Raw genomic sequence first — 57,671 nt, 5'->3', positions numbered from 1 at the left:
ACCAAAGTCCTTTAGGGATATCCTTTTTTTCTTCGGTTGGGGTGCTGATACCTTTTTTTGTTCTTTTAAACCAAGCCATATCTTTTTCGGTTAGTGGAGTTTCGAGAAACCCCAATTATAATGTATTAACGTTATTCAAATCTTCAAAAGCTTTTTTCAATCTCGCCTTAAAAGTTAACTCGCCTTCACGAATCCATTTTCTTGGGTCGTAGTATTTTTTGTTGGGTAATTCGTCGCCCTCAGGATTGCCTATTTGGGTCATCAAATATTCTTTATTAGTTAGAATGTAATCACGAATTCCTTCGGTATAGGCAAATTGTAAATCCGTGTCAATATTCATTTTAACAACGCCATAACCAATTGCCTCTCTAATTTCTTCAACCGTTGAACCACTTCCACCGTGAAAAACAAAATCTACAGGGTTGTTGCCAGTTCCAAATTTTTTCTGAACATACTCTTGAGAATTCTTTAAAATCTTTGGAGTCAATTTAACATTGCCAGGCTTGTAAACGCCGTGCACATTTCCGAAGGCTGCCGCAATCGTAAATTGGTCACTTACTTTCATTAATTCTTCATAAGCATAAGCCACTTCCTCAGGCTGAGTGTATAATTTTGAAACATCCACATCACTATTGTCAACGCCGTCTTCTTCACCGCCTGTGATACCCAATTCAATTTCGAGTGTCATTCCTATTTTGCTCATACGAGCAAGATATTTTTTACAAATCTCTATATTTTCTTCAATAGGTTCTTCGCTCAAATCAATCATGTGAGAGCTGTATAATGGTTTACCTGTTTCTTTATAAAATTGCTCTCCCGCATCTAATAAACCGTCAATCCAAGGTAATAATTTTTTAGCACAATGGTCTGTGTGCAATATTACTGTTGCGCCATACACTTCGGCCATTTGGTGTACGTGTTTTGCTCCTGCAACACCCCCAGCAATCGCCGCGCGTTCTCCGTCATTATTTAATCCTTTTCCGGCATTAAACAAACAACCTCCGTTCGAAAATTGAATATTTACAGGCGCATTTAATTCGGCAGCTGTTTCCATTACTGCGTTAACAGTACTTGAGCTCACTACGTTTACTGCTGGCATTGCAAATCCTTTTTCTTTGGCGTATGTGTGGATTTCTTGGATTTCTTTTCCGGTCGCAACTCCGGGCTTAATATTATGACTCATAATGTTGTTTAGTTTTGACTGTAAAAATAATGATTTTAGAGCTACGATAGATGATATTGGATTGTAGATTTTGCAGACCTCGTTTTATCGCAGTGTTCGTGGCGATTTATAAAGAAGATGATAAAACCTTAGTATGATTTTCTATACTTCGGAAAAGTGACTTTTGTTGCTACGCTGAGCTTTTATTAAAAGATAATGCTTAAAATAAGTTGCGTTTCCGAAGAAAGTATTTGGAATTTATAATTTCTAAAAAGGATAATTGATACCGATATTATAAACAGCATTACTGAAATTGAACTCCTTAAACCATCGCTCACCCACAGGTAATGCTGGGTTGTGCGTTTTAAAACCAGTGTCCAATCTAAAAACAAAAAATCCAAAATCATAGCGTAATCCAAATCCACTTGCTACAGCGATTTCTTTTAAATCTGCAATACCGTTAAACTTTGATGCTTCATCTTCAATGTTATCGAGGGCGTTCCAGATATTCCCTGCATCTACAAAAAATGCACCTTTAAAGGCTCCTAAAATTGTAAAACGGTATTCGGCGTTAAAAGCAAGTTTAAAGTTGGCTTCGTTAAAATCAAAAATGCTACCACTACTTCCAGGTCCAAGGTCATAAGGTCGCCAGCCTCTGTTGTCATTGGCGCCACCTGCAAAATAACTTCGTGTAAATGGAATGCTGTTACTGTTTCCGTAGGGAACCGCAATCCCACCAAAAGCTCTCACAGCAACGACATTTTGACCCGCGAGTTCCCAGTGTTTTATATACTCGGTTTCGAGTTTTCCATATTGCGAAAATACAACGCCACTAGTTTCATAATTTCCATCTTCGTTTTTTTCTAGACCGGCAATATTTGAAATTCCAGACAGTAAATTACCAGCGCTTTCAATTTTCCAGCGAAATCTAGAAAAATTTTTATCAAAAATATTATCCCGAGTATCCCGAGTCCATACAAAATTTGAAGCGAAAATTAAGTTGTCCTCTGTCAACCTTGTGCCTCTTTCAATAACGCTGAGAAGTATATCGGCGTTATCTGAGTTTAACATGTATGGGCTATCAGGGTCAATTGTTGTTTGTAAAAAACTGTTTATTCCATTTGGAATGCCCAACACAATATCCCCATCTTCATCAAGTGTATAAAAGTCTGGATTGATAACACCAGGATTCGCATCTTCAACATCCTGTGCAATGCCGTTTACTTGATCAAACGAGTTTCGGTACACATTGAAAAAATTATCTGTGTTCAAATTTCGTACATATGAAATGTTGATGAGGTCAAGACTATTTTCTCTAATTTTTGAAGGTTTCCAGTTATAATTAAAGACAGCACTTAAGTTTTGGCGGTCGAGCCCAATATTGTTTTGCGCATTAAAACCAACACTTAAATTGGTTCTTGGGCCCATATATTTTGGTATTATTTTATTGGTATTAATCGGAAATAGAAAACGGGGAAAAGATAGCTTCGCATCCACACCAAATTCTGAAATATTAAAAAAACTTTCATCGTCGGCCGCGTCCTTTGAAGAACCCACCGAGCCACTCCCCGAAATTTGAAAAGTCTCTGCGCCTCTAAAAACATTTCGGAGCAATAGAGAACCAGAACCTCCAACTCCAATTTGCTGTATGGTAGAAGTATAGGTATCAAAACTAGCGTTCAGCGTTGCTTTTTTCCGTGGAGTTAAAAATATAGTACTTATTAAACCCGTACCAGTTGAATCTCGTGGGTCTTCTTGATAGGATAAATTGGGATATTTAAAAATACGCAAATCACTAATTTGATTGTATGTGAGCGTTCGGTCAATATCCTTAAATATTTTGTTGGGTGTAATCGAAACAGCATCGGTAATCGCTTTGGGGCGATATTTCATTTTATCATAACTGTAGAGCGTATAACCGTTAAATTGAAGAGAATCTGAAAATGCTTTGCCTTGGTTAGCAAACGTATAGTCTGTAATTATTTTAACCTCGTTTATTTTGTGGACTTTAAATGGCTCTGTATAACTGGAGTCGCCCACTTCAATTTTACGGTCGGGAATAATATACGTCATGTTTGCTTTGTGTCCCGTGTTTACAGTGTCGCCTTCAAAACTTATATATTCACGATCAAAATAATAAAGCCCAGAATTACGCATTTGTATGTTAATACGTTCGCGTTCGTTTTCAAAATCTGAAGCCTGATACTGTTTCCCTTTTTTAACAAAAGCGAGTGATTTTGTTTTTTGAAAAATAGAATCTACCACGGGAGAGCTAATCCTTTCTTGTAGACTGTCCACAACATAGGGTTTGTGTCGCGTTACGTTATATGTAATCGATGCACGTTTCGCTTTGCTGGAATCTGTATCAACTTTGTATTCGGCTTCGGTGTTGAACCACCCTCTTTTTGCATACCACAATCTTACACGTTGGAGTGATTTTTCGGTTTTTTGTTCCTCAATGATAACGGGTGCATCTCCAGATTTTTTTAACCACTCGTTAAAGCCTATGTACGAGTTGCCCAATTCATCCACTTGTTTTTGGGATAAAAACCGCACGAGCCGTTCTTCTCGTTTTGGTTTTCTGTGCAGCCAATTGTAATAGGTAGAATCTGCTTCTTGATCTGCCATGTTGTAAATGTGAAGTCCTACGGGGATTCCAATAAATGGAATGGTGGTATTTGGTTTTTGCACAAATTGACTTTCCACACCCAAATCTGTAATTTCTTCGCCATCGACAATAATGGAATTTTCGGTCAATAAAAACTCGCCGTCGGGAACATGTTTCACCGCATTACACGACAAAATCAACGCTACTAATACTAAAATTAGTGATATTTTTGTGAGGCTTGTTTTCAACAGGAAATTTTAATCAATGTCAAAAATAGATAAAATTGATAAGTAAAAGTCAAATTAAACTAATAACGAGTTTGAAGCAAAAAAAGTACCGAAATACGGAAGGACTTTTTGTTGCTGAAGGCCCAAAAGTAATTGCAGAACTTGTCGCTTCAAAGATACGATTGCACAGTCTTTTTACTTCGGAAATTTCAGCGGTGGAAGACAGTACCACCCATAAAATTTCAGAATTAGAACTCAAAAAAATAAGTTTTCTTACGACGGCAAATTCATCCTTGGCACTGTTTGAAATTCCACAAATTTCCGAAGTTAAAAAAACAGGATTGACCGTTGTATTGGATGCCATTAGGGACCCTGGAAATCTGGGGACGATTATTCGGCTCTGTGATTGGTTTGGCGTCGAGCAATTAGTGTGTTCAACCGATACGGTGGATTGTTATAATCCCAAGGTAATTCAAGCCACAATGGGCTCTATTGCGCGAGTTCAAGTTCATTATTTGGATGTACAAGAATATTTAAACAGCTCAAATCTGCCCGTTTATGGAGGAGTTATGAATGGAAATTCCATATATGCCGAAACACTTCCCGAAGATGCGATTGTGGTTTTAGGAAACGAGGCAAATGGGATTTCAAAAGAAATCATGGGACTTTTGACGCATAAAATTACCATTCCGCAATTTGGTCAACGTCACGATACCGAAAGCCTCAATGTGGCAACGGCAACTGCCGTTTTGTTGAGTGAATTCCGAAGAACTATTGGAACGTAAAATTGATAAAAACGCCTCTAGAATTTAAAGAACTTATGTTTGAAGTGTAGTTGCTCGTGGGGTCTGCGTCTGGCACTAGCTCGTCACTGATGGCAAAGACGCCACGAATGGATGGTGTAAATTTGAAATAAAATAAATAAAGGTCAATCCCAAATCCAAGCTCGTAATAATTAGTGTATGTTGTGGTTCTAAACTGTCCTTGTGAGTTATCCTCAGGGTTGTTTTCATTACTGGAAAGATTGAGTGATGTTGAAAAACCACCAATGATAAATGGCTTCCAGTTGTTCAATCTCTTTGTCGAAATTTTAAGGAGCAACGGCACGTGAATGTATGTAGATTTTACCTCTCTCAAAATATCAGCATTTTCAGTAAAACCGGGAAAAAGTAAATTTCGTTGCGTAAAATAAAGCCCCGGCTCTAAACGTAAGTTCATGTATTTGTTGATACGCATATCGCCAATCAATCCAACATTAAAACCTGTTTGGCCTTCTACAACAATATCAGTTTGTGTATTGCTAAACTCGTTGTTATATTCAATTTTAAAGTCATAACTATTGAAGCCTAAAAAGTAGCCCCAACTTAAGAACTGGTTGTCAAAAGTTTCTAGATTTGCTAAACGTTCTCTACTAAAAAGCTGTGCTTGTGCGGTTTGCGCAAGCATTGTGATAGCTAAGACAATCAAAAGTTTTTTCATAAATTATTTTGTAGCGCTGTAAATGGTGGCTACACCAAAAGTTTGGGGTTTGTTCTCCACTTCTATAAACCCAATTTTCCTCAAAATATTGTTGAGGACTTCGCCATGTGGAAAAACTGAGGCACTTTCAGATAAATATTTGTAGGCAACTTTATCTGTGCTAAAAAGCTTGCCCACCAATGGCAATACATTTTTACTGTAAATATTATAGCCTTGCTTAAAAGGAAATTTAGTGGGTACCGAAGTTTCTAGAATAATAAACAAACCACCTTTTTTTAGAACCCTTAAAATTTCAGAAAGCCCTTTTTCAAGATTTTCAAAATTCCGGACTCCAAACGAAACCGTAATCGCATCAAAACTATTATCCTCGAAAGGCAACGCCTCTGAGTCACCTTGAACAAATTCTATTTTATTTTGAAGCGCTGTGCCTTTAACTTTAATTCTAGCTTGTTCTAACATTCCGTTAGATAGATCAAGTCCCACAATTTTTGAGGCATTGGTGTTATTTGCAAATTGGATGGCAAGATCTCCAGTACCTGTAGCAATATCGAGAATGCTTTCTGGGTTTATCGCTGCGATGGATTTCACAACTTTTTTACGCCATTTGAGATCCATTCTCATAGAAATAACCCTGTTCAAGCCATCATAGTTTCCACTAATATTGTCAAACATTTGTTCCACTTGCTTCTTTTTGTTGAGCTCGGAATCTTTGTAAGGAGTAATTTTTTTGTCTTCTCTCATTGCGGGCGCAAAGGTAATCACTTTTTAGAAAATTATGGCTCATAATAGTTGTGATTGCTTGCATTTTAATATGTTAAAATAAGAATATGCTTTTAATATTAAATAGTCTAACGAGATACACGTTTTAAATTTTTGATACCTTTGCAAAACTATTCGTAAGAACTTTCTATGAAAATTATAATCGCCGGTGCCGGTGAAGTGGGATTTCATTTAGCCAAATTATTGTCTTTTGAATCTCAAGATATTACATTAATTGATACAGACCGAGAATCTTTAGCCTATGCAGACACGCATCTTGATATTCGTGTTGTGCGTGGTGATGCCACCTCAATTAGGGTTTTAGAGGAAAGTAATATAGGTGATATTGATTTGGTTATTGCGGTGACTTCTTCGGAAACGACTAACATTACAGTATGCGTTTTAGCAAAACAATTGGGTGCTAAAAAGACGATTGCAAGAATAAGCAATACCGAATTTATCGAACGGAAAGATGAGGTAGGTTTTACTAAATTTGGAATTGACGAACTCATTTCACCTGAATCTTTAGCAGCAAACGAAATCGAATTATTACTTAACCAAAGTGCATTTAACGATACGTATGAGTTTGAAGGTGGTGCCTTGACGATGATAGGTCTTAGTCTTTCAAGAACAAATGCTTTTGTAGATAGAACCATAAAAGAAGTTGGAGCAATGTTTCCCAAATTAGAATACGCACCCATTGCCATGCAGCGTTTTGGAACTCAATATACTTTGATACCCCGTGGCGACACTAAATTTAAAGAAGGAGATCAAGTGTATTTTATCACTACTAAAGAAGGATTAAACGAAATTTATACCATCCTTGGTAGAGAAAGAAAAGAAATAAAAAATGTAATGATTTTAGGTGGAGGGAATATTGGTTACAAAACAGCCAAAGATCTTTGTCAACATAAATTTAGAGTTAAACTTATAGAAAACACAAAGGAAAGAGCTCTAGAAATCGCTGATGACATTCCTAGTTGTTTGGTGATTAATGGAGATGGACGTAATGTAGATTTGCTCATTGAAGAAGATATACAAGAAATGGACGCTTTTATAAGTGTGACTGGAAATAGCGAAACAAACATTATGTCTTGCTTGGTTGCTAAAAGCAAGGGCGTAGGAAAAGCAATTGCACTTGTTGAAAACATGGATTACTTTCAGTTATCGCACAGTATTGGGATTGATACTTTGATCAACAAAAAGCTACTTGCTGCCAATAATATTTTTAGATACATCCGTAAAGGGGAGGTTGTGGCGATGACCAAACTCAACAACATGAATGCAGAATTGCTTGAGTTTATCGTGACATCTACTTCAAAAGTGAGCGGCAAAAAAGTGAAAGATATCGATGTGCCGCGCTCAGCAATAATTGGAGGAATCGTTCGTAATGGAGAAGGTTTGATTCCGCTGGGTGATTTTGTGATTGAAATTAACGACCGCGTAGTCGTGTGTTGTCTTCCGCAGTCCATAAATAAGGTAGAAAAACTCTTTATTTAATGCCTTTCTACAAAAAAGTAAATACTAAAATTATCATTCACTTGATGGGATTGCTTCTCACGGTTAATGGAGGTTTTATGTTGCTTTCTTCCTTGATAAGTTTTCTATGTAAGGATGGTGTTTTTAAGGAGATGGTTCTTTCGGGGATTGTGACAATGGCAATTGGAGGGATTATCATGCTTCTTACTCGCAATCACAAAAAAGAAATTGTCAAACGCGATGGATATATTATTGTTACGATGGGTTGGGTCATTATGTCACTTGCAGGAACAATACCGTATGTTTTCACAGGAGCAATTCCTAATTTCACAAATGCATTTTTTGAAACAATGAGTGGCTATTCCACTACGGGAGCATCCATTTTATCTGATATTGAGAGTATACCCAAAGGTGTTTTATTCTGGAGAAGCATCACGCATTGGATAGGTGGTATGGGAATTATCGTTCTTGCCATTGCTATTTTACCATTGTTGGGAATAGGAGGGATGCAACTTTTTGCAGCTGAAGCACCAGGCCCGGGCGGAGACAAATTACACCCAAGAATTACAGACACAGCAAAGCGTTTATGGTTAATCTATGTGGGCTACACTATTGCTGAAACCATTCTTTTGAAATTTGCCGGAATGAGCTTTTTTGATGCAATCAACCACTCATTAAGTACGTTGAGTACAGGCGGATTTTCTACAAAAAATGATAGTGTTGCCCACTGGAATGATAATCCCTTGATACAATATATTATTATTGTATTTATGTTTTTAGCAGGGACAAATTTTGTACTCAGTTATTATGCGTTTAAGGGTAGATTCAGTAAAATTCTTAAAGATGAAGAATTCAAGGTATACGGTTTAGTAATTATAAGTTTGACTGTAATCGCTGCCTGTTTAATCTATCTAGATGTAGACATGACGGCAAGTTCTATAGCGCACCCTATGTTGTTGGGACAGTTTGAAAGTGGCTTTCGTCATGCTTTATTTCAGGTATTAACTATTGTTACAACCACTGGCTTCATTTCCGCAGATTATACGGTCTGGACACCGCTACTAACCGTTTTCTTCTTTGGTCTTATGTTTTTGGGAGGTTCGTCAGGTTCAACATCAGGTGGAATTAAAATTGTGCGCCACTTGATTATGATTAAAAACGGACTTATGGAATTCAAGCGCACATTGCACCCCAATGCAATCATACCTGTTAGGTATAATAACAAATCAGTTCAGCAGCCTATTGTATTCAATATTCTAGGATTCTTTATTTTGTATATGTTATCGTTTATTGTGGGAGTTCTCGTTTTTTCTGCTTTGGGATTAGATTTTAAAACGGCACTTGGTGGCGCTGCATCAACGTTAGGAAATGTTGGGCCTGCTTTGGGAGATTTAGGTCCTGTGGATAATTATGGTGGTCTGCCATCTGCGGCAAAGTGGTGGGCATCTTTTTTAATGCTTATTGGTAGACTTGAACTATTTACCGTACTTATACTATTCACACCTTTCTTTTGGAGAAATAGGTAAAAATTAATAGTATACACTTTTTAAACAAGTACCTATTCCACATCTGTAATCATGATCTCAACACGTCTATCTTTTGTGTTGTTCACTCCGGTTGGCTGTCTAAAAGCCATTCCTTCATAGCGCATTCTATTTCTTGCAATGCCTTTTTTGCGAAGAAAATTGTAAAGCGCCTGTGCCCGTGCTTCGCTTAGATTGTTTTTGCCCGTACGTACATTTATAAAATCGTTGGAAGGGCGCAATGGGTCACCACAGCAAACATGACCAATCAACTTAAATTTAATCTTAGGATATTTCTTTAAAAATACAACTAGTTTATCGAGTGCATCCCTACTTTCATCCATGATCACATCCCGGTCTTGGTAAAACATAATACCTTCTAGTGTAATTTTATCGCCTTTTTTTAATGTATTGGAAAATGATGGTTTTTTTTCAGGAACAATAATAGGTTCAATAACGATATCGCCAGGCTCAGCAACGTGGTCTTTTTTGTAATGGACAAGAATATCAACACGCCTATTTTTTGCAGCTTCCGAATCAAGTTCACCGTAACCTTGTGAAGAAATAATAGTAAACTCGCGCAGCAATGCCGTGACATTTGCAGCACGTTTGTTGGACAGCTCAAAATTATATTCAGCGCTACCTACGCTATTGGTGTAGCCTTTAATGTGTACATCGAGTAGTTCTTTGTCTTCGGAAATTTTAATTTCTTCAATTATCTGCAAATGTTGCGTATTTAGAGTAGCCGAATCATTTTCAAAATACAACGAAAACTTTTGCTCCACATCTTGACCCATAACCAAAAGTGGCAGGATTAATAAGGGTAAAAATAATTTCAGCTGAAACATCTCTAATGAATTTACACACTAAAAGTACCAAAATAATTATAGATTATTTTACAACTCCTTATTTCCGAAGTATATATCATCCTGTAACCGTAATCCCTTTGGCTAGTTCTTTGGCTTTTTTGGTAACTTCTTTAATATTCCCGTCGAGTGAATCGTACGTAAGGACAACGCCCATTCTTCGGTTGGGGCGCGAAGTAGGTTTTCCGAAAATCCTAAAATCGGTTTTCGGTGCTTCGGCTAAAGTGTGCAATCCTTCAAATTTCGGATTGTCTGAATTTTTTGAAGCTAATAAAACTGCACTTGCGCCTATTCTTTCTTGGGTGATTTCAGCAATTGGCAGTCCCGTGATAGCGCGAAGGTGTAGTTCAAATTCGTTAAAATTTTGTGTGTTTGCTAAGGTTACCATCCCAGTGTCGTGGGGTCTTGGCGATAGTTCAGAAAAATAAACACCGTCTTTTCCCATAAAAAACTCGACGCCCCATATACCATTTCCGGTGAGTGCTGCGGTCACTTTTGCAGCCATGTCCTGAGCTGTTTTTAAGTGTCTATCTTGCATGGTAGCTGGTTGCCAACTTTCTTGATAATCGCCTCTTTCTTGGCGATGCCCAATAGGGGGGCAGAAGAGCGTCTTCCCGTTTTGTTGGGTGACGGTGAGCAGGGTTATTTCATAGTCAAAGTTGATAAATGCTTCAACGATAACTTCGGCAACATCACCGCGGGAGCCTTCTTGGGAGTAGTCCCATGCTTTTTGAAAGTCGCTTTCTGTTTTTATGGTGCTTTGGCCTTTTCCGCTGGAAGACATTAAGGGTTTTACAACGCACGGCATTCCTATGATTTCAACAGCATTTTTAAGTTCTTTCGCTGAAGTTGCGTACTGATACGGAGCAGTTTTAAGGCCTAACTCTTTTGCGGCCAAATCTCTAATCGCCTTACGGTTCATGGTAAAGTTTGCCGCCTTTGCTGATGGTACAACAGTATATCCTTGTTTTTCGTAGTCATATAATCGCTCTGTGCGGATGGCTTCAATTTCTGGGACGATGAAGTCTGGTTTATGCTTTTCAATAAGTGCATCAAGCGCTTTGCCGTCGAGCATATTGATAATTTCTTTTTCGTGGGCTACTTGCATTCCAGGTGCGTGGTCATAACTATCCACTGCAATGGTATAATGACCTAGTCGCTGCGCTGAGATTATAAATTCTTTTCCTAATTCACCAGATCCTAAGAGGAGTATTTTAGCCATGATTGTGATTCTAAATTATAATAAAACAAAACTAATGTTTTAAAATATTTTTAGGGGAAGGTTATAAACAAAAAAGCTCGTTGAGTGAATCAGCGAGCTTTTTGTTGTTGTTACGTTTCGGTATTAAGAAGTAAGTGCTTCTTTAATTTGAGCCATCGCGGTTTTTATGTCATTTTCGGAAGCTGCGTACGAAATGCGAATACAATTATCGTCTCCAAAGGCTTCACCAGTAACGGTAGCCACTTTTGCGTGTTCTAAAAGATAGAGTGAAAAATCGGTCGCGGTGTTGATTTTTGTACCACGAAGTGTTCTACCAAAATATGTAGAAATATCTGGAAATACATAAAAAGCTCCTTCCGGTTCATTTGTTTTAATGTCTGGAATTTCAGAAAGAAGTTCAAGGATGAGTGCTCTACGATTTTTAAAAGCATCCACCATATATTGAATCTTGCTCGGGGGATTTTCCAAAGCAATAACAGTCGCTTTTTGAGCGATACAGTTAGCGCCACTGGTAACCTGTCCTTGCATTTTGTTGCAGGCTCGCGCGATATATTCTGGACCGCCAATAAATCCTATTCTCCATCCGGTCATTGAAAATGCTTTGGAAACTCCATTTACGGTAACCGTTCGGTCGTACATATCTTCAAACTTCGCCATGGAAACATGGTCACCTGCGAAGTTGATATGTTCGTAAATTTCGTCACTTACCACGATGATGTTTGGATATTTTACAAGTACATCGGCAAGCGCTCGTAATTCTTTTTTGCTATAAACAGATCCACTTGGGTTACAAGGCGAACTGTAGATAATCATTTTGGTTTTAGGAGTGATTGCGGCCTCTAATTCTTGAGGAGTTACTTTGAAATCATTTTCAATTGAAGTTTTGATTTCAACAGGTACGCCTCCGGCAACCTTGCTAATATCTGCATAACTTACCCAATATGGAGCAGGTAATAAAACTTCATCACCAGGATTTAATAATACTTGTGCCAGATTATATAACGATTGTTTTGCTCCAGTTGAAACTACAATTTGAGATGGTTTATAATCCAGCCCATTGTCACGTTTAAACTTTGTGATGATGGCTTGCTTTAGATCGCCATAGCCGTCTACAGGAGTATAGGAATGAAAATCGTCATTTACGGCTTTTATAGCCGCATCTTTTACAAATTGTGGTATGGTAAAATCTGGTTCGCCTAAGCTCAGTCCTATAATATTTTCGCCAGCTTCTTTTAATTCTCTGGCTTTTGCTGCCATTGCGAGTGTGGCAGAAACAGCCATCTCGTTAATACGGTTAGAGAGTTTGTTGTCCATGTCTTTAAGCTGAAAGAGCGGGATTCATACCCATTTGCTTTAAGTGTTTAAAATGAGCGATAAGTGCTTTTCTTGTGGTTTTGTATTCGTTATACGGTAGATTGAATTCATTCGCAGTCTCACGAACTATTTTTGAAATCTTTGTGTAATGTACGTGGCTTATGTGTGGAAAAATATGGTGTTCCACTTGATGATTAAGACCACCTGTAAACCAGTTCATGATTTTATTTTTTGTTCCGAAATTAACTGTTGTGAACAATTGATGAATCGCCCATGTGTTTTTCATTGTCCCAGATGCGTCTGGCAATGGCATAGCAGCATCTTCAACTACGTGTGCCAATTGGAAGATTGTGCTCAAAATAACACCTGCCACATAATGCATGATAAAAAATCCGATTAAAATTTTCCACCAAGCAATGTCAAAAAATAGGATTGGTATAACAAGCCACATTCCAAAATAGATGATTTTCGTAATGATTAAAATACTCCATTGTTTTGATGGCTTCGGAAATTTACCAAATGATAATTTTCTTTTCAAATACCTGCTTGTCTGTTGGAAATCTGTTGTAAGTGCCCAATTAAATGTAAGAAGTCCGTAGAGTAAAAAACTATAATAATGCTGGAATTTGTGCATTTTGTTCCATTCAGCATGTTTTGAAAACCGAAGTACTCTTCCAGCTTCTAAATCTTCATCATGCCCATGAATATTGGTATATGTATGGTGCAATACGTTGTGCTGCACTTGCCAATTATACACATTTCCGGCTAAAATATATATGCTGCTCCCCAGCATTTTGTTAATCCATTTTTTTGAGGAGTATGATCCGTGATTAGCATCGTGCATCACATTCATTCCAATTCCAGCCATACCTATCCCCATTAAAATGGTAAATAACAGCTGTGCCCATGTTGGAAAATTAAGCGTTAATAATAAAAAGTAAGGAGTAAGATAAATTGCAAACATAATCACCGTTTTTAGGTGAAGTTTCCAATTACCTGTCCGTTGAATATTGTTCTCTTTAAAGTACGAGTTTACTCGCTTATTGAGCGTTCTAAAGAATTTTGCCGAATCTACTCTAGAAAATTTAAGTTGAGTCTCAGTCACGGTATTATTGTTTAAAAGGTTTGCACCTTTGTAGAAACATCAAAAATACATATCTATTGCGTAAAATAAGACTTCAGAATCATAAAATTATTATAGATGCATTACTTTTGTCTATCACATTCAATTATGGAAGAACTATTATATTATTTCCCTGGCTTAAGTGAATTGCAAAAAGAGCAATTTTCTCAGTTATCAACCTTATATAAAGATTGGAATTTAAAAATCAACGTAGTTTCAAGAAAAGATATTGATGAGTTGTATTTAAGACATGTCATTCACTCTCTTGGAATTGCCAAAGTGCAAGCATTTTTACCGGGTGCACAAATTTTAGATGTAGGAACTGGGGGAGGTTTTCCGGGGATTCCATTAGCGATACTTTTTCCTGAAACCCAGTTTCATTTAGTGGATAGTATTGGAAAGAAAATCAAAGTAGTGGAAGAGGTGCGAGACGGTTTAAAGCTAGAAAATGTAAGAGTGACAAACGCCCGAGTTGAAACTATTGATGAGAAATTTGATTTTATTGTAAGCAGGGCCGTAGCACAAATGGAAACATTTAACCATTGGGTGAAAAAGAAAATAGCTAAAAAGAGTAATCATGAGTTGGCTAACGGAATTCTGTATTTAAAGGGAGGGGATTTAACTGAAGAACTTGCCGATTTTCCTAAAGCAACTATTTATAAATTATCTGAAATCTACAAGGAAGATTTCTTTGAAACAAAAACGGTTGTTCATTTACCGTTGAAGTACAAAGTCTAATTAAAAAATCAATTAATTGTTTATTCACATTTCCGCGGAAATTTGAAGTATAAAAAAACCCTCGACTGTTATGTCGAGGGTTTTTAAGTATTTGAAAAAAATTAATTATCTCGCGATGATGAATTTCTTAGTTGTAATAGTTGTTCCGTTTGAAATTTTAACGAAATACGTTCCGGTAACCAATTGAGAAACATTCAATTCTTCGTTCAAAGATATGTTCGATTTCGTCATCATAACTTGACCGAGAATGTTGTAAACTTCAACGTTAGAATTATCAGCATTTGCAATATTCAATACTGTGCTAGCAGGGTTAGGGAAGATAGAAACGGCAACTGTGTTTATATCATTTGCTCCTAATATTCCGTCAGAGTCAAACTGTACAGAGAAACCTGATCCATAATTAGCATTAAAAGGATATACAACAACACCGTTAGCATCCTCTAATGAAATACCACCATTTCCTCCTGTTGCAAGGCCATCGCCATAAGAGTCAAATGCATTAAACGTCATGCACTCATCACCAAAGTTGAATATGTAGTTAAAAGTCATACGGTCATCTCCTGCTGTTCCGTTTCCTCCTGTATATGTAGCGCTTTCCAAGATAGTTCCAGAAGAGTCAGTAAAGTTCCAAGAACACTCTTCAGCCCAGTCGTCTAAAGTAACTGTTAATTTCATTGTTCCCGCTGTATCTATAGAATCTGAAAAAGATGTACTTACAGAATTGTTGGTATTGACATCGTCATTAGGAATGCTTACGTTAACAGTATAATCTGTGTCCACAGGGAAAGAAATTTCTGGTAAGGTAATATCTTCACTTTGTAATGAGCTTAAAGTACCAGTCCAAGTGAAAGTTTCAGCTGTTCCACCATTAACGTCATAAGTAATATCCAATGAGGTTATATCGTTAATCCCTAAGTTTTGAATATTGATAACTGGTGAAGCAACACCTGAACAAGTATCGTCAATATCAGCGATAGATCTAAGGTTAGCATCATTAGCATTTGTAAGTCCAGTATATGTAGGTATTGTTCCAATTCCTGTAATGATTTCTTGTGTAGTTTCGGCCATAAAAGCAGTAACTTCTAAATCTGCAATTTCAACTGGAATTCCATTGATGTCCGCTGGAATAGTGTATGAAATAGTTTCGTCTACAAGTGTTGTAGCTGTAGTGTTGTTAATAGTCATACCCCATTGTCCTAATGGCATGTCAATAAGTCTGTGGTTGTGAACGTAGTTGTTACCTTGGTTAGCGCCAGATTGCGGTCCTGTAGTGTTGTTTTGTTTAATGGCAATATTTAGCATATTTGTTGCAACAGGACTATTAGCAGTGTAATAACCTTCTACATGAATAGTCATAATGTTTGTTTGAACATCAATTTCTGCTTCAATACCCATATTTAAGTAAGAAGCCTCTCCCAAGGTAATGTTTCCAGTTGCCGCCCATGTTCCTCTACCTTGAGCAGTTGCTCCAGCAGGTGATCCATTTTGTTGTTGTCCTGGAAATGCGTGACGGTTTATTGTTCCAGCAGGATACCCTGCTAACTGAGATTGAGCATCAATGGCAGCTCCAAAAGGAGTTCTAAAGTCAGGTTGCCCTGCACCTGGGTTAGCGAAGCCTCCAGAGTGAATGTTGATTAAAAATATATCATTTGGCGCCGTTGCTTTAAATGCATTAGCAATAGCATGACCATCTGGACAAAATTGGCAATTGATTCCAGTAAATTCTTCTAGAATCACATTTTTGTTTTCAGGAGCTGTTCCCACTATCGTTTGTGCAAACATCCCAGCCGTCATAAATAACGCTGCTCCTAATAGGTGTAATTTCTTTGACATTTTTTTAGATTTAAGTTAATTATTTACGAATATAAAAAAATACTCTTTAAGTTAAGAATTTTTTAACACTAAAATAATGGGTTTTCTGTTGCGCTAAACCCTAGTTTTTTAGTGGGTTAATTGGTTATTAAAGAGAAAGATATCAAATTTTTTTGTAAATTTTATTTATCAAATTTAACATTGGTTTTTTTGTTGTATTTATCATATATTTACAATCAATTTATTTTAAAAAAAATTAAAGTTATGAAACTTAAACTACTATTATTCGGATTTTTGTTTAGTGCAATTGTTGTAAATGCTCAGTTTACCGTGTCAGATGAAAACGGTCAGCCCATTGTAGATGGTGATGTTATTGCCGTAAATTCAAACGACCCATCTATAGCTACTAAAGACTTTTTTGTTACTAATACAGGAACTGAAACAATTTTTTCTTCTATTAAATACGTTTCTACAGACACTCCTTCTCCGTTTCAAGTGTGTTACGGTGGTCAATGCTATGATAATATTGTAGTTGGAAATTCTTACCCACCAGTATCTGCACCGCAAGTGATAGAGCCAGGTGCCTCTACAGGTCAAGGAAATCATTTTCTTTACACCGGTCCAGAGGTAACCTCTCCTGTAAACCACGTTTTTAGATTTTATCAAGTAGATGCTAGTGGAAATGAAATAGGTGAAGATTTAACCATAACATATTTGTATGACCCCACACTTGGTCTCGGAGATAATGAAATTTCAATTTTCGACTTAACATCAACAGTTGTTAATGACGAATTACTTTTCAATTTAACAGATGATGTAGATATAACAATCTACGACATGAGAGGACGTGTAATAAAGTCTAAAAAGAAACTAACCAAAGGAACTAAACGAGAGCCAGTGGGAGATTTATTACCACAATTGTATATTGTTAAAGTAACTAATGATAGAGGGGTTTCTCAATCAGTGCGTTTTGTAAAGAGATAATCTTTTTCCGCCATTAAAGTAATTGAGTCCGTTACAGGGATGTAACGGACTTTTTTGTGCTGTATTATTAAATATATTTAGCTTATTTGCTATAATAACTTCAATATTATAAAGTAGCTATTTTCTTCTGAAATAGAATAGTCAATTAAAGCAAATACAATTTCATTGAATATTTGCTTAAATTTTTTATTCTGAAGTGTTTTAGATATTCATTTAAAAATTGCCATTTTCATAACACAAGGGAAGTCGTTGAACCAATTGATTGTAGATTATCTAATCTTTATATTTAAAGCTAAAATCTAAATAATAGAAACAAAAAAATGGCGCCATAAATTTGGCGCCATTTTCTATATTTTACTTGTGTAATATTTCCGCTTAGAAAGAAATGTTCAAGCTTGCACTTAGACCATTGCTCTCTGGTACTACTCTACAAACTCCACCTACGCAAATGAGTCCTCCACGTTGACGACCGTAGTTCATGGATAATCTCGTGCGGCCTTCAGTATAACTACCACCCACACTATAATAATGTATTTGTGATTCTTCCCCATCATAGCTCAGTTCACGGTAGTTCCAATTGTCATAAACGTACATGGCAAATCTAGAGCTGAAGTTATATTCAACCACTGCTGCCATCCAGTTCTGTCGATCTTGTTCAGACCATAGGTGTTGAGCCTCTGCGCGAATAGATTGAGTGTTTTTTAATTTATAAGTTCCTTCAAGAACTGCTATTTGAGCTTTTATTTCGCCTTGAGTTCCCACAAACCCTCCTTGAGAAATAGCTTTGTCAATATATACATTTTGATAAGTAGCAACGGAACTAAATGTAGGCGTCCACTTCTTTTTAATCTCAAAATTGAAATCACGGTAATAACGACTTCCTGAGCCAATAAATTTTGCTTCATAAAATCTATTATCTATATTATATTCTGCATCGAGCGCTCCAGCATATGAAAAATTGGCTGCGATTTTTGTCCCATATTTTCCACCTAAAGCACTTCCTTTGTTTATTGTGTAATACACATCAAACTGTGTAGCAACTTCACCAGCGCGTTGCTCTGCTTGTTCAATGACAAGGCCCGGTTGTGCATTATACACATATATGTTTGTCAATAAATAATCTTGGGTTTTTGATAAAGCAGGTAAAAAGTTCACAACTTGATCATTAAATTGATTTCCAGCCGCTTCTCTATCTGCATAAAAATTGAAATTTTCTAATCTTCTAAAAGTACCATTGATACCAAGTCCTTTTTGAGAATACCCTAAATTAACTTGCATAGCAGTACCGTCGTATAGTTTTTCTGAAACTAAGTTGCCTTCAAAAAACAAGGCGTCTTTCGATTTTGTATTTACTTCAACCCCCCCATAAACTGGACCAACAACAAAATCCAATCTTGCACCTGCAATACTTACATTGCTTGGTAAAAAAGTTTGTACACCTTGGTCTTGATACCTATTTACGTAGCTAGCGCCAAATCTTAAATCAACAGCTTCAATTCCCAGAGCTGTGCTCAAATCTATATTGGCATCTAATCCTTGGAGCGTCCCTTCTGAAACTTCAAATCCTATACGTTGTTGTCCATACAGTGCTGTAAAATCTGCATAATTCGTTATATTATATTTTACCCGTGCTCCTCTTATACTATTGTTTATACCCAATTGTCTGTCTTCCCATGAACGAAAAGCAAGACCACTACCAAACTGGTCATAAAAATATCCCCCCGTTACATCAAGTTTTTCAGCTTTATAATTTAAATAATAAGTTCCAACACCGTTTCCGTTTTCATACACCGGGGAATAACCCAATAGTGCATCTGGTAAATAGGCTTCGTACTGAATTCCGGCAGTGAATTTTCCGAGGGAATAATTAAGTTGGAAATAATTGTTTGACCTAAAGTTGTCTTCCGGAGCTACAAAGTTAATACCGTCGTCATCTAGAAGCCATTGCGAATTTGATTCAAAGCCTCCAAAAAAATACCCGCCTTCTTGGGCAAATGAAGATGAGATTGTACAAAGAAACGCGGCAGTTAGCAGTAATTTTTTCATCAATATAGTTGTTTGGTTGATTTAAGTTATCTATTAAATTCCTAGTGGTTATCTAGGAAAATAGTTGTCTTTAAAAGTTAAATGTTAGGTCTAAAAATAAACACTTATTTTCAAACCTAACATTTTAATTAGATATCTGTTTTGCCTTGTGGGCTATTTTTTATTTTTTCGAATATTTTTTCACATATTCATAAAGTTCGTCTTCAGCACCTGGACTATAACCAGAATGTCTATAAACAATCTTATTGTCCTTAATTAAAACCGTAAGTGGCACGGTTGCAGCACCTAGTGCTCTTTTTAAATCATTGTTGGTGTCAAGTAAAATTTCATAATCCCAACCTTTTCCATTAATTAAAGGCTTCACTCTTCTTACAGTACGACTGTCATCAACAGATACGGCAATTAACGAAACACCTGTTTCATCCTGCCAATCTGAGTAAACATCATTTATTGCATCAAGCTCTTTAATACATGGTACACACCACGTTGCCCAAAGTGAAACAATTGTAATATCGCTTTTCTCTGCGGCATTTTGAATAGTTGTTGTATCTCCATTTATGGTTTCAAGAGAAACTGATGGTAATTTTTCCTGAGAAAATCCGACCAACGAAAAAGTGAGTGCTAAAGTGAATACTATTTTTTTCATAATTAACGTTTTGATTTTTTAATGTTAGCAATAATAGTTAAATTTATTGTAAATTTTACCATCGACGTTATAGAATTAAATCACTCGTTAACCTACTAAAACACTATGGTAGTTGAGAATACAATATTTATTTATTATCATTGTAAATACAATTAAAATGCCAAAAATGAAAAAGTTCAAAAATATCTTATGGGTTGCTATCGCAACACTAACAATCACATCTTGTAGCAAAACAGAGGAAAATGTTCCTTTAACTCAAGAAACAGTTGAAATTACTGTTGAAAATTTTGTGAGAAAGGCATCATTGCGTAATCAAGAAATCCCTTTCAACCTTACTAACGAGTCTGGTGAAAATATTAACGATATCGCTACGTTCTATGTAAATGGGAGTGCAATTGAAGGCTCGGTTTTTTCTTCTGCTGAAATTGGAGAATTTGAAGTATACGCCGAGTATGAAGAAAATGGAGTGCCTGTTACTACAACTTCTGAAACTTTTGAAGTCATTATTCCAAAAAGAAAAGTGGTACTTGAAGACTACACCGGCACATGGTGCGGATTTTGTCCAAGAGTAGCTGAAGCTATTGAAAAAGCCCTAGATGCTACAGAACATCTTGCGGTTGTGGCAATACACGAAGGAGTAAACAGTGACCCAGATCCAATGGATTTTGATGGGATGCCAATATTGAGAGATGCATTTTTTGAACCAGGAGCGGGACTTCCTCAAGCACGTATTGATAGAACAACGGTTTGGCTGAATCCACAGCCTATTGATGATATTGTTGCCGTTGCAGGTGAGCCAACAAACGTTGCTTTGTCTATAAACTCAACGTTAAATGGTAACCAATTAATTACAGAAATCAATGTAGTATCAGAAGATGGTATTACTGCTGGGGATAAAATTGTAGTATATCTTTTAGAAAGCGGAATAGTACACAAGCAAACTAACTATTATGACCAAGATCCAACGAGTATCTACTTCGGGAGAGGTAACCCTATCCTAGATTTTGTACATAACGATGCTTTGAGAATTTCAATGTCAGCTGTTTTGGGTGACGAAGTTACTGCAACAGGAGCTTTGGAGGAATTTACAAAAACATACAACACTACAATTCCTTCCGATTTTGTAACAGATAATCTTTCAATAGTAGCAATGTTGGTGAAAGCAGATAATACTGCTAGAAACGCTCAGCACGCACACATTCAAGAGAACAAGTCTTACGAATAGTAATTTCGGAACCGTTTTAAAACGTTACTAAATTATAAAGGCTGCCTAATGGGTAGCCTTTTTTCTTTGGAAATTTTAAGGGTGGGTGATATAAAATTATTTTTTAAAATAGGTAGAATGGCTCTCAGTATATAATCGTTGTTAAAAATTCAGTTACTTTAAAGAATAATTAAAAGATAAAGCCACATCAATTATAAAATCGATGTGGCTTTGAGCTAAATTAGTGTCAGTCATTTATATTTCCGAAGAAATCTAAAAACCTATCCTAAAAATGGATATTTATAATCTGTTGGAGATACAAAAGTCTCTTTGATCATTCGTGGAGAAATCCAACGCAACAAGTTTAATTTACTTCCAGCTTTGTCGTTTGTTCCACTCGCTCTTGCGCCACCAAATGGCTGTTGACCTACAACTGCACCGGTAGGTTTGTCGTTTATATAAAAGTTACCAGCAGCATTCTTTAGCGCTTTAATGGCAACTTCAAGTTCGTAGCGGTCTTCGCTAAAAACGGCACCAGTTAATGCATACTCGCTAGTATTGTCAACAAGTTCAAGAGTTTCTTCCCATTTCTTGTCCTCAAAAACGTAGATGGTCACAACAGGGCCAAAAAGCTCCGTGCTCATCGTTGTATAGTTTGGGTCTTTTGTAACGATAACGGTAGGCTCAATGAAGTATCCTTCGCTTTTATCGTAGTTTCCTCCAACGATAATTTTCGCTTTTTTATCTTTTTTAGCTTTGTCAATATAACTCGCTAATTTATCAAAACTGCCTTCGTGGATAACCGCCGTGATAAAGTTGCCCATATCTTCGGGAGATCCCATTTTAAATGAATTTACATCTGCAACCAAGAATTTTTCAACTTTGTCCCAAATACTTTCGGAAATATAACAACGGCTGGCCGCGCTACATTTTTGTCCTTGGAATTCAAAAGCACCACGCGCAATTGCCGTAGCAACTTGTTGTGGGTTTGCCGTTTTATGGGCAACGATAAAATCTTTACCTCCAGTTTCACCAACAATACGTGGGTACGTTTTATAATTGTGAATGTTAGTTCCTATTTTTTGCCAAATGTCTTTAAATACATTTGTTGAGCCTGTAAAGTGCAATCCGCTAAAATCTGGGCTTGCGAGTACCGTATCGGTAATCATTACAGGATCTCCCATGACCATATTTATAACTCCATCTGGTACACCAGCTTCCTTAAAAATATCAAGGATTACTTTTGCTGAATATACTTGGCTATCGCTAGGTTTCCAAACAACAACATTACCCATCAATGCTACACTCGCTGGCAAGTTTGCCGCAATAGCAGTAAAGTTAAAAGGCGTAATAGCATATACAAATCCTTCAAGTGGGCGATATTCCAATCTATTCCAAGCACCCGATGTTGACGCTGGTTGCTCGTGGTAGATTTCGGTCATAAATTGAACATTAAACCTCAAAAAGTCTATCAACTCACAGGCTGCATCAATTTCAGCCTGATAAATAGTTTTAGATTGGCCAAGCATTGTTGCTGCGTTGATCTTAGCTCTGTAAGGACCCGCGATTAATTCCGCAGCTCTTAAAAAGATGCCGGCGCGTTGCTCCCAAGGCATTTCGGCCCATTTTGTACGTGCGTCAAGTGCCGTGCTAATTGCTTTGTCAATATGCTTTTTCTCAGCATTATGGTATGTCCCTAAAATATGTTTGTGGTCGTGAGGGCAACTCATCGTCGCCGTATTTCCCGTTTTTAAATTTTTACCATTGATAAAAAGCGGAACTTCAATGGTTTGATCGTACATTTTTTTGTACATTTTTGAAACCTCAGCGCGTTCCGGAGAACCTATTGCGTAATCTTTAACGGGTTCGTTAACCGCAACGGGTACCTTGAAAAAACCTTTTCCCATAGTCTTATTTTTAGTTCTGAAACCGATTGAAAATCAATCCTCTCGGTATCGATTAGTAGTTTGTTTTTAATATTTCTGAAATGAGCAAAAAATTACATATTTCCCATCTCGTTTTTCAGTGTGCAAAGGTACAAAAACTAAAATGTATCAAAAGCCTTTAAAACTCAATAGCATTTAAACCATCGTATTTTTTCCGAAGTGCTAATTGAGTACATTTGTTTTGGTTTTGTAAGTGAATATTAAACAAAAAGACAAATCATTTTATGTGTACCGTAACATTTACTCCTACTTCCTTTGATACTTTTGTCCTCACTTCAAATAGAGACGAAGCACCGGAACGCAAAACTATCGCACCTAAAGAATACGATGTGAACGGCACAAAATTACTTTTCCCAAAAGATGAATTGGCGTGTGGGACTTGGATTGGTATTTCAGAAAAGAAAAGACTTATTTGTTTATTGAACGGAGGCTTTACCTCTCACGAACGCAAAGAATCGTATAGAATGAGCCGCGGCATTATTGTAACCGATTTGCTCACTGCGGAAATGTTACAACCCGAAATCGATTCCTACGATTTTAAAGACGTCGAGCCATTCACCATTATTGCTGTAGATTGGTCAAAAGATGTGCAATTGTTTGAACTGGTTTGGGATGGAAGTAAAGCACATTTTACCGAAAAACCCTTTGCGCCCCATATTTGGTCGTCCTCATTATTATACAGCCCAGAAATTAAAAGAAAAAGAGAATCTTGGTTTTCAGAATTTATATTTAAGCAACTGCGACCCTCTGCCGCTCAAATTTTAAACTTTCATAAAACCGCAGGCACGGGAGACATCGTAAATGATGTTATAATGGATCGCGGCTTTGTAAAAACCAAGAGCATTACGCAAATAGAGATGAAAAAAGATACAGTCAATATGCGTTACGAAGATTTACAAACTCAAACCACAACAAACACTACTTTTTGAAGTATTCAGGAAAAATAATCGTCCTCGCATTTCCCGATACTTTTGTAAAAATGAGTACTGAGTTTATCTGCAAAATGCTCCCACTAGTTGGATTGGGCACGCGCGAATACATTAAAGCGGGACATGCTGCACTGGTGTTAATCGAAAACGAAACAGGGAAATCACGATATTTTGATTTTGGCAGATATGTAACGCCTCCGGGACACGGAAGAGTGCGAGGTGCAAACACAGATGCCGAGTTAATAATTCCTTTTGAAGCTGAAATTGATACCGATGAAAATTTAGTAAATCTTGAAGAATTTTTATTGTGGCTCGATGCAAACCCTCAAAAAACGCATGGCTCTGGCAGATTGCTTGCTTCGGTTTGTGATACGATAGATTTTAAAAAAGCTGATGATTATATATCTGAACTACAAGGAAGAGGAAGTATTCATTACCGAGCCTTCGACAAGAATGGAAGTAACTGCTCCCGTTTTGTGACCGATACCATAATCGCTTCAACAGATGATTTAAAAATTATCAAAAGATTAAACTTCAATAAAAAATTCACGCCCAGCACAGTAGGTAATGTTGAAAAAGCTTCCATTGAAAGTCAAATTTTTCAAATACATAATGGTGTTGTATTGCCTTATAATAGTAGCGCACTTAAAGAAAATTTGACGAATTATTTTGATAAAAAAGCACCTAAAAAGGTGAGTCACATTTCCGAAGAACAAATAGGAGCATTTAAAAAAAAAGGTTTTACAAAATTAGAAGGAATAGGCAGCAACGCGTGGTTTGAAGTGGTTGAAGAAAAATTGCCCAAAGGGCATTTTAGGGTACGTAGGTATAATGATTTGCTGGAGGTCGATTATGATGGAGTATATATTTCATCAGATTTTGATAATTCACAGCCATTTACTTTTACGTACGATTCGCATTGTGCGTATTGCCACGTGCTTCAAAATGGAGAAAAATTGCGTTTGGAAAATGTGCAATCGTATGCAGAATTTAATTCATCGCAAAAGCAGCATTCAGCTTAAAACTAGGGATTTTCACTTTGAATTTTTCAGTGGTTTCAAAGTTGATCATTTCATACCAACCGCTCATAGATCCAAAGGGCGCTTTCAATAAACAACCACTACTGTAGGTGTAAGATTCTCCAGGTTTGATTACTGGTTTTTTGCCCACAACACCTTCGCCGTACACTAAGTCTATTTCGTTTAATGCATCTTTAATTTGCCAATGTCTGTTCTTTAGTTGCACGATATTTTTGCCTTCGTTTTTAATATGAATTGTATAGGCAAAGGCATATTGCTTTACACCATCTCTGATAAAAGCGCCTTCAAACCGAGTTCTAATGGATACTCGAATACCTTGTGTAACTAACTGAATCATATTAATACGTTGCTGCTGTTATTGCAAAAAAGAACACCGCAGCGATGGATGCTGCAATTATAAATACATTGTTTAAAAATACGAATTTTATAATTGTTATAATTCTGGACTGTTTATAAAAATTGCGTAACGCCTTGTATAAGTAGAACGGACCAATAAAAAGGAATAAAATTCCAGTAAAAATATCGGTATCAAATATCGCTTTTGGGATTGCCAAAATGAGCAGTGACAAAAATATAAAACTGAAAATATGGAAGATGAATACCAAATGCTCCATGTAGCTATATTTCTTTTTTGAATAAATAAGCCAGAAGAATAGCGCAAAAAGCGGGGCAAAGAAAAACAAGAAAAATGGCACTTTACCCGAAAGATAGCTGATAAATTTTTCAGGATCTTCTTTCACTCTTTTTACTACATTATTTTTCTCATAAAGCCATAAATTAAATCTCGTTGGCGGGTGTTTGAGACTGTCAAGTGCCCTGCCTGCATTGGTGATTTCGGTGTAATCGTAAAAATCGTTGTATGTTTCAAAACGTTTAAAAGCGCGTTCCGTCCAATCGCTCTTTTGGATTTGCTCTTCGGTGAGATAACTGGGAATCAATTTTTTACTCTCTGCCTTTTTATCTGATACTGCTACAATAGTGTCGGTTTCAATAGATTCTTTATTGAAGTCTGCTCTCTTGTTTTCTTCGGAAATTTTAGGTGATTGCTTATTGTTGACCGTTGTCGCAACTTTAGTAGTGTCGTTAAAAGCATCGGCTACTTCATTTTCCCAATCGGGATTTGAAACATACGTTTCTTCGTTTAAATACGCATCTGTTGTATCAGTTTCGTCTTCAGACTCATCTATGGTTTCACGAACGTCATATTGTACAATTCCACTATCATCTTTTCCGCTTTCAAAACTGTCATTCGGGATGATGAAATCTAAAAATCCTGTTATCAAAAAATAAATAATCGATACACTCAAGAAAAAACGAAATGGATTTGCATACCGCAATCGATGGCCTTCGACATAGTTTTTTGTAATCGTGCCGGGCTTAAAAAGCAAATCTTTGAGCGTAAACCATAATCGTGAATCATAGCTCACAAGACTGCTGAAAAATTCAGCAAAAAAATCGCTAAAGCTTAGTTGTTTTGTACTGTTTAGTTGTGAACAATACGAGCAATAGCGGTCGCTAAGGTCAAGGGGTTGCCCGCAATTTAAACATTGATTACTGCGATATTTAAAATGCTTGCGGCTGTTTTTTGAAACTTCATCTTTTTTTGAGACTTTTTCTTTAGGCTCGACTTCCTGTGACGACGTTTCTGCAACCCCGTTGGAGGGTGTTTCGCTTTCCCCGAGGTTTTTTATAGGTTCTTCTTTGCCACTAGCATTAGGAGTGTTGCTCATGGTATAAAAATAGCAAACATTTTTTACTGAGCGAACGCTTTGGTTGGGATGATTTTTTTATTTTCAGCCACAAAGGTTTCTAAGATTTTGAAGAAATTTAAAATATCAGCGTCTTCGTTACCAGCATTGATAGTAACCAAACGCACAAATTCTTCGCCTTTAAAATTTCCGAAGCCCACCATGAGTGCAGCATCTTCATACAAACGGGTACATAATTCCTGCGCTGGAATGCCTTTGTAGTTAAAGCAAATTGAAACCGAATCGTCAAAACTATAGAGCGTATAATCTGGGTTGCTCTTTATATAATTGCGAGCAACATCGGCCAGATGAAATTGGTGATCCACCATTTTTTCAAGTCCATTTGTGCCCACACTTTTCCATAAAGTCCAGAATTTTAGCGCGTCATTGCGACGCCCGCATTGCAACGAAGTCTTCCCTAAATTATAATCGTCGCCATCTGTTTGGTACAAATACGCCGCGTCATTTGAAAAAGAATCGTGCAAATGTTTTTTGTGCTTCGTTAAAATTATGGAACAAGATAGGGGCGTGCCGAGCATTTTGTGCGCGTTATAGCTAAACGAATCTGTATGCTCCAGTCCTTTTACTAAATATTTGTATTTCTGGCTGAAAATTACGCTGCCACAATATGCGCCGTCAACGTGCAGCCAAATATCGTGTTTCTTGCAAATTTTTGACAGTGGTTCAATGGGGTCAAACGCTCCTAGTACGGTTGTCCCTGCAGTAGCGTTTACGAAGAAAGGATGATTGCCTTTTTCAATGTCTTCGTTGATTTGTTTTTCTAAATCTGATGGAAGCATTTCGCCTACATCGTTTGTTTTTATAAAACGTACTTGCTTGCGTCCAATTCCTGCAAAGGCTGCGTTTTTAGGTGTTGAATAATGAGATTCTGCTGAGGTGTATACAATCAGTTTTTGGGTAATGCCCTCCTGTGGAATGTTTGCGTTATAAGCATCTCTTGCCATTAACAACGCCATGAAATTACTCATGGAACCACCGGGTGCAAAAGTTCCGTCAGCGTCTTTTCCATAGCCAATAATATTGCAAGATTTATGGAGAATTTCTTTTTCAATCCCAACTTGCGGTCCCGCTACTTTGTAGGTGTACATACTATTGTTGAGGAGCACGGCGAGCAAATCACCCAAAGTAGCCTTCGAGTTTCTGCCGCCAAAGAGTTGGTTAAAGAACAACTTGGTTGCAGTTTTTGGAGTGCTTTCAATTAGTTGACCCAGTGTGTCTTCAAAAAAATCATCAGCAACTGGTTCATCGTTTAACGCAATGCTAAGCGTATCGTAGAGTTTCTCCGCAGGAATTGGGGTTGCGATGGGTTGTTTATGTTCTGCTTCAAATAGTTTATTGGCAAGTCTTTGAAAGAGTTCGAGGTCTTTTTGCATTTTGGGGATTTGGATTTTTTTGCAAAGATAACAGAATTGAAGAGAGTGGTTTTTGCTAATAAATGAGTTTTAAAAATTAATAAAATATTTTAATCTAAGGATTATAGGCGTGACTTTTAACTGAGCCAGCCTTTTTTTGATGCTCTTTTACTGTAGAAATAAAGAAAGGATGCAATTGCAATGACTACAACGGGTATGATGACAGAGAAAATTAAGGATGTCTTTTGAATGTCAACAACAAATAACCAATAACCTTCAATAAAGATTAAAGTAACAAGGGCAATCATAAAAAAAAGAGTAGCAATTTTTTGTCTAATTATCAACATGAAGCTGCCGAGCATTTCAGAAATGATTGCAATAATAAAGACTATTATATACCAAAAGGGGAGTGCCTGAAAATTTTTAAATTCTTCAACTGTGGAATTTTCCTGTAAAAAATCTAATTCAACTGAACTGAAATAAATTTCCACAATATTCCATAAAACGGCAGATATAGCGATGATCCAAAAGGAAAATGGAGGTTTACTATTAATTCCCATAATTCTTGTAATTTATTCTTTCTAAAGATAGGGAACTAAAATGATTTTCAATGATAAGATGTGTTTTCGATATATTTAGCTAGAGCTGTATTTTTTATCTGCTAGTTATAATCAAAAACATTTTCTATTACTTCCTATTTTGATATTTGTAGGCCAATTACATGTGTTATCAATTATTATTAATCGTAGTAGAATTCCCGATTCCTTCACCTAATAATCTATCAAAACGAGAGCCCGGGGCGCGGTAGTAAACCAGTACGGTGTAGTCATTTTCGGTTTGCCAAAAATTACCACTTATGGGACCTTGTTCGATGGAGCCGTCTCTATTTACGAGCACATATTTATAATTGTAAAAACCTTGTTTAAAAAGACGCGCGTTTTGATAACTGTCGCTCTCTTTATTGTAACGCATGAATGTTGTTTCGTCGATGGTCCAATTGTTGAAATTTCCGTAGATGTGAAGTTCTTTGTCACCGAGGTCTTCAAAATATTGCAGGTTAAAATGCATAACAACATATTCGGCTTCTATGTCTTGATTTTCCGCATAGAGGTTGCGGACTAGAAAATTACCGTTAATGTCTGGAGCAAATGTATATGGGCGGGTGCTTCGGTCAACATCTGTATATAAAAAATTCTCGTATAAATCATTTAGTTGTACGCGGCGCACACCATTTGTTGCAGAGCGAATGTCTTTGTTGTCAAAGAATAAAAATTCGTTTCCGCCTTCAAAAGCTGCTTCTTGGTCGTAGCGATAAATCAACTCGGAGCCAATTGTATATTGAGGAACCAAATCAACAATAGCAGTTTTCAAATTACTATTTTGCATCACCATCGTTTTTACATTTTGTTTTGGGTTGATGAGTAATAATTCGGGTGAGTTTACTGTAAATTGAACCACTTGTTGTTCATCAATTTTACGAATATCTCGGGCGCGTTTAATTTCAACAGCTACGCTTAGCACTCTTTCAATCACCATGAATTTTCTAGTAAAAACCACGTTGCGGTCATCGTCGAGGATTGTCAATAAATAATTACCGCTTTTTTTGAGACCGCGCGTTTCTCTGTTGGGAATCGTAAAAAAATAATTTGAATACAATTGTAGTGCGTTAAAACTATTCTCGTAAGTTTCTATACGCACATCGTCAAAGCCGTCGAGGTATTCCCCTTTGGACAAATCGGTTGGTGTCCAGTCAAAATTGTAGTGGTCAATCTTATAATAGTAATCAGATTCATCACCATTGATATCGTCAAAAGAGAGCTGTAGTCGCTGTCCTAATTGAATAATGGGCAACTGGCTTTGGGCAGACGTACCTCTAAATTGGATGGTTCTAATGTGGTAAGGTTCAATAACTTCAATAGCTTGCGAGAATGTCTGCTGAAATGAAACTATGAAAATAAATATGGAAAGAATGGTTGTACGCATGTGAGTTATTTTTGTTTCTGAAATGTGATATAATTAAGAAATTAAAGTTGTTTTAAAATTTCAGAAATCATCTAAAATCTTATTTGATGTTGCTAATATAAACAAAATTTATGCCCGAAAATTGTGTAGATTTTCTTCCTTAAAAATTCCGAAGAAAATTCCTATTTAAATTATTGTAAGATGGTTCTTTAATGTTTATTTTTGCAGTCCTTAATTACGTCTTGTAAAATGAAACTCAGTTTTGAGTTTTGAAAGACAATTTTAACACAACTATCCTATGTCCAAAGACATTAAGATTAAAAAAGGTTTGACCATTCGCTTAAAAGGCGAAGCGGACAAAACACTTTCTAACGCCCCGCGTTCTCGCACTTTCGCCATCATCCCTAAAGATTTACACTTGATTACACCTAAAATGGTGGTAAAAGAAGGTGCTAAATTACAGGCTGGAGATACTATTTTTTACAGTAAAGATAGAGAGGAGATTAAATTTTCATCACCCGTAAGTGGCACGTTGACTAAAATCGAGCGTGGTGCAAAACGTGTGATCACGAGAATTTTAATAGAGGGCGATCAACAAGATACCTTTAGAGATTTTGGAAGCAAAAATCCAGATGCGATGACGGCAGATGATATAAAAAATCATTTGTTAGCTTCGGGTTGTTGGGCCTTTATCAAGCAACGTCCTTACGATGTAATTGCAAATCCAGAAGCTATGCCTAAGGCAATTTTTGTTTCGGGAATTGATACCGCGCCTTTGGCAACCGATCTTGATTTTGCGCTAAACGGAAAAGAGAAAGAACTGCAGGTTGCATTGTCTGCTTTGGCAAAATTAACAGAAGGTGCTGTGCACGTTACGTTAGGAAAAGACGCTGGTTCTCCGCTTGCGAACTTGAATGATGTTGTTTATCACAAAACAAATAATTTGCATCCTGCCGGAAACGTGGGGACCCAAATAAATAAAATTAATCCCGTGAATAAGGGAGAAACTGTTTGGACAGTTGGAGCTCAGGATTTGATAATTATTGGTGAATTGTTTTTGACTGGAAAATATAATCCTGAGCGCATTATTACCCTTGCGGGATCATCGGTTAAAAATCCAAAATATTACAGAACCCGTTTAGGTAGTGAAGTGGCTACGGCGGTTTATGATTCTGGATTGAACGAAGAAAATGTGCGTATTATCTCTGGAAATGTACTAACAGGGAAGGCGATTTCGCCAAAACAACATTTAGGTTTTTATCATAATGCGATTACGGTAATTCCAGAAGGAGATGATTATGAGTTTTTTGGTTGGAACAAACCGGTATTCGATAAAATTTCAATTTCAAGAGCGTTGACATTTTCATGGTTATTTCCGAAGAAAAAATTTGACCTTGACACAAATACAAACGGTGAACACAGAGCGTTCGTTGTTACCGGGAACTACGAGGAAGTGTTTCCTTTAGATATCTACCCGATGCAAATTATGAAAGCATGTATGGTGCAAGACCTTGACGCAATGGAAGCGCTGGGAATGTATGAAGTTGCTCCAGAAGATTTTGCATTGACCGAATTTGTTTGTGTGTCAAAACAACCACACCAAGAAATCATAAGAAATGGACTTGATTTAATGTATAAAGAAATTGGATAATTATTCATTTTGAAGAAATGAAAAATACGTTGTAAAATGGGAATGAAACAAAGTTTACATAAGCTTAAATTAAAATACGAGGGGACAAAAATGGCACCTGCGTTCAACGCAATCCATACATTTTTGTATTTACCAAACGAGACTACTCATAGCGGAGGTCACGTAAGAGCTGCAGATGATTTAAAGCGTACCATGAATATGGTTATTTTGTCGCTAGTACCTTGTTTGCTATTCGGTATTTTTAATGCTGGATATCAATATAATGTGCAAGTAGGAGAGGTTACTGAGGCATTGAGCTTTTTTAGTCCAGAGTTTTGGAACATGGCTAATTTTAGCATTGGTGCTTGGAAAGTGCTTCCTTTAGTGATTGTGTCTTACGGAGTGGGTCTTGCGGTGGAATTTATTTTTGCTGTAATTAAGGGTCACGAAGTAGAGGAAGGTTATTTGGTAACCGGAATGTTAGTGCCATTGATTGTGCCTGTTGATATCCCATTATGGATGTTGACGGTAGCGGTTATTTTTGGTGTAGTGATTGGTAAAGAAGTTTTTGGTGGAACAGGGATGAATATCTTAAATCCAGCATTAACGATTCGTGCGTTTTTATTCTTTGCGTATCCAACTTGGATGTCTGGAGATAAAGTTTGGGTTACTGGTGCGGTAGACACTGTTGGGCAACCTGATGCGATTTCTGGAGAGACAATTTTGGGTAGTTTGGCACAGAATAACGGTTTTCAAAGTTGGGATTTAATGGATCAATTTTTAGGTTTTATTCCTGGTTCTGTGGGTGAAACTTCAAAGTTATTGATTATCGTTGGGGCCCTTATCTTGATTTTGTCAAAGATAGGAAGCTGGAGAATTATCTTTAGTACGTTAGTAGGTGCCTTGACAATGGGACTTATCTTCAATGGTGTTGTAAGTATTGGATGGATTGACGAGAGTTCTAAATTCTTTGGATTGATGGACGTGGTTTTTTGGCAACACTTATTTATAGGTAGTATTTTATTTGGTGCTGTATTTATGGCAACAGATCCGGTAACAGCTTCACAAACAAATAAAGGAAAATGGATTTATGGATTTTTGATTGGATTTATTTCAATTATGATTCGTGTATTCAACCCAGCATACCCAGAGGGAGTATTCCTAGCAATATTATTAATGAATGTTTTTGCTCCTACAATTGACCACTACGTGCTAGAAGGAAATATAAAAAGAAGAGCAAAACGTCTTAAATTTAAAACAGCATAGTTATGGCAGTTAACACAGATAAAAATAGTTACACTATCATTTTTGCAGTAATAATGGTAGTAGTTGTAGGTTCTTTGCTTGCGGGATTTGCTAGTGGTTTGAAACCAATGATTACCGAAAATGAAGAAGCTGAAAAACAGCAGAACATCTTATACGCAATGAACGTTAATGAGAATGAAGGTGATAGCGACGTTACTTTCGTACCAACAGATAAAGTTGCTGGAGAGTTTTCGAAATATATAACAAAGCAATATGTTATTCAAGGAGATAAAGTAACCGAAAACCCTGAAGCATATTTAATTGATATCAAAAAAGAGGCTACTAAGGCAAAAGACCCTAACTACACAAGAAAACTGCCAATAATGGTTGGTGAGAAAGATGGAAAAGAAATCTATGTAGTGCCCGTAAGAGGTAAAGGTCTTTGGGATGCCATATGGGGATTTGTAGCTTTGGATAAAGCTATGGTTATTCAAGGAGTTTATTTTGACCACAAAGGAGAAACTCCAGGACTTGGTGCTGAAATAAAACAACGCTATTTCATGGACGATTTTACTGGTGAAGGTTTTTTAAATGGAGAGGCGTTTGAAGGAATAGAAGTAGCTAAAGGGAATAACGACCCTTTAAATCAAGATAAAAGTGATTATGAAGTTGATGCGCTTGCAGGTGCAACGATTACTGGTGACGGAGTTTCGGCAATGTTGAAAAAAGACATTAGAATGTATGTGCCTTATTTTAAATCTCTAAACAAATAAGAAATGGGATTACTATCAAAAAAAGACAGAAAATTAATAATGGATCCGTTGACGGATGATAATCCAATTACTATTCAAGTTCTTGGTATTTGTTCTGCTTTAGCGATTACCGCACAATTGAAGCCATCTATTGTAATGGCAGTATCTGTAATCTTTGTTTTGGGATTAGGAAATGTGGTGATTTCTTTAATGAGAAATATTATCCCTTCAAAAATTAGAATTATTGTTCAACTAATCGTTGTTGCAACGCTCGTAATTATTGTAGATCAAGTACTAAAAGCATTTGCTTATGAGTTGAGTAAGGAACTTTCAGTATTCATTGGACTCATCATTACCAATTGTATCATCATGGGACGTTTTGAAGCGTTCGCTCTAGGAAATGGACCGTGGCGTTCTTTCTTAGACGGAATAGGAAATGCTCTTGGATACGGGGTTATCTTGATAATCGTAGGATTCTTTAGAGAATTGCTCGGGTCAGGAACATTATTTGGTTTTAAGGTATTGGGAGATCCAATTGCTAAAACTGGTTTGTATGCAATAGGTTATGAAAATAACGGATTTATGGTATTACCTCCAATGGCATTAATCGTAGTTGGAATTATCATTTGGGTACAGCGCAGCAGAAATACTGAACTGATCGAAGAAAATTAAAAAACTAATTTATCACACTAAGCTTGTCTGAGTGTATTGAATAAGATATATATGGAACACGTTGAATTATTTTTCAAATCAATCTTTGTCGATAACATGGTATTCGCATACTTTTTGGGTATGTGTTCTTACTTAGCTGTATCGAAAAAAGTAAGTACCGCTGTAGGTCTTGGTGCTGCAGTAATATTCGTATTAACTGTTACAGTACCTTTAAACTGGTTTTTAGATCAGTATATTTTACAACCGGGCGCATTGGCTTGGTTGGATGGTAACAGAGCTACACCCGAGTTGAGTGCGTATGCAGATTATGACTTGAGCTTCCTGTCATTCATTTTGTTTATCGCAACCATTGCAACTATGGTTCAATTAGTAGAGATAATTGTTGAAAAATTTTCACCGTCACTCTATAACTCACTAGGTATTTTCTTACCATTAATTGCAGTAAACTGCGCAATTTTGGGAGGGTCATTATTTATGCAATCTAGAGAAATAGAAACTGCTGGATTGGCGCTTAATTACGGTTTTAGTTCAGGAATTGGATGGTTTTTAGCAATTGTTGCTATTGCAGCGATTAGGGAGAAAATACGCTATAGTAATGTGCCAGCTCCTTTAAGAGGATTAGGAATTACATTTATCATTACCGGATTGATGGCGATTGGATTTATGAGTTTTGGAGGAATGTTAACTGGAGGTGATGATGCGTCTCCTTCATTGGACGGAAACGGAGAAAATGTGGGACAAGTTGAAAAATCAATTGAAAAAGAAGTAGAAGCTACACCAATTGTAGTTTCAGAAAACTAAAAAATATAACTATGTTTTTAGCAGCAAGTGTAACAGGAGTAATAGCAGCAACCGTAGTAGCCTTTTTGGTGTTGACATTGTTGTTAGTAGCTTTATTATTATTTACGAAGCAAAAATTATCTCCTTCAGGTCCCGTGACCATAACTATTAATGATGAAAAAACAATCGAAGTTGAAAGTGGCGGTACTTTACTTTCTACCCTCGGAAATAATAAAATATTTTTACCCTCTGCCTGCGGTGGAGGTGGAACATGCATACAATGTGAATGTCACGTCTTAGAAGGCGGAGGAGAAGCTCTACCTACTGAAACGCCTCACTTTAGCCGAAAAGAGCTAAAAGAAGGAGCGCGTCTTTCTTGTCAGGTAAAAGTGAAGCAAAACATGAATATTCATATTCCTGAAGAGGTTTTCGGGATTAAAAAATGGGATGCTGTAGTTGTTCGTAATTACAACGTTGCTTCTTTTATTAAAGAATTTGTAGTTGAAATCCCTGAGGATATGAACTACAAAGCAGGTGGTTACATACAAATTGAAATTCCTGAGTGTGAAGTGAAGTTTGAGGATATGGACATTACTGCCCACCCTGAAGAACACGAAACTCCAGATAAATTTCAAGCAGAATGGGATAAATTTGGTCTTTGGCCACTAGTGATGAAAAATGATGAAGTTGTAGAAAGAGCCTATTCTATGGCTTCTTACCCAGCTGAAGGACGTGAGATTATGTTGAATGTACGTATCGCTACACCACCATGGGATAGAGCAAAAAATCAATGGATGGATGTAAATCCAGGTATTGCTTCATCATACATCTTTAATTTGAAGAAAGGTGACAAGTGTGTAATTTCTGGTCCTTATGGAGAATTTTTCATTAACCCTTCAGAAAGCGAAATGCTTTATGTAGGTGGTGGAGCAGGGATGGCGCCAATGCGTTCTCACTTATATCACTTATTCCGTACCCTAAAAACAGGTAGAAAAGTTACGTATTGGTACGGTGGACGTTCAAAAAGAGAATTGTTTTACTTAGATCATTTCAAGAATTTAGAAAAAGATTTTCCAAATTTTAAATTTTACTTGGCACTTTCTGAGCCAATGGAAGAGGATAACTGGAAAGTAAAAGACGGAATCGATGGTGAAGGAGATGGTTTTGTAGGCTTTATTCACCAAGTTGTGATAGATAACTATTTGAGCTTACATGAAAATCCTGAAGATATTGAGTTGTATTTCTGTGGACCTCCATTAATGAACCAAGCCGTTCAAAAAATGGGAGAAGACTTTGGAATTCCAGACGAGCATATTCGCTTTGATGATTTTGGGGGATAATCTCTTTAAGAATTTTAAAATTATCAAACCGCTTTCATTTATTTGAAAGCGGTTTTTGATTTTAAAGAGTCTTTTTTTCTTCTGAAATTTCTGCACATTGAAATAATTACATTTTATTGGAAGTTATCTTTATATGAAAAAATGGATACTACTCATAGCAATACTTTTTGGCACAAGCTTTTTTTTCTTCGGAACAAAAAAGGGAAAGGTCATTCAGCATACAGCTTTAACCTTCGTGATACCTGTAAATTATATTAACGAATCTGGTAAGACGGTTTCTGAAAGAATAGAAGTCCCGGAAGGATATAACCGGGTAGAAACAAAAAACGGCTCTTTTGCAAACTATCTACAAAACTATGCACTAAAACCTTTTGGTGCAGAGGTCATCAATTATGATGGGCGGCCTTATGTATATCAAAGTGGCCATGTGGGCGTAATGGAAATTACTGTTCCGTCTAACGGATTACAGCAGTGCGCAGACGCATTAATGCGCATTAGGTCCGAATATCTTTGGGACAATAACATACAGTCCAAAATAGGTTTTAACTTTACTTCGGGTCATTTTTGCAGTTGGTCAAAATACGCCGAAGGGTATCGTCCAAAAATCAATGCAAACAAAGTTACCTTTCAAAAAATAGCAAAAACAAACTACACAAAACAGAACTTCTATAACTATTTAAATCTCATTTATACCTATGCAGGAACACAATCTCTGTTTGACGAATTACCAGCTGTTGATTCTATTTCGAAATTACAGATAGGCGATATGCTTATAAAACCCGGTAGTCCAGGACATGTAATTATGATTGTTGATATCGCAGAAAACAGTGATGGAAATCGCTTGTTTATTTTTGCGCAAGGAAACACTCCTGCACAAAGTGTACACCTTTTAAAGAATCCTAACGATACTTCGATCAGTCCCTGGTACGAACTTGAAATGAATGCTTATTTAGAAATTCCAACCTACTATTTCAACAATACGCAGTTTATGAGATTTAAATAGTTGGTATATTTCAAAGCCCTTGTGCGCTATACTTTCTCATCAAAATCAAGTATTTTTGTGTTGTAAAATTTCCGAAGAAAAACAAGCATGTCACAAGAACTTTCAAAACAAGAATTACATAATCTCGCCATGAATATCGTAGGAGAAGATATGAAAGCCCAAGGTTTTGAATTCATGGGCGTGAATAGTAAAATAGGGAAGGACCCACAATTTGTTGGGCTCAAGGACAAGGATTTGCATTTTGTAATTGTTCGTGCAGTGTCATACCCTCAAGACGCAAATGCTTATGATCCTGTTTTTATGCAAACCATAAAGCAGCATGCAGATAAGTTTGAAGCAAAAACATATTACGCCGGAGTGGGTTTAGGAAACGGAACGGACTACGCAAAAAAGGTTGTAAAAGATGAAGATTACACGATGGTGTACAAAGGACTTCAAGAAATAATATGAAACCATTTTACATCATTCTAACAGTCATTTCTTTGCTAGGTTGCAAAGATGATACAACACCCAAATATCAAGTACTGCAGGGAAATGCATTTGGAACAACATATGCAATTCAATATTTTTCGTCGGAAATTTTTGATGCCGAAAAAGGGGTTGATTCTGTTTTGGATGCCGTTAATAAATCGGTGAGTACCTATATTCCCGATAGCGACATTTCGAAAATCAATCGCGGGGATTCCACAGTCGTAGTCGATAAAATTTTCAAGGAAGTGATGCGCATTTCTGAAATTGTCCACACAAATTCGAAGGGTTATTTTGACCCAACAGTGGGCGTACTTCGCAATGCTTATGGTTTTGGGACAGATACACCGTTGCTTCAAATTGATGGCGAGCGTTTGGATAGTTTGAGAAATTTAGTGGGTTTTAATAAAGTGAGCGTGAATGCAGATGGCACCATTTACAAGGAAAACCCAAATATTTATTTTGATTTCAATGCCGTAGCAAAAGGCTACGGTATTGATTGCCTCGGAAATTTCTTAGAAGCAAACAACGTAACAAATTATATCATTGAGTTAGGTGGAGAAGTATTATCTAGCGGACAAAACATAGGGAGGAATAAACCTTGGACAGCAGGAGTAGAATCTATAACTTCGGAAATTGATAATCGAAGAGCTACAGTCGTCATCCAATTAGAAAATAAGGGGATGGCGGGTTCTGGAAATTATAGAAAATTTAGAATCGACCCAACAACAGGAAAAAAGTTTGTCCACACCATAAATCCCTTAACAGGTCTCGCCGAACAAAGCGATGTTACGAGTGCCACAATAACTGCTCCCACTTGTGGAATGGCAGATGCGTATGCCACAGCTTGTATGGCAATGGGGTTTGAAAGAGCAAAAATGATGCTCTCAAAAACCGAAGATGTTGAGGCATATTTAACCTATCAAGATAGCTCCAATACAGCTCAAATTTATATTACTGATGGGTTTCAGAAGATGATTTTAGATTGATTTTTTACAAATTGGCAATAACTCACCTCTCGCAATGCGATAACGTTGAATATCTTCATTAGTCATTGTAGTAGTATAATCTAATGCTTCTACATCAAAACCAATGCTTCTTAGTTTATCAAAATAATCCATTCCATATACACGGACATGGTCGTATTGGCCAAAAATTTTTGTGCGCTCCTTTTGATCAGTTATCGTATTGTCTTCAAAAGTTACCGCTCTTTCATTTTCTAAAGGAACTTGAAGAATGGCAGTACCTCCGGGTGCCAGTACTCTGTATAATTCTTGCATTGCTCTAGTGTCATCTGGAATGTGTTCCAATACGTGATTACAGATGATAAAATCGTAAGTACTATCTTTAAACGGAAGATTGCAAATATCAGCTTTTACATCGGCTATGGGTGAGTTGAGGTCTGTTGTTGTGTACTCAATGTTTTCCATTCTTTGAAATTTCCGAAGAAATGCTTGTTCGGGCGCAAAATGTAACACCTTTAAATTTTCGGTAAAAAAATTGGTTTTATTTTTTAAGTACAACCAAAACAATCTATGTCTTTCTAACGAAAGTGTTCCCGGCGCCAGCACATTTTCGCGTACGCGAGCATAGCCATAGGGTAAAAATTTTCGGTAGGATTTGCCATCAATAGGGTCTGTGTATTTATCTCCTCGAAGAAAAAAAGCAACAAGTGGGCGCACTAAATAGCTTATCCTGATTAAGAATGTTCGTGGAAATAGATTGAGAAAGAATTTAAACATTTTTTTGTTGAAGCATTTAGCGAGGTTATTCCTTTACGCTTTTACTCTGAATTCGTCCTCTTCATCACTTTTAATTCCAAGAGCTTCATAAACATAATCAAATGTGGAAAGTAGTTGAGGTGCACCGTCAATAATCGCGATATTGTGCTCAAAATGTGCGCTGGGTTTTCCGTCTTGCGTCACAATGGTCCAGCCGTCTGGTAACTGGCTAATACGCCTTGTGCCAAGGTTTATCATAGGCTCTATAGCAACTGTCATGCCTTCGATAAATTTTTTACCCCAGCCTCTGCGACCATAATTTGGCATTTCGGGGTCTTCGTGCATTTTTGTTCCCAGTCCGTGACCTACTAATTCTCTTACCACGCCATAACCATGGTCTTCGCAATATTTTTGAATGGCATAGCCTACATCACCAACCCGATTTCCGGCTTTTAGCTCGCGAATTCCAACGTATAAAGATTCCTTCGTTACTTGTAATAATTTTTTGGTTTCGGGAGCTACCTCGCCAATTTCAAAAGTATAGGCATGGTCACCGTAAAACCCATTTTTTATAGCTCCGCAGTCAATACTTACAATATCTCCTTCCTTTAAAGGTACATTGGTAGGTAATCCGTGAACAACGGCTTCATTGACGCTCGTTAAAAGTGTTGAAGGGCAATCGTAAAGACCCAAGAAACCGGGTACAGCATCTTGCTGTCTAATGTATTCTTCTGCTAATGTATTTAACTCGTTAGTAGTAACACCGGGTTTCACTTTTGAAGCGAGCATCCCAAGCGTTTTTGAAACTACAAGCGCAGCTTCACGCATTAATTCAATTTCTTCTCTTGATTTGGTAATTATCATGTAATGGATAAGTTGCTAAAATTTAAACCAGCTTTTTTTCTTTGGGGCTAGGTGCGCTGGTGGCTCTCCGCCGGTAATTTCTTGATAAATTTCTCCCCAGCTTTTCATTCCGCCAATGTTACGGTCGTCAATGAAAACATCTGCATTTATTTTTCTACTATATTTTTCATCAAATGTTTCCTCAGGAAAACTCATATTTACTGCGTAGAAGGTAATTCCATTTTCTTTACAAAATGCGACTGCCTCATCAAGTGCTTTTCCTTTACGATATGTCCATAAAATGATGCGATGTCCCTTGTCCTGTAATTTTTTAATTGTTTCGAAAGCAAAAATTATAGGTTTCCCAATTTTTGGATAGGCATCTTCAACAATAGTTCCGTCAAAATCTACAGCTATATTTAATGTTGCATTCATTTTAAACTGTTTTGTTAGTTGACTGCAAAATTACAAAGAAATCTACCTTTTGCCTAGTCTTATTCCTGATAGGCATGTTTATAAGGGTCGCCTTTTAATATGGTAAGCATGTCTTTTTCTAGATTTTCTTGTGCATATTCAACAAATCTGCCTAACTCTTTACCATTTCTGTAAAAAATAATGGTTGGCACATATTCTATATCCAGCCCTTTTTCAAATCCCGAAGGTGTATCCTTGTCATGCGAGACTGCAATAATTTCCATACCAGATAAATCATAATCAGCTATATGTAGTATTTTGTACAATCGTGGAATTTCACGCTGACTGTCTTCGCACCATGTCCCCATAAATACTTTGATGGTAACATCATCCAGTTGTTTTCTTAGCTCATCAAAAATTGACGGCTCCGGCTTGTAGCTTTCAAATTCCTCGTACATCCAAGGAAACAATCCTTTGTTCTTAAAACCTTCTTGATTTACTAACCCTAAAAGCATTTTATCGCCTTGATTTTCAGGGTCATCAACAAGCGTATTGATTTGTTGTTCTTCGGAAATTTCTTCTGTTTGAGCTTGTGTGTCTGTTGTCTCTTTTGTTTTATTTTTACATGCGATAGTCAAAATTATTAGAAAGCTAAATAACATGCAACGCATTAAAAATTGTTGTGTGTTCTTCATTATAAAAGTGATTTTTGTGTCATTTCTTTAGGTTGTTCAACGCCCATCAAGGCTAAAATAGTTGGAGCGATATCTCCTAAAACACCATTGTTAATATGCTTTATTTCTTTGTCCACTAAAATTAATGGAACTGGGTTTACGGTATGTGCCGTATTTGGAGAGCCATCTTCATTTCGCATGGTTTCACTGTTCCCGTGGTCTGCGATTATTATGGTGGTATAGTCGTTTTTCAAAGCTGTTTCAACAATATCCTTTGTGCATGTATCAACGGTTTCACACGCTTTGATGGCAGCCTCTAGCACCCCTGTGTGGCCTACCATATCTGGATTGGCAAAATTTAAACAAATAAAATTTGCTGTTTTGTTCTCAATTTCCGGTATGATTTTATCTCTTATTTCATAAGCGCTCATTTCGGGTTTTAGGTCGTACGTTGCTACTTTGGGGGATGGGCATAAAATCCGGTTTTCTCCAATAAAAGGTTCTTCTCTTCCTCCATTGAAGAAAAAAGTAACGTGGGGGTATTTTTCGGTTTCAGCAATTCTTATTTGGGTTTTGTTGTTGGCTTCAAGTACTTCTCCCAAAGTTTTTGTTAGGTTGTCCTTTTTGTAAACCACTTTTATACCTTTAAAGGAATCATCATAATTTGTAAGCGTTACAAAATAGAGCGGCAGTTTTTTCATCCCGAATTCTTCAAAATCTCGTTGCGACAAGACTTCGGTTAATTCTCTTCCCCTATCAGTTCTAAAATTGAAAAAGATGACTACATCATCTGCTTCAATGGTTGCTGTTGGTTTTCCGTTTTCGGTGCAGACAATAGGTTCTATAAATTCATCTGTGGTTCCGTTGTTATATGATTTTAATATTTCCGCGGAAGCGTTATCTGTAGCAGTTCCTTTTCCGAAGCACAACAAATCGTATGCTTTTTTAACACGTTCCCAACGTTTATCCCTGTCCATGGCAAAGTAGCGACCAATCACAGATGCCAGCTTTCCAGTGGTTTTTCCCATGTGTTCCTCCAGTGCCTGAATGTGCCCGGCACCAGATTGTGGATCCACATCGCGACCGTCTGTAAATGCGTGTACAAATACGTTTTTAAGTTGAGCGTCATTTGCGGCAGTAAGCAAACCCTTGAGATGATTTATGTGCGAATGCACGCCACCATCTGAAACCAGCCCAATGAAATGGACTTTTTTGTTGTGTGTTTTTGCATGTGTGAAAGCTTCTTTTAAAACCGTTTCGTTTTTGAGTGTGTCGTTTGCAATGGCAAGATTGATTTTAGCCAAATCTTGATATACTATGCGTCCCGCTCCCAAGTTCATGTGGCCTACTTCGCTATTTCCCATTTGGCCTTCGGGGAGTCCCACATTTAAACCGTGCGTTAACAACGTGTTGTGCGGGTAGTTATCGTAAAGTGAATCTATAAATGGCGTTTTTGCCTGCGCTACTGCCGAGACTTCTGGGTTTTGAGTGACCCCCCAGCCATCTAAAATAAGGAGAATTACATTTTTATTCATCTAACAAAGATACGGAGATTTTGAAAATTTTAGTTGCTCTCACAAACATCAGTGGCTGTTCTTGTCTTGGATGTTTTTAGTAAACGTTGTGGAAGTATAGAGTTGCTTGCGATAAAATTTAAATCGTCACCATCTCCCACATAAATTCCATATCTTCCTACAGGTTCGTTAGATCCTACGGGATTAAAAGGCATTGAAATAACATTGTTTTTTACGCTATTATTTACATTGTATTTTTGTTCAATGGTTGTTGAGGTACATTCAATATGAATACCGTCAAATTTACCGATGTCCCCAGTTTTGATGGTTTGGTTTATACCATTTACATTAGGTCTAATATAAGCGTGCCTATTAAAATTCATGATGGTATTTCCTTGAATAGATGAGTTTTTAGTTCTCTCAAGATAAATTCCGTGACGTCTTTTGTTAACTATTTGATTATTGGTGATGGTTACATAGTCTGCAAATCTCACTCTAATGCCATGACCTTCTGGAAACCCATCTGTTTCTTTACAACCGCTAGGATTTAAAGGATTTCCTATTTCACAATAAGGATATAGTTTGTTTGGATTCCATGTGAAAGAACCGTCAATTAGATTATTTGAAATCGTTCCATATTCGCCGCCATATGCTTTAATAGCTGTGTCGGTTGAATTTAGTATTACGTTATTGTCTATTTTAGTGCGATCTACACTGCCTTCGAAAAACGTTTTTGCATCATCTGCATAATTATTGGTTATCTGATTGTAATATCCAGAAACATAAAAGCTCTCTGGAGTGTCAAAATAGGGGTCCGGGAAAAAATATCCCTTTTCTGCTGTTATTTTTATACATGCCGCGTCATTCAAAGTTTCGTTAACAAAATATCCTCCCATAGAATGAAATCTATTGCGATCAATCACATGACCTCTTAGGTGCGGATTTGTTTGTAAGATGCCATTTGAGTCAATATATTTAGCTTCTTGTAAGTTAACACCAATATAAGATGCTACAAAAAGGTTGTCAATAATTTTAAGATTTGTGCCTTCTCCGTAAATACAGTTCTTGAAATTTAAGAAAGTACAGTTTTTAACCCATGCGTCAACATCTTTAATCGGTTCTGGAAATTTGGGATTGGTAGGGGTGTTTCTGACAAAATTGAGAGCTGTGCTTTTTGTATTACCTCCTTTGTTTACGTAATCTTTCCCTCCGTTAAATCCGGTAAAATTTAGGTTTGAAAATATTACGCCAGGTGCTTTTATATCAAATATAATATCTAAGTTTTGATTAATGACAGTCACATTGTTTGAAGGTCCTTCTGCGGGAAAATAGAGGGTATTCTTTCCTTGGATATGAAGTGTTTTCGTGTTTATCATAATTTCACTTGCAACATTGTAGTTCTTCCCATATAATTTTAAAACACTTCCTTCAACACAGGCATTGATTCCTTTTTGTATGAGTTCACTATCGTCTTTCTCTTTGTTCTCTAGATAGGAACATAACCCAAACCATTCAGGATATATTTCTTGATTATGAATTTTAAGATTGTGGTTTACTGGTACATCAAAAATTGTTTTGTCGTTTGAGAATATTTTACCCTGAATACTCACTTTAGCACCATTGTTTATAGAAAGAATATTCCAGTTGCTAAAATTTAAATCAATGCTTTGAGGGATTGTTAAGTCCTTATTTATTTCAATATTTTTTTCAATAAAGATAGTTCCATATCCATTTTCTGTTTTTAAAATTTTTTTAACTGCATCTTCAATGCTTGTTTTTGATTCTTTATCTAGAACAATGGTTGTTTGTGAAATAGATAGAATTGAACTGAGGAGGAAAAATAATAAAATGTAATTTTTCATAGGAAATAGATTTTTTAAGACTAATTAGAATAAACAAGCTTGATGTTAATCTAAGAAATAAGCAACGGATTGATATCTAAAATATTTTCTTTTTGATACGTGGTTATAAACTCGTCTGTAAAATGCTGGCTGCCCATTACTTTTTCTTCAAGGAGAATAATTTTTAAGTCAAGTGTCTCGTAAGCTTTTAACATAGGTTTTGAAACGGGTGCGTAGCTAAAATGCCATGGCTCGTATTTAAAGCCTTTGCGGTTTGCATTATCGGTATATACTTCATAGAATCCAAAATCTTTCGAATAATCATTGAGCCATTCCTTTAATTTACAATACGGGCCTTTGCCATGGAAATTCTCCGCGAGCAAAACACTTTTGGGTCTAGGTGCGTTGGTATCAATAATGTCAATGTCTGTACCCCAATGATGGCGGGAGGTTCCGGGAATTGTTGAATACTCAATTATTTTTGAAATGGCAGCCTCGGGCGTTAATCCTTGTTTGGTAAACCTGCTGTATTTTCCTTCAAAGATTTCTTTTTGTCTTTCAAAACTTCGGTAGGCGGAGACAATTTCTATGTTGAGGTTTTCTTTTGCGGCGGCTTCTTTCATTTTTAAAAACGCCCCTTTTGCATCTTTTTGCATTTTGCTGGTGTAACTATCGCCCACAATATCTTCGTTGCCTTTGCCTATTAATTGGTTTCGGGTAAACTTTGTTTCTTGCAAAGCGGTAAATGACAACTGCGGAAATACGCCCAAACCAAAACCGCCAATTGCTGTTATTTTTAAAAAATCTTTTCTTTTCATTATGTATATTGAAGTGCTTTAAAATTACCAATAATTTAAAAACTATGACTGCCAATTTCGCCATTATTCCTTCTTCGGAAATATTAAAAATCATTCCCTTTTTAAGTATTTTAAATGATCATAAAATTTCCGAAGCCATTTTAAAAGAAAGAGTGCTGGAAATGAGCACTCAAAATTATGAGTGTATTGGTATTTCCTACGACGAAAAGTTAATCGGTATTTGCGGAATGTGGTTTCAAACAAGGCATTATGCGGGTAAAAGTGTTGAGGTGGATCATGTGGTCATCGAAGAAAATTTCCGAGGGAAAAAAATAGGAGACCAATTGATGCAGTTTGTTTACAATTATGCCAAATCAAAAAAATGCCGCTGGGTAGAGCTCAACACCTACGTGCATAATTTTCCGTCGCATAAATTTTATTACAATCAAGGTTTTGTAGCAAAAGGATATCATTTTGTAAAGGAGCTTTAAATAGCTCGTAGCTTTTAGGCCAGCTTCGCTGGTAGGTCTAACTCATTAAAAATTTGACCCTTATATATGCTGTAATCGAACAGGTTTCAATTAAAATCTACCATTCCTGAAATTTCTCGAGCCTCTTTTCCCTGCTCAAAAATTCTAGCTGTCAAATTCCCTTTTAATTCAATAGTTTCGCCTTTCACCTCCAGCCAACTTCCTTCCCGAAGTCCCACAACGGGGACGGTATTCTGAGTGTGGTATTCTTTAATGCGAGTTTCGCGAGTTTCACCCATGTGTTTTGTAGGTGAGGCATCTAGATAATGCGCGTTTATGTTAAACGGAATAACGCCCAACGTTTTAAATGACGGTGGGTACACAATGGGCATATCGTTTGTGTTTTGCATGGTAATTCCGCAGAGATTACTGCCAGCGCTTGTACCCAAATATGGGGTACCGTTCAATAAAACATTACGCAAAGGAGCCATTAATTTGAGGTCGTGCATTTGTTTGACTAATAGAAATGTATTGCCTCCGCCCGTGAAAATACCTTTTGCGTTTTTTATGGCTTCGATGGGGTTTTTAAACGTATGAAGCCCAATGAGTTTTTTTTCTAGTTTTTGAAAAAATATTTCGGCTTTTTTGGTGTATGTATCATGCGAAATTCCACTTGGCCTTGCGAATGGGATAAACACAATTTCATCGGCATCGTTAAAATGATGGATAAGTGTTTGTTCAAGATATTCTAGATAGGTGCCACCATAAATGGTAGAGGTACTTGCAACGATTAAATTTTTCATTCGTATTTAGATTAAGTGTAAATGTAGAAATCTATGCTGAAATTTTAACAAAATCAAACAGATTGCTGTAAATAGATTCCCGAACTTTATACAAAGTATAAAACTAATGAAACTGACTACCATATTATTTTACTTGCTGTTAGTGCCAGCATTGTGCATGGCGCAAAATGCAGAGCGTGTTCTTGTAAAGGGATATATTACCGCCCCCGTTGGTGATATGGTTGAGGGAATTCATGTATATAATATTTCGTCTCAAAAAGGAACGATTACAGATGCCAACGGTGAATTTGAATTGGAAATGGCAATCAATGAAAGATTGGAAGTAACCTCCTTGCAATACGTTGGTTTCAAAGTAATTGTTGATGAAGGAATAATCAAAAATAGACAGGTGCGTATTTATTTAAATCCCATGGTCAATGAACTCAAGGAGGTCATTATTAGGCCTTACGACCTCTCTGGTAATATTTCCGTCGATGTGGGTAAAATAGATACTTTCAATCCCAACGCAGGCTGGGATTTGTCCTATGAAAATCTGGAATTTGGCTACGAATTTGCGCCAGATGGAGTCACAGCTATCCAAGGTAATGTCGCTGAAAACGCCCTGCATAATGGCCAGCAACAATATGGTGGTAATTTATTGGGAGGCTTGGGACTTTTAAAAAATCTTATCTTCGGAAAATCTAAAAAGAAGAAATCTCCAGCACAAGAACAAAAAGAAAGTGATCTAATAGCTAACGGAATTAGAGGCCGATTTACCAATCAGTTTTTGAAGGACCATTATAAAATTCCTTCAGAATTAGCAAATGATTTTGTGTATTATGTACAAGAAAGTGGCATTCCGCCCACGTATTTAAAACCCGAAAATGAATTGGTGCTTTTAGATTATTTAACCACCCAAAGTAAAAAATACCTCAAAGAAATTGAAGAATAAATACAGTCTGTTTTTTAGTTGCCTTTTCGCAACATTTTCTATGTTGGCACAACAAGAGCTAATCAAAGGTCAATTAACAAATACAGTGGACGTAGAAGGCATAGAAATCACGAATGAAACTTCGGGCTCCAGTGCTTTTACAGATGCAAATGGTGCTTTTGAAATCGAAGCCGATAAGTTTGATGTTTTAAAATTTTCCGCAGTAAATTATTACACCTTTAGGTATACCGTTTCTCGAAACAACTACACAAGCAGAACGATGGAAGTCACACTCGAGCTTATTTTGAACGAGCTGGATGAAGTAGATCTTAGTAAGAATAAAACCGTGATCAATACAGATGACCTTGCCAAGGATGTTGATTTGTCTTATGAGGAATTAATGTTTCAATACACATCTAATTTCAATTCAGATGTCGGTATTAGTGGAACGGCGGCAGATAATGCTTACTACAACGGGCAAACTCAAAACGGATTAGACCTAATTGGAGGAGCTAAATTGATCAAGTATCTTCTTTTTGGGAAACCCGAAAAAAATAAGACGGCAGAGCAATTATTAAGAGAAAAGGAGTTTATCGCTAAAGAAATTAGAAACAGATTTACAAATGAATTTTTGATAGAAAATTATAGTATTCCTGAAGAATATATTGCTGATTTCATTTTTTATCTTCAAGATCAAGGTATTCCCCTAGATTATTTTGACCCTAAAAACGAATTATTACTGCTTCAATTTGTAAAGGAGAAGAGCGATCATTACAAAGAAAAAAATAAAAGTAAATAGCTGTCAATAAACTCGTATCTTTTCATAACCAAAAAAATCAATTATGAAAAAGGCATGTTTATTATTAATAGCTATTGTTATTAGCACCTCTGCACTTGCACAAACAGTGGAGCGAAAGACTATAAAGGGGACCATCGTTGCGCCCGAGGATGATAAAATTGAAGGTGTGCATATTTATAATGTTTCATCTCACGAAGGTGTGATTACAGATAGTGACGGTGTTTTTAGATTAGATATGGCTGTAAATGATAGATTGCAGGTAACATGTCTTCAATATGTAACATTTACATTAATTGTGCAACAGAGCATCATCGATGAAAAACATTTTTCTATCACATTGAATCCATTGATCAATGAACTGGAAGAAGTATTCATAAAAACATATAATCTTTCGGGAGATTTAACCATCGACGTTGATAAAATAAAAACAACCAATTTTAGAGATTTTGACTTGTCTTATGAAACACTAGAGTTTAAATATGACTTTGATACAGACGCAACAACAGAAGTATCAGGAAATGCTGCTAAATACGCATACTACAGTGGTCAATATAGGGAAGGAGCAAATTTAATTGGTGGAGTTAATTTACTAACAAGGTTAATTTTTGGTAATCCTATAGCTCCTGCCTTGCAAAATGAGTCACAAAAAGAATATGTGGAAACTTACAATAAATTGAGCGAAAAATTTACTAATGAATTTATTACAGCCCATTATAAAATACCTGCGGAACGCGTTGCAGATTTTGTTTATTTTGTTCACGAGAGTGATTTTGAAACATCATATTTAGAGCCTGAAAATGAATTACTATTACTTAATTATTTGGTTGAAAAAAGCGAGGAATATCTCGCTAATATTCCCTAATAGAAATATTTTTTTCCTGTTTCTCTTGATGGGAAATTTTGTGTATGCCCAACAAGTAATTATTAAAGGAAAGTTACTCAACGAAACTGACGTTGAAGCTGTCCAAGTGTACAATACAACATCGAGGTTCAACACCACTACAGACCAGAACGGAAACTTTGAAATAGAAGCGTTTAAAAATGACACCCTTGTTTTTTCGGCAGTTAACTATTACACGCGTAGGGCGGTGATTACCGACGAAAATTATAATTATAAAAATATAGATGTCACGCTCGTTCCCATTTTAAATGAGCTCGACGAAGTCTATATAGGCCACAGGTTAACGGGTGATTTGGCGAAAGACATTAAAAACGTAAAAACTGAAGATCTATTTAATTTTGACGACGTAGGAATACCCGGTTTTAAAGGAAAACCAGAAGAAAAAATTGTTCCCGTCATGGGCGGTGTAATTACTCCCACGAGTGTAAATATAGAAGCATTATATAAATACCTTTCGGGGTATTATAAAAATTTAAAATTACTTCGGAAATGGCAATCACAAGATGCTGCCGTAGCAAATATTTTACATGGATATATGCCAGGTTTGCTAGAAGATGCTTTTAAGATTCCTGAAAATCGCGCCTTCGATTTTGTGTTGTTTTGCGTTGAAACTACAACTCTCGAAAACGAATTTAAAAATGAGAACTACGAACTTGTTTTGGATATATTTCAGAAAAAAGCCCCAGAATATTTAGAAGGATTGATAATGGAATAGCAATATTCTTTAATCTTTAAATTTCCGAAGTCTTAAAATGTAGAAAGGAATAATTTTTGTACCATTGCCAAAATCGAGACAACTAAAGTCTTATTTTAATTATGAAATTTTTAAAAATCCTAATTTTCGTTTGTAGCTTCGCTTTATTTACATCTTTTACTGCGCATAAATTTTACGTAAGCATCACTAAAATTGAATATATAAAAGAAAAACAGTCGCTGCAGATTATCACTCAGATTTTTACTGATGACCTTGAAGATGCACTTTCAGAGCGGTATGGAAGAGCGGTCCATTTAGACTCTCCAAAAGAGACTGAGGCCGACGTGGAATTGTTTAAAAAATATGTATTGGATAGGCTCACTGTTCTTGTAAACGCAAAGCCCGTAACGTATAAATTTATTGGTCATAAATATGACATCGACCAAGTGAAGGCTTATATTGAAGTGACAGGTATTCCTACGCTGGAATCCATCGAAATTGAAAATACTATTTTAATGGATAAATTTGAAAGCCAGCAAAATATTATTCATTTAAAAACATCAAAATCGAGACGAAGCCTCGTCCTTGAAAAAGAAAATCCTAAAGGATTGTTAAATTTTGAATAATCGCAGAAACTACCTGATATAAACCCCTATTTTTAACGAAATATTAATAAACCCCTTTTTATCAATGAAAGCAGTTAAATTATTATCATTCTTGATGTTATTAACATCCGTTGGAATGATGCACGCACAAGAGGAAAAAACAGAACGCAAACCAGGTCATACCAACGAGAACAGGTTTAAGCAACTCTATACTGAGTTTTCTACGCCCAACCAATATCGTTCAGCAAATGGTGCTCCAGGACCTAATTATTATCAGCAACAGGCAGATTATAAAATGGACATCCGCCTAGATGATGAGACCTCAAGAATTTACGGTACTGAAACAATTACCTATACGAATAACTCGCCAGATGTTTTAGAATATCTATGGGTACAATTAGATCAAAACGTTCGTGCAAAAGATTCTAAATCTCCATTGATAGAACCTAGCGGTGCTGTTCCTGCACAACAGGCGAGTAGCTTTGTTAATAGTTACATGGGTGAAAAATTTGATGGTGGTTTCAAAATAGACTATGTGAAGGATACAAAAGGAAATAATTTAAAGTACACAGTAAATCGTACGATGATGCGTATTGATATTCCTGAGGCAATGCAACCGGGCGATGAATACTCATTTAATATAAAATGGTGGTATAACATTGTAGACCATACTATTGATAGAGCAAGAAGTGGATATGAAGTTTTTGATGATGGTAACAAAGGATACGTGATTGCTCAGTTTTACCCACGTATGGCTGTTTATAATGATGTTGAAGGATGGCAGAATAGTCAATTTTGGGGTCGTGATGAGTTTGCGTTACCCTTTGGTGATTTTGAAGTTAACATCACTGTGCCTGCAGATCACACAATGGATGCAACGGGCGTATTGACAAACAGAAAAGATATTTTTTCAAAAGAAATGATGAACCGTTACGAACGCGCTAAAAAGTCTTACGACAAGCCAGTAATTATCGTAACGCAAGAAGAAGCCGAAGCTGCATCAAAAGGATTTAGCAAAGACACAAAAACGTGGAAATTTAAAGCTGAAAACGTACGTGATTATGGGTTTGCAACCTCTAGAAGATATATATGGGATATGATGGCTGTAAAAATGGGCGATAGAGATGTAATGGCAGTTTCAGTATATCCTCCAGAGGGAAATCCGTTATGGGAAGATTATTCAACTAAAGTGGTTGCGAGTACATTAAAGTCATATTCAAGAATGAGTTTTGACTATCCGTACCACAAAGCGATTTCTGTTCACGCAAAACAACAAGGAATGGAATACCCTATGATTTGTTGGAATTACGGACGTCCAGAAAAAGATGGAACGTATAGCGAAAGAACTAAATACGGAATGATGAGTGTGATTATTCACGAAGTTGGTCATAACTACTTCCCAATGATTGTAAATAGTGACGAACGCCAATGGACTTGGATGGACGAAGGTTTAAATACGTTTGTACAATATGTCGCCGAGCAGGATTTTGGCGAATGGTACCCAGAAGCAATTGCACCAAACAAAGCATATCCATCGCGTCGTGGTCCAGCTAAAAATATTGTAAGCTACATGGCAGGTGATCAAGATTTTATAGCGCCAATTATGACAAAAGGACTTAACACATATAATTTTGGAGCAAACGCCTATTCAAAACCAGCAACGGGATTGAATATTTTGAGAGAAACGATTATGGGTAGAGAGTTATTTGACTATGCGTTTAAAACGTATTCACAAAGATGGATGTTCAAGCACCCAACCCCAGAAGATTTCTTTAGAACGATGGAAGACGCTTCTGCGGTTGACTTAGATTGGTTTTGGAGAGCATGGTTTTACACTACAGATTATACAGACATTGGTGTAAAAAATGTTGAAACATTTTATGTAACATCAAAAATGACAAAAGAGGTAAAAGAAATGATGGAAGCTCGTGGAATGAGTGAAAGCGATTTGCCACCATTGGTATATTTGGTAAAAGAAGGAAGTGATGACTACGATGAAAGTATGAAATCTGCAACATTGAACGATGTGACTACTCTCCAATCATATATCATGGATAATTTAACCCCAGCACAACGCGCAAACTTAAGACAGCCTAAATATTTTTACGATGTTACTTTTGAAAAACCAGGTGGAATTCCAATGCCTATTATCGTTGAATTTACATACAGTGACGGCACTACAAAAAGAGAAACCTATCCAGCCCAAATTTGGAGAAAGAATGACGCTGAGGTAAGCATTACAGTTCCTTCAGAAATGGAAATAAAAAAAATAATGGTAGATCCAGACGAAGAAACTGCTGATATTGACACTACTAATAATGCATGGCCAAAGCGTAAAAAATTAGGAGAGTTCGATAATTTTAAGAACGAGCAAAAGAACTAGTATGTTTTCTTCGGAAATATATAACACCAAAGCCCGTTGCCATTGCAGCGGGTTTTTTGATTGAACTAATTGTCCGAATGAGCGCAGTCGAAACCTACAGCAAATAAATACCTAGTAAAATGGAATATTAAACATTTAATATAAAATCCAAATTTCTAAATTCAGAATTAATATTTCATACTTGTAAATCATAAATTCAATACCTTTGTACCATGGCAATGCAACCACATTTATTATTTATCAGCGGGGCAGAAATAGCATTCATTCTATTTTTAGTACTCCTCATTTTTGGTGCAGATAAAATTCCTGAAATCGCGCGCGGTCTCGGTAAAGGAATGCGCCAAATCAAAGACGCCACAAACGATATTAAAAGCGAAATCACAAAAACTGCAGAAAAGCAAGGATTGGATTTGGATATCACTAAAGACGTGCGCAAAGAAATTGATGCCGTTAAAGATGACATTGAAGAATTTGGAGGTTCAGTAAAGCGTAAGTTTTAATGCTACAAACCTTAAAAGATTGGGATAGAGATTTATTTGTTTGGCTCAACAGCTTGGGTATAGAAGACCATGATGGCTTTTGGATTTTTGCCACTCAAATCGAAAATTGGACAGCACTGTATATTTTTTTCTTTGGTATTATTCTATATTATCTAAAACCCAAAAAAGGAGCCATTACTATCCTCTTTTTATTGGCAACTTTTTTTTTGACGTTGGGACTAACAGATTTGACCAAAAATTACATTGCAAGATTACGCCCCAATAACGTAGAGGCACTGAGTGAGCTCATTCGTATTTTACAAAAGCCTACTAATTACAGTTTTTTTTCTGGGCATGCCTCCACCAGTTTTTCAATAGTAACATTTGTTGTGCTGGCTTTAAAACAATTTAACAAGTGGATTTATCTTGCATATCTGTGGCCTCTTATTTTTGTAATGAGTCGTATTTATGTGGGCGTTCACTACCCAAGTGATATTTTTGTTGGTGCCGCTGTGGGGACTTCAATAGCATTTTTTGGCTATTGGACGTGCCAAAAAACAATAGAAAAGTTTGTAAATAAAGAGTGATTATTTCACTCGACTAATCGTCAACCCATCTCTTATAGGCAATAACACGGTTTCAAGTTTTGGGTGTTCATTGAGCAATTTGTTGTAGGCTAAAATGGCTTTTGTGTCTTCGTCTTTTTCGTTGAGAGGTTCCACCACTTTACCACTCCACAATACATTGTCACTCAAAATAACTGAGCCTTTTTGTAGCTTCGGAAATATTAGATCCAAGTATTTTGGGTAGTTAATTTTATCTGCGTCGATAAATACGAGGTCAAATGTGCAATCTATTTCAGAAATAATATTTAAAGCATTCCCCGTATATTGAAAGATTTGATTTCCGAAGCCAGATTTATCAAAATATTTACGTTGTAAATCGTGTAACTCTTCGTTAATATCAATGGTATGCAATATTCCTTTTTGTTGCATTCCCTCAGCCAAACACAATGCGGAGTAGCCGGTGTATGTGCCAATTTCTAAAATACATTTGGGATTGATAAGTTTAGAAATCATACTCAAAAACCGTCCTTGATAGTGCCCGCTGGACATTCTTGGAGCGAGCACTTTACGCCAAGTTTCACGAGTTAAATCTTCCAATAACTCAGGTTCGGGTTGCGAATGGTTTACCGCGTATTCGTCTATATTTTCTGGGAGGAAGTGCACTTTTTTAGTTAATGGGCTATGAGCTATGAGAAATGATTTTTTACCGTTATTGTTTAAAGATTTTTATTTACCTAAAATCCTATTCACCAATTTTTCTTTAGCCACTTCGTCATCACCACACAACCACTGTATCACGTTGTCTTCCCAAATAGCATCACATTGTGTTTCGTTTAGAATATCACGTTTTTTGGCAAGGTCAAGAATTTTACCTGGATACGACGATTGTTTTTCGCTCTCCATTTCTCCCAAGGGGTACGGGTCATCAAGTCCCATTACAATTTGTTTCGTTCCTTGGTTTTTTACTAATAATTCGAGTCCGCCGGTATCGTGAACCAAGGTGTCAAAGAATATGTTTTTATGTCCTACGGCTTTTCTCGGGTGGGTTTTACCTTCAAATAAATCTGGACGTCCATCAAATCCTTGAATTCTGCGACCTAAATTCATCTGTGCTAATTGTCCACCATGCGCAAAACAAGTCCGCATGTTTGGATATTTATCTGCGTAGCCATTTAAAGTCAAAAAGTGGTATGCATCCGCGCATTGTGCAAGCATCCATATTAAATGAAAACGCCAAGAGGTGTTTTCTAATTTTATAAATTTTTCCCCATCGTATGGATGAATTTCAACAGCCAAATTGTATTTACTTGCCATTTCAAAGATAGGTTCATTTTCTTCGTCAAAAATGCAACGCCAAGTCCCAATGGTATCCATATAGTGCGTTGGCAGACAAAGAAGCTGCATTCCCAGTTCTTCAACACAACGTTCAATTTCCCACATGGCACCGCGCACAAATCCAGGATGCACTACGAAACCAGTGGTAAATTTGGATGGATTTTCGCGCTGTACTTTTGCATTAAAATCATTCTGAAATCGTAATGCTTGTTTCATCTCTTCTACGCGCAGCCCATTTCCGTAGAGCTGAGAAAGATTGAGTACCACGGCGTGATCAATCTTATAGCGTTCCATCCAAGCCAACTTTTCATCCAAGAAAAAACTGGAATCTGTCACAGGACGACTCCAATCTTTTTGCAACATAAATTTACGATCCTTATCGACCCAGAAAATCCCCTTGTCTTTCATGAATTGGGGGATTTCTTCAGGGTAGGGAAGAAGGTGAGAGTGACCGTTAATTCTGAGTTTTCTATGTTCCATTGGTGGTTATGTTGATACGATAAAGTTACAATTCTTTTTTAGTCGTGGTTCAAAACGCTTGGATTCTTTTAAAGACTTTTAGTTCTTCCGCCGTCAACGGGAAGATTAATTCCATTGATATAACTCGCCGAAGGACTTGCCAAAAATGCAATCGCATAAGCAATCTCTTCGGGTTCAGCAAAGCGTTTTGCTGGTACTACATTTTGCATCATCTTGTTTGCCTCATCAAAAGTGCCGTCTATTTTTTTCGCTACATTGTGTAAAATCGCATCAAGACGTTCTGTTGCAGTGGCTCCCGGTAATACATTGTTTACTGTAATTCCGAACGGTCCCATTTCAGTAGCTAATGTTTTACTCCAATTTGCAACCGCACCACGAATGGTATTGCTCACCCCAAGCCCTTCAATAGGTTGCTTCACAGATGTCGAAATAACATTTATAATGCGACCATAACCAGCTTTTTTCATTCCTGGAATCACGGCTTGTGCAAGTATGTGATTGCATTTTAAATGTTGTGTAAATGCCGCTTCAAATTCAGAAATTTCCGCAGAAAAAATAGGGCCTGCTTTGGGTCCTCCTGTGTTGTTCAATAAAATATGAAAGTCTTTATTTGCGGTAGCTTTTGCTAAAGTTTCTTTCAATGTTTTAAAATCACTAAAATCTGCAACCAAGTAATCGTGCGTTTGTCCATTGTCTGTAGATAGTGATTCTAGCACCGTATTTAACTTATCCTCGTTACGAGCTACAAGGGTAATTGAAGCTCCCAAATTTGCTAATTCATGTGCTGTTGCTTTACCTATTCCTGCGCTACTTCCGCAGACTAACGCATTTTTACCTTTTAAATCTAGTTTCATATTTGCTTTTCCGGTCGAGCGCAGTCGAGACCTAATTTAATAGTAAGAATTTAAAAAGACCTCTCGAGCGCTCTGCGCGGTATTCATAAAATTAAGCAAAATTAATTTTTCAAATAGTGCTCGAGGGGATCTAATATTTTTCAATTTTCGTAGGTTATACAAACATTCTTCGCCTCAGTAAAAAACTTCAATGCTTCAAATCCGCCTTCGCGACCTACTCCACTTTCTTTAACCCCACCAAAGGGCGTTCTTAAATCTCTATTGAGCCATGTGTTTACCCACACGATTCCAGCTTCCAACTTCTTTGATAATCGCATCGTACGATTGAGGTTGTTGGTCCACAGCGTTGCAGACAACCCATATTTTACATCGTTTGCCATGGCTAAAGCTTCAGCTTCAGTTTCAAAAGGCATGAGTGTCACCACGGGACCAAAAATTTCTTCTTGGTTCACTCGGCAATTATTGTCTTTTATTTCAATTATAGTCGGTTGTAAATAATAGCCATTTT

Annotated in this window: 56 protein-coding genes (2 of these 56 cut by a window edge); 26 read left to right on the top strand and 30 right to left on the bottom strand. The window is 36.8% G+C overall.

What is annotated here, in order from left to right:
• The 3 genes from accD to ACSHW7_RS14190 all read right to left on the bottom strand — a co-directional run.
• Nucleotides 1-79, bottom strand: partial view of an acetyl-CoA carboxylase, carboxyltransferase subunit beta gene (gene accD / locus ACSHW7_RS14200; protein WP_435680032.1) — the 5' portion only. 788 nt of this gene lie to the left of the window's left edge; only the first 79 of its 867 coding nucleotides appear in the window; its start codon is at nt 77-79; the stop codon falls past the left edge of the window.
• 36 nt (nt 80-115) lie between these two features.
• On the bottom strand, nt 116-1,183 hold the full coding sequence (fbaA, locus tag ACSHW7_RS14195; RefSeq protein ID WP_435680031.1) for a class II fructose-bisphosphate aldolase: 1,068 nt from the start codon (nt 1,181-1,183) through the stop codon (nt 116-118).
• Nucleotides 1,184-1,429: 246 nt separating this feature from the next.
• Nucleotides 1,430-4,018 (bottom strand): BamA/TamA family outer membrane protein, encoded by a 2,589-nt coding sequence (locus ACSHW7_RS14190; RefSeq protein WP_435680030.1) that lies wholly within the window; start codon nt 4,016-4,018, stop codon nt 1,430-1,432.
• Between the two features lie 35 nt (nt 4,019-4,053).
• On the opposite strand from ACSHW7_RS14190, the gene ACSHW7_RS14185 reads away from it, so the two are divergent.
• Entirely contained in the window at nt 4,054-4,782 is a 729-nt protein-coding gene (locus ACSHW7_RS14185) for a TrmH family RNA methyltransferase (RefSeq protein WP_435680029.1), read from the top strand.
• On the opposite strand, the gene ACSHW7_RS14180 is transcribed toward ACSHW7_RS14185, so the two are convergent.
• A complete protein-coding gene (locus ACSHW7_RS14180; protein ID WP_435680028.1) occupies nt 4,769-5,476 on the bottom strand; it encodes a porin family protein in 708 nt (235 codons plus the stop codon). The two genes, ACSHW7_RS14185 and ACSHW7_RS14180, sit on opposite strands and share 14 nt — an antisense overlap.
• Before the next feature lie 3 nt (nt 5,477-5,479).
• Complete coding sequence (gene ubiE / locus ACSHW7_RS14175; protein ID WP_435680027.1) at nt 5,480-6,217, bottom strand: bifunctional demethylmenaquinone methyltransferase/2-methoxy-6-polyprenyl-1,4-benzoquinol methylase UbiE; 738 nt, start codon at nt 6,215-6,217, stop codon at nt 5,480-5,482.
• A 168-nt stretch (nt 6,218-6,385) separates the two neighbouring features.
• On the opposite strand from ubiE, the gene trkA reads away from it, so the two are divergent.
• Nucleotides 6,386-7,735 carry a Trk system potassium transporter TrkA gene (gene trkA, locus ACSHW7_RS14170; RefSeq protein ID WP_435680026.1) on the top strand — a complete coding sequence of 450 codons (1,350 nt, stop codon included), beginning with the start codon at nt 6,386-6,388 and terminating at the stop codon, nt 7,733-7,735.
• Nucleotides 7,735-9,240, top strand: a complete 1,506-nt coding sequence (locus tag ACSHW7_RS14165; RefSeq protein ID WP_435680025.1) for a TrkH family potassium uptake protein — start codon at nt 7,735-7,737, stop codon at nt 9,238-9,240. Before trkA ends, ACSHW7_RS14165 begins: the two co-directional genes overlap by 1 nt.
• A 32-nt stretch (nt 9,241-9,272) precedes the next feature.
• Here the strand turns inward: ACSHW7_RS14165 and ACSHW7_RS14160 are convergent, their stop codons facing one another.
• The 4 genes from ACSHW7_RS14160 to ACSHW7_RS14145 all read right to left on the bottom strand — a co-directional run bounded on the left by ACSHW7_RS14160 (nt 9,273) and on the right by ACSHW7_RS14145 (nt 13,603).
• Nucleotides 9,273-10,085, bottom strand: coding sequence for an OmpA family protein (locus ACSHW7_RS14160; protein ID WP_435680024.1), 813 nt, complete (start codon nt 10,083-10,085; stop codon nt 9,273-9,275).
• Between the two features lie 76 nt (nt 10,086-10,161).
• Nucleotides 10,162-11,325 (bottom strand): formate-dependent phosphoribosylglycinamide formyltransferase, encoded by a 1,164-nt coding sequence (gene purT / locus ACSHW7_RS14155; protein WP_435680023.1) that lies wholly within the window; start codon nt 11,323-11,325, stop codon nt 10,162-10,164.
• A 123-nt stretch (nt 11,326-11,448) separates the two neighbouring features.
• Nucleotides 11,449-12,639 carry a pyridoxal phosphate-dependent aminotransferase gene (locus tag ACSHW7_RS14150; RefSeq protein ID WP_435680022.1) on the bottom strand — a complete coding sequence of 397 codons (1,191 nt, stop codon included), beginning with the start codon at nt 12,637-12,639 and terminating at the stop codon, nt 11,449-11,451.
• Nucleotides 12,640-12,643: 4 nt separating this feature from the next.
• Nucleotides 12,644-13,603, bottom strand: a complete 960-nt coding sequence (locus ACSHW7_RS14145; protein ID WP_435680021.1) for a fatty acid desaturase family protein — start codon at nt 13,601-13,603, stop codon at nt 12,644-12,646.
• Between the two features lie 267 nt (nt 13,604-13,870).
• Between ACSHW7_RS14145 and rsmG the strand changes: the two genes are divergently transcribed.
• Nucleotides 13,871-14,500: a 16S rRNA (guanine(527)-N(7))-methyltransferase RsmG gene (gene rsmG / locus ACSHW7_RS14140; protein ID WP_435680020.1), complete on the top strand. Its 630-nt coding sequence runs from the start codon at nt 13,871-13,873 to the stop codon at nt 14,498-14,500.
• A 105-nt stretch (nt 14,501-14,605) separates the two neighbouring features.
• Here the strand turns inward: rsmG and ACSHW7_RS14135 are convergent, their stop codons facing one another.
• The gene (locus ACSHW7_RS14135) at nt 14,606-16,333 is read right to left on the bottom strand and encodes a T9SS type A sorting domain-containing protein (protein ID WP_435680019.1); all 1,728 of its coding nucleotides are present in this window, start codon (nt 16,331-16,333) and stop codon (nt 14,606-14,608) included.
• 243 nt (nt 16,334-16,576) lie between these two features.
• On the opposite strand from ACSHW7_RS14135, the gene ACSHW7_RS14130 reads away from it, so the two are divergent.
• Nucleotides 16,577-17,296 carry a T9SS type A sorting domain-containing protein gene (locus tag ACSHW7_RS14130; protein WP_435680018.1) on the top strand — a complete coding sequence of 240 codons (720 nt, stop codon included), beginning with the start codon at nt 16,577-16,579 and terminating at the stop codon, nt 17,294-17,296.
• A 375-nt stretch (nt 17,297-17,671) separates the two neighbouring features.
• Here ACSHW7_RS14130 and ACSHW7_RS14125 read toward each other — a convergent pair whose 3' ends face one another.
• Together ACSHW7_RS14125 and ACSHW7_RS14120 are read right to left on the bottom strand one after the other, a co-directional pair.
• Nucleotides 17,672-19,342, bottom strand: a complete 1,671-nt coding sequence (locus ACSHW7_RS14125; RefSeq protein WP_435680017.1) for a DUF6029 family protein — start codon at nt 19,340-19,342, stop codon at nt 17,672-17,674.
• Nucleotides 19,343-19,502: 160 nt separating this feature from the next.
• Nucleotides 19,503-19,988 carry a TlpA family protein disulfide reductase gene (locus ACSHW7_RS14120; RefSeq protein ID WP_435680016.1) on the bottom strand — a complete coding sequence of 162 codons (486 nt, stop codon included), beginning with the start codon at nt 19,986-19,988 and terminating at the stop codon, nt 19,503-19,505.
• Between the two features lie 166 nt (nt 19,989-20,154).
• Between ACSHW7_RS14120 and ACSHW7_RS14115 the strand changes: the two genes are divergently transcribed.
• Nucleotides 20,155-21,213, top strand: coding sequence for an Omp28-related outer membrane protein (locus ACSHW7_RS14115; RefSeq protein ID WP_435680015.1), 1,059 nt, complete (start codon nt 20,155-20,157; stop codon nt 21,211-21,213).
• A 260-nt stretch (nt 21,214-21,473) separates the two neighbouring features.
• Here the strand turns inward: ACSHW7_RS14115 and pruA are convergent, their stop codons facing one another.
• Nucleotides 21,474-23,099: an L-glutamate gamma-semialdehyde dehydrogenase gene (pruA, locus tag ACSHW7_RS14110; protein ID WP_435680014.1), complete on the bottom strand. Its 1,626-nt coding sequence runs from the start codon at nt 23,097-23,099 to the stop codon at nt 21,474-21,476.
• 263 nt (nt 23,100-23,362) lie between these two features.
• On the opposite strand from pruA, the gene ACSHW7_RS14105 reads away from it, so the two are divergent.
• Both ACSHW7_RS14105 and ACSHW7_RS14100 read left to right on the top strand, forming a co-directional pair.
• Entirely contained in the window at nt 23,363-24,067 is a 705-nt protein-coding gene (locus tag ACSHW7_RS14105) for an NRDE family protein (protein ID WP_435680013.1), read from the top strand.
• Complete coding sequence (locus tag ACSHW7_RS14100; protein ID WP_435680012.1) at nt 24,064-25,089, top strand: DUF6695 family protein; 1,026 nt, start codon at nt 24,064-24,066, stop codon at nt 25,087-25,089. The genes ACSHW7_RS14105 and ACSHW7_RS14100 overlap by 4 nt, the downstream gene beginning before the upstream one ends.
• On the opposite strand, the gene apaG is transcribed toward ACSHW7_RS14100, so the two are convergent.
• The 5 genes from apaG to ACSHW7_RS14075 all read right to left on the bottom strand — a co-directional run bounded on the left by apaG (nt 25,058) and on the right by ACSHW7_RS14075 (nt 30,211).
• On the bottom strand, nt 25,058-25,444 hold the full coding sequence (gene apaG / locus ACSHW7_RS14095) for a Co2+/Mg2+ efflux protein ApaG (protein ID WP_435680011.1): 387 nt from the start codon (nt 25,442-25,444) through the stop codon (nt 25,058-25,060). The genes ACSHW7_RS14100 and apaG overlap by 32 nt on opposite strands.
• Before the next feature lies 1 nt (nt 25,445).
• The gene (locus tag ACSHW7_RS14090) at nt 25,446-26,837 is read right to left on the bottom strand and encodes a DUF3667 domain-containing protein (RefSeq protein ID WP_435680010.1); all 1,392 of its coding nucleotides are present in this window, start codon (nt 26,835-26,837) and stop codon (nt 25,446-25,448) included.
• A gap of 23 nt (nt 26,838-26,860) precedes the next feature.
• The gene (locus ACSHW7_RS14085; RefSeq protein ID WP_435680009.1) at nt 26,861-28,249 is read right to left on the bottom strand and encodes a pyridoxal phosphate-dependent decarboxylase family protein; all 1,389 of its coding nucleotides are present in this window, start codon (nt 28,247-28,249) and stop codon (nt 26,861-26,863) included.
• Between the two features lie 116 nt (nt 28,250-28,365).
• On the bottom strand, nt 28,366-28,788 hold the full coding sequence (locus tag ACSHW7_RS14080; protein WP_435680008.1) for a hypothetical protein: 423 nt from the start codon (nt 28,786-28,788) through the stop codon (nt 28,366-28,368).
• A gap of 169 nt (nt 28,789-28,957) precedes the next feature.
• Nucleotides 28,958-30,211, bottom strand: a complete 1,254-nt coding sequence (locus tag ACSHW7_RS14075; protein ID WP_435680007.1) for a DUF5103 domain-containing protein — start codon at nt 30,209-30,211, stop codon at nt 28,958-28,960.
• Nucleotides 30,212-30,488: 277 nt separating this feature from the next.
• Between ACSHW7_RS14075 and ACSHW7_RS14070 the strand changes: the two genes are divergently transcribed.
• The 9 genes from ACSHW7_RS14070 (at nt 30,489) to ACSHW7_RS14030 (ending at nt 39,069) form a co-directional block, all read left to right on the top strand.
• Nucleotides 30,489-31,841, top strand: a complete 1,353-nt coding sequence (locus ACSHW7_RS14070) for a Na(+)-translocating NADH-quinone reductase subunit A (RefSeq protein ID WP_435680006.1) — start codon at nt 30,489-30,491, stop codon at nt 31,839-31,841.
• 36 nt (nt 31,842-31,877) lie between these two features.
• On the top strand, nt 31,878-33,086 hold the full coding sequence (locus ACSHW7_RS14065; protein ID WP_435680005.1) for an NADH:ubiquinone reductase (Na(+)-transporting) subunit B: 1,209 nt from the start codon (nt 31,878-31,880) through the stop codon (nt 33,084-33,086).
• 2 nt (nt 33,087-33,088) lie between these two features.
• Nucleotides 33,089-33,838 carry a Na(+)-translocating NADH-quinone reductase subunit C gene (locus tag ACSHW7_RS14060; RefSeq protein ID WP_435680004.1) on the top strand — a complete coding sequence of 250 codons (750 nt, stop codon included), beginning with the start codon at nt 33,089-33,091 and terminating at the stop codon, nt 33,836-33,838.
• A gap of 3 nt (nt 33,839-33,841) precedes the next feature.
• Nucleotides 33,842-34,489 carry an NADH:ubiquinone reductase (Na(+)-transporting) subunit D gene (locus ACSHW7_RS14055; RefSeq protein ID WP_435680003.1) on the top strand — a complete coding sequence of 216 codons (648 nt, stop codon included), beginning with the start codon at nt 33,842-33,844 and terminating at the stop codon, nt 34,487-34,489.
• Between the two features lie 51 nt (nt 34,490-34,540).
• Nucleotides 34,541-35,290: an NADH:ubiquinone reductase (Na(+)-transporting) subunit E gene (nqrE, locus tag ACSHW7_RS14050; protein WP_435680002.1), complete on the top strand. Its 750-nt coding sequence runs from the start codon at nt 34,541-34,543 to the stop codon at nt 35,288-35,290.
• Between the two features lie 11 nt (nt 35,291-35,301).
• A complete protein-coding gene (gene nqrF, locus ACSHW7_RS14045; RefSeq protein ID WP_435680001.1) occupies nt 35,302-36,609 on the top strand; it encodes an NADH:ubiquinone reductase (Na(+)-transporting) subunit F in 1,308 nt (435 codons plus the stop codon).
• Between the two features lie 133 nt (nt 36,610-36,742).
• Nucleotides 36,743-37,612 carry a DUF4846 domain-containing protein gene (locus ACSHW7_RS14040; RefSeq protein ID WP_435680000.1) on the top strand — a complete coding sequence of 290 codons (870 nt, stop codon included), beginning with the start codon at nt 36,743-36,745 and terminating at the stop codon, nt 37,610-37,612.
• A gap of 87 nt (nt 37,613-37,699) precedes the next feature.
• Entirely contained in the window at nt 37,700-38,062 is a 363-nt protein-coding gene (locus ACSHW7_RS14035; RefSeq protein ID WP_435679999.1) for a Na(+)-translocating NADH-quinone reductase subunit F, read from the top strand.
• Nucleotides 38,059-39,069, top strand: a complete 1,011-nt coding sequence (locus ACSHW7_RS14030) for an FAD:protein FMN transferase (RefSeq protein ID WP_435679998.1) — start codon at nt 38,059-38,061, stop codon at nt 39,067-39,069. Before ACSHW7_RS14035 ends, ACSHW7_RS14030 begins: the two co-directional genes overlap by 4 nt.
• On the opposite strand, the gene ACSHW7_RS14025 is transcribed toward ACSHW7_RS14030, so the two are convergent.
• Genes ACSHW7_RS14025 through ACSHW7_RS13995 form a run of 7 tightly spaced genes read right to left on the bottom strand, consistent with a single transcriptional unit; the run spans nt 39,061 to nt 45,905 of the window.
• A complete protein-coding gene (locus ACSHW7_RS14025; protein WP_435679997.1) occupies nt 39,061-39,822 on the bottom strand; it encodes a class I SAM-dependent methyltransferase in 762 nt (253 codons plus the stop codon). The genes ACSHW7_RS14030 and ACSHW7_RS14025 overlap by 9 nt on opposite strands.
• A gap of 33 nt (nt 39,823-39,855) precedes the next feature.
• The gene (gene map, locus ACSHW7_RS14020) at nt 39,856-40,665 is read right to left on the bottom strand and encodes a type I methionyl aminopeptidase (RefSeq protein WP_435679996.1); all 810 of its coding nucleotides are present in this window, start codon (nt 40,663-40,665) and stop codon (nt 39,856-39,858) included.
• A gap of 15 nt (nt 40,666-40,680) precedes the next feature.
• Nucleotides 40,681-41,079: a BT0820 family HAD-type phosphatase gene (locus tag ACSHW7_RS14015; RefSeq protein ID WP_435679995.1), complete on the bottom strand. Its 399-nt coding sequence runs from the start codon at nt 41,077-41,079 to the stop codon at nt 40,681-40,683.
• A gap of 59 nt (nt 41,080-41,138) precedes the next feature.
• Complete coding sequence (locus tag ACSHW7_RS14010; protein ID WP_435679994.1) at nt 41,139-41,753, bottom strand: TlpA family protein disulfide reductase; 615 nt, start codon at nt 41,751-41,753, stop codon at nt 41,139-41,141.
• The gene (gene gpmI, locus ACSHW7_RS14005; protein ID WP_435679993.1) at nt 41,753-43,267 is read right to left on the bottom strand and encodes a 2,3-bisphosphoglycerate-independent phosphoglycerate mutase; all 1,515 of its coding nucleotides are present in this window, start codon (nt 43,265-43,267) and stop codon (nt 41,753-41,755) included. Before gpmI ends, ACSHW7_RS14010 begins: the two co-directional genes overlap by 1 nt.
• A gap of 29 nt (nt 43,268-43,296) precedes the next feature.
• Nucleotides 43,297-45,108: a right-handed parallel beta-helix repeat-containing protein gene (locus tag ACSHW7_RS14000; protein WP_435679992.1), complete on the bottom strand. Its 1,812-nt coding sequence runs from the start codon at nt 45,106-45,108 to the stop codon at nt 43,297-43,299.
• A 50-nt stretch (nt 45,109-45,158) separates the two neighbouring features.
• A complete protein-coding gene (locus tag ACSHW7_RS13995; RefSeq protein ID WP_435679991.1) occupies nt 45,159-45,905 on the bottom strand; it encodes a M15 family metallopeptidase in 747 nt (248 codons plus the stop codon).
• A 44-nt stretch (nt 45,906-45,949) separates the two neighbouring features.
• Here ACSHW7_RS13995 and ACSHW7_RS13990 point away from each other — a divergent pair, with 44 nt between their 5' ends.
• The gene (locus tag ACSHW7_RS13990) at nt 45,950-46,375 is read left to right on the top strand and encodes a GNAT family N-acetyltransferase (protein ID WP_435679990.1); all 426 of its coding nucleotides are present in this window, start codon (nt 45,950-45,952) and stop codon (nt 46,373-46,375) included.
• 86 nt (nt 46,376-46,461) lie between these two features.
• On the opposite strand, the gene pepE is transcribed toward ACSHW7_RS13990, so the two are convergent.
• Entirely contained in the window at nt 46,462-47,157 is a 696-nt protein-coding gene (gene pepE, locus ACSHW7_RS13985; RefSeq protein ID WP_435679989.1) for a dipeptidase PepE, read from the bottom strand.
• 106 nt (nt 47,158-47,263) lie between these two features.
• Here pepE and ACSHW7_RS13980 point away from each other — a divergent pair, with 106 nt between their 5' ends.
• The 8 genes from ACSHW7_RS13980 (at nt 47,264) to ACSHW7_RS13945 (ending at nt 54,515) form a co-directional block, all read left to right on the top strand.
• The gene (locus ACSHW7_RS13980; protein WP_435679988.1) at nt 47,264-48,088 is read left to right on the top strand and encodes a hypothetical protein; all 825 of its coding nucleotides are present in this window, start codon (nt 47,264-47,266) and stop codon (nt 48,086-48,088) included.
• A 40-nt stretch (nt 48,089-48,128) separates the two neighbouring features.
• Nucleotides 48,129-48,866 (top strand): hypothetical protein, encoded by a 738-nt coding sequence (locus ACSHW7_RS13975; RefSeq protein WP_435679987.1) that lies wholly within the window; start codon nt 48,129-48,131, stop codon nt 48,864-48,866.
• 43 nt (nt 48,867-48,909) lie between these two features.
• Nucleotides 48,910-49,728, top strand: coding sequence for a carboxypeptidase-like regulatory domain-containing protein (locus ACSHW7_RS13970; RefSeq protein WP_435679986.1), 819 nt, complete (start codon nt 48,910-48,912; stop codon nt 49,726-49,728).
• 28 nt (nt 49,729-49,756) lie between these two features.
• Nucleotides 49,757-50,482 (top strand): carboxypeptidase-like regulatory domain-containing protein, encoded by a 726-nt coding sequence (locus tag ACSHW7_RS13965; protein WP_435679985.1) that lies wholly within the window; start codon nt 49,757-49,759, stop codon nt 50,480-50,482.
• A 101-nt stretch (nt 50,483-50,583) separates the two neighbouring features.
• The gene (locus tag ACSHW7_RS13960) at nt 50,584-51,087 is read left to right on the top strand and encodes a DUF6702 family protein (RefSeq protein WP_435679984.1); all 504 of its coding nucleotides are present in this window, start codon (nt 50,584-50,586) and stop codon (nt 51,085-51,087) included.
• 64 nt (nt 51,088-51,151) lie between these two features.
• Nucleotides 51,152-53,449, top strand: a complete 2,298-nt coding sequence (locus ACSHW7_RS13955; RefSeq protein WP_435679983.1) for a M1 family metallopeptidase — start codon at nt 51,152-51,154, stop codon at nt 53,447-53,449.
• Between the two features lie 212 nt (nt 53,450-53,661).
• Nucleotides 53,662-53,949 carry a Sec-independent protein translocase subunit TatA/TatB gene (locus ACSHW7_RS13950; RefSeq protein WP_435679982.1) on the top strand — a complete coding sequence of 96 codons (288 nt, stop codon included), beginning with the start codon at nt 53,662-53,664 and terminating at the stop codon, nt 53,947-53,949.
• Nucleotides 53,949-54,515, top strand: a complete 567-nt coding sequence (locus ACSHW7_RS13945) for a phosphatase PAP2 family protein (protein WP_435679981.1) — start codon at nt 53,949-53,951, stop codon at nt 54,513-54,515. The genes ACSHW7_RS13950 and ACSHW7_RS13945 overlap by 1 nt, the downstream gene beginning before the upstream one ends.
• On the opposite strand, the gene ACSHW7_RS13940 is transcribed toward ACSHW7_RS13945, so the two are convergent.
• From ACSHW7_RS13940 to ACSHW7_RS13925, 4 genes are all read right to left on the bottom strand, one after another.
• Nucleotides 54,516-55,157: an O-methyltransferase gene (locus ACSHW7_RS13940; protein WP_435679980.1), complete on the bottom strand. Its 642-nt coding sequence runs from the start codon at nt 55,155-55,157 to the stop codon at nt 54,516-54,518.
• 63 nt (nt 55,158-55,220) lie between these two features.
• Nucleotides 55,221-56,309 carry an amidohydrolase family protein gene (locus ACSHW7_RS13935; protein ID WP_435679979.1) on the bottom strand — a complete coding sequence of 363 codons (1,089 nt, stop codon included), beginning with the start codon at nt 56,307-56,309 and terminating at the stop codon, nt 55,221-55,223.
• A gap of 68 nt (nt 56,310-56,377) precedes the next feature.
• Nucleotides 56,378-57,163 (bottom strand): SDR family oxidoreductase, encoded by a 786-nt coding sequence (locus tag ACSHW7_RS13930; RefSeq protein ID WP_435679978.1) that lies wholly within the window; start codon nt 57,161-57,163, stop codon nt 56,378-56,380.
• Nucleotides 57,164-57,303: 140 nt separating this feature from the next.
• Nucleotides 57,304-57,671 carry the 3' end of an aldehyde dehydrogenase gene (locus tag ACSHW7_RS13925; protein ID WP_435679977.1) on the bottom strand. The gene runs 1,081 nt beyond the window's last position, so 368 of the gene's 1,449 nt are visible here — the last part of the coding sequence; its start codon lies off the right edge, out of view; its stop codon occupies nt 57,304-57,306.

Origin of the sequence: Patiriisocius sp., assembly GCF_051252435.1 — a bacterium.
GTDB lineage: Bacteria > Bacteroidota > Bacteroidia > Flavobacteriales > Flavobacteriaceae > Patiriisocius.
This window is presented reverse-complemented; position numbering and strand designations above follow the sequence as displayed.

What these genes read in the sequence shown, in the direction of transcription:
- fbaA (WP_435680031.1), bottom strand. Translation starts at nt 1,183, where the DNA reads ATGAGTCATAATATTAAGCCCGGAGTTGCGACCGGAAAAGAAATCCAA.
- ACSHW7_RS14180 (WP_435680028.1), bottom strand. Translation starts at nt 5,476, where the DNA reads ATGAAAAAACTTTTGATTGTCTTAGCTATCACAATGCTTGCGCAAACC.
- ubiE (WP_435680027.1), bottom strand. Translation starts at nt 6,217, where the DNA reads ATGAGAGAAGACAAAAAAATTACTCCTTACAAAGATTCCGAGCTCAAC.
- trkA (WP_435680026.1), top strand. Translation starts at nt 6,386, where the DNA reads ATGAAAATTATAATCGCCGGTGCCGGTGAAGTGGGATTTCATTTAGCC.
- ACSHW7_RS14165 (WP_435680025.1), top strand. Translation starts at nt 7,735, where the DNA reads ATGCCTTTCTACAAAAAAGTAAATACTAAAATTATCATTCACTTGATG.
- ACSHW7_RS14160 (WP_435680024.1), bottom strand. Translation starts at nt 10,085, where the DNA reads ATGTTTCAGCTGAAATTATTTTTACCCTTATTAATCCTGCCACTTTTG.
- purT (WP_435680023.1), bottom strand. Translation starts at nt 11,325, where the DNA reads ATGGCTAAAATACTCCTCTTAGGATCTGGTGAATTAGGAAAAGAATTT.
- ACSHW7_RS14150 (WP_435680022.1), bottom strand. Translation starts at nt 12,639, where the DNA reads ATGGACAACAAACTCTCTAACCGTATTAACGAGATGGCTGTTTCTGCC.
- ACSHW7_RS14145 (WP_435680021.1), bottom strand. Translation starts at nt 13,603, where the DNA reads ATGTTTGCAATTTATCTTACTCCTTACTTTTTATTATTAACGCTTAAT.
- rsmG (WP_435680020.1), top strand. Translation starts at nt 13,871, where the DNA reads ATGGAAGAACTATTATATTATTTCCCTGGCTTAAGTGAATTGCAAAAA.
- ACSHW7_RS14135 (WP_435680019.1), bottom strand. Translation starts at nt 16,333, where the DNA reads ATGTCAAAGAAATTACACCTATTAGGAGCAGCGTTATTTATGACGGCT.
- ACSHW7_RS14130 (WP_435680018.1), top strand. Translation starts at nt 16,577, where the DNA reads ATGAAACTTAAACTACTATTATTCGGATTTTTGTTTAGTGCAATTGTT.
- ACSHW7_RS14125 (WP_435680017.1), bottom strand. Translation starts at nt 19,342, where the DNA reads ATGAAAAAATTACTGCTAACTGCCGCGTTTCTTTGTACAATCTCATCT.
- ACSHW7_RS14120 (WP_435680016.1), bottom strand. Translation starts at nt 19,988, where the DNA reads ATGAAAAAAATAGTATTCACTTTAGCACTCACTTTTTCGTTGGTCGGA.
- ACSHW7_RS14115 (WP_435680015.1), top strand. Translation starts at nt 20,155, where the DNA reads ATGAAAAAGTTCAAAAATATCTTATGGGTTGCTATCGCAACACTAACA.
- pruA (WP_435680014.1), bottom strand. Translation starts at nt 23,099, where the DNA reads ATGGGAAAAGGTTTTTTCAAGGTACCCGTTGCGGTTAACGAACCCGTT.
- ACSHW7_RS14105 (WP_435680013.1), top strand. Translation starts at nt 23,363, where the DNA reads ATGTGTACCGTAACATTTACTCCTACTTCCTTTGATACTTTTGTCCTC.
- apaG (WP_435680011.1), bottom strand. Translation starts at nt 25,444, where the DNA reads ATGATTCAGTTAGTTACACAAGGTATTCGAGTATCCATTAGAACTCGG.
- ACSHW7_RS14090 (WP_435680010.1), bottom strand. Translation starts at nt 26,837, where the DNA reads ATGAGCAACACTCCTAATGCTAGTGGCAAAGAAGAACCTATAAAAAAC.
- ACSHW7_RS14085 (WP_435680009.1), bottom strand. Translation starts at nt 28,249, where the DNA reads ATGCAAAAAGACCTCGAACTCTTTCAAAGACTTGCCAATAAACTATTT.
- ACSHW7_RS14080 (WP_435680008.1), bottom strand. Translation starts at nt 28,788, where the DNA reads ATGGGAATTAATAGTAAACCTCCATTTTCCTTTTGGATCATCGCTATA.
- ACSHW7_RS14075 (WP_435680007.1), bottom strand. Translation starts at nt 30,211, where the DNA reads ATGCGTACAACCATTCTTTCCATATTTATTTTCATAGTTTCATTTCAG.
- ACSHW7_RS14070 (WP_435680006.1), top strand. Translation starts at nt 30,489, where the DNA reads ATGTCCAAAGACATTAAGATTAAAAAAGGTTTGACCATTCGCTTAAAA.
- ACSHW7_RS14065 (WP_435680005.1), top strand. Translation starts at nt 31,878, where the DNA reads ATGGGAATGAAACAAAGTTTACATAAGCTTAAATTAAAATACGAGGGG.
- ACSHW7_RS14060 (WP_435680004.1), top strand. Translation starts at nt 33,089, where the DNA reads ATGGCAGTTAACACAGATAAAAATAGTTACACTATCATTTTTGCAGTA.
- ACSHW7_RS14055 (WP_435680003.1), top strand. Translation starts at nt 33,842, where the DNA reads ATGGGATTACTATCAAAAAAAGACAGAAAATTAATAATGGATCCGTTG.
- nqrE (WP_435680002.1), top strand. Translation starts at nt 34,541, where the DNA reads ATGGAACACGTTGAATTATTTTTCAAATCAATCTTTGTCGATAACATG.
- nqrF (WP_435680001.1), top strand. Translation starts at nt 35,302, where the DNA reads ATGTTTTTAGCAGCAAGTGTAACAGGAGTAATAGCAGCAACCGTAGTA.
- ACSHW7_RS14040 (WP_435680000.1), top strand. Translation starts at nt 36,743, where the DNA reads ATGAAAAAATGGATACTACTCATAGCAATACTTTTTGGCACAAGCTTT.
- ACSHW7_RS14035 (WP_435679999.1), top strand. Translation starts at nt 37,700, where the DNA reads ATGTCACAAGAACTTTCAAAACAAGAATTACATAATCTCGCCATGAAT.
- ACSHW7_RS14030 (WP_435679998.1), top strand. Translation starts at nt 38,059, where the DNA reads ATGAAACCATTTTACATCATTCTAACAGTCATTTCTTTGCTAGGTTGC.
- ACSHW7_RS14025 (WP_435679997.1), bottom strand. Translation starts at nt 39,822, where the DNA reads ATGTTTAAATTCTTTCTCAATCTATTTCCACGAACATTCTTAATCAGG.
- map (WP_435679996.1), bottom strand. Translation starts at nt 40,665, where the DNA reads ATGATAATTACCAAATCAAGAGAAGAAATTGAATTAATGCGTGAAGCT.
- ACSHW7_RS14015 (WP_435679995.1), bottom strand. Translation starts at nt 41,079, where the DNA reads ATGAATGCAACATTAAATATAGCTGTAGATTTTGACGGAACTATTGTT.
- ACSHW7_RS14010 (WP_435679994.1), bottom strand. Translation starts at nt 41,753, where the DNA reads ATGAAGAACACACAACAATTTTTAATGCGTTGCATGTTATTTAGCTTT.
- gpmI (WP_435679993.1), bottom strand. Translation starts at nt 43,267, where the DNA reads ATGAATAAAAATGTAATTCTCCTTATTTTAGATGGCTGGGGGGTCACT.
- ACSHW7_RS14000 (WP_435679992.1), bottom strand. Translation starts at nt 45,108, where the DNA reads ATGAAAAATTACATTTTATTATTTTTCCTCCTCAGTTCAATTCTATCT.
- ACSHW7_RS13995 (WP_435679991.1), bottom strand. Translation starts at nt 45,905, where the DNA reads ATGAAAAGAAAAGATTTTTTAAAAATAACAGCAATTGGCGGTTTTGGT.
- ACSHW7_RS13990 (WP_435679990.1), top strand. Translation starts at nt 45,950, where the DNA reads ATGACTGCCAATTTCGCCATTATTCCTTCTTCGGAAATATTAAAAATC.
- pepE (WP_435679989.1), bottom strand. Translation starts at nt 47,157, where the DNA reads ATGAAAAATTTAATCGTTGCAAGTACCTCTACCATTTATGGTGGCACC.
- ACSHW7_RS13980 (WP_435679988.1), top strand. Translation starts at nt 47,264, where the DNA reads ATGAAACTGACTACCATATTATTTTACTTGCTGTTAGTGCCAGCATTG.
- ACSHW7_RS13975 (WP_435679987.1), top strand. Translation starts at nt 48,129, where the DNA reads ATGTTGGCACAACAAGAGCTAATCAAAGGTCAATTAACAAATACAGTG.
- ACSHW7_RS13970 (WP_435679986.1), top strand. Translation starts at nt 48,910, where the DNA reads ATGAAAAAGGCATGTTTATTATTAATAGCTATTGTTATTAGCACCTCT.
- ACSHW7_RS13965 (WP_435679985.1), top strand. Translation starts at nt 49,757, where the DNA reads ATGGGAAATTTTGTGTATGCCCAACAAGTAATTATTAAAGGAAAGTTA.
- ACSHW7_RS13960 (WP_435679984.1), top strand. Translation starts at nt 50,584, where the DNA reads ATGAAATTTTTAAAAATCCTAATTTTCGTTTGTAGCTTCGCTTTATTT.
- ACSHW7_RS13955 (WP_435679983.1), top strand. Translation starts at nt 51,152, where the DNA reads ATGAAAGCAGTTAAATTATTATCATTCTTGATGTTATTAACATCCGTT.
- ACSHW7_RS13950 (WP_435679982.1), top strand. Translation starts at nt 53,662, where the DNA reads ATGGCAATGCAACCACATTTATTATTTATCAGCGGGGCAGAAATAGCA.
- ACSHW7_RS13945 (WP_435679981.1), top strand. Translation starts at nt 53,949, where the DNA reads ATGCTACAAACCTTAAAAGATTGGGATAGAGATTTATTTGTTTGGCTC.
- ACSHW7_RS13935 (WP_435679979.1), bottom strand. Translation starts at nt 56,309, where the DNA reads ATGGAACATAGAAAACTCAGAATTAACGGTCACTCTCACCTTCTTCCC.
- ACSHW7_RS13930 (WP_435679978.1), bottom strand. Translation starts at nt 57,163, where the DNA reads ATGAAACTAGATTTAAAAGGTAAAAATGCGTTAGTCTGCGGAAGTAGC.